Origin of the sequence: Glutamicibacter mishrai (assembly GCF_012221945.1) — a bacterium.
GTDB lineage: Bacteria > Actinomycetota > Actinomycetes > Actinomycetales > Micrococcaceae > Glutamicibacter > Glutamicibacter mishrai.
In genome coordinates, this window is sequence record NZ_CP032549.1 from 2,519,800 (window position 1) to 2,577,470 (window position 57,671).

At 61.3% G+C, this 57,671-nt stretch carries 53 protein-coding genes and 1 tRNA gene (2 of these 54 only partly in view); 39 read left to right on the plus strand and 15 right to left on the minus strand.

Annotated elements, in window-relative coordinates; genetic code table 11:
- Together D3791_RS11875 and D3791_RS11880 are read left to right on the plus strand one after the other, a co-directional pair.
- Window positions 1-856, plus strand: partial view of a bifunctional methylenetetrahydrofolate dehydrogenase/methenyltetrahydrofolate cyclohydrolase gene (locus D3791_RS11875; protein ID WP_172512329.1) — the 3' portion only. The gene continues 5 nt to the left of window position 1, outside the view; only the last 856 of its 861 coding nucleotides appear in the window; the start codon falls outside the window, past its left edge; the stop codon is at window positions 854-856.
- 220 nt (window positions 857-1,076) lie between these two features.
- Window positions 1,077-1,433 carry a VOC family protein gene (locus D3791_RS11880; protein WP_022874880.1) on the plus strand — a complete coding sequence of 119 codons (357 nt, stop codon included), beginning with the start codon at window positions 1,077-1,079 and terminating at the stop codon, window positions 1,431-1,433.
- Here D3791_RS11880 and D3791_RS11885 read toward each other — a convergent pair.
- Together D3791_RS11885 and D3791_RS11890 are read right to left on the minus strand one after the other, a co-directional pair.
- A complete protein-coding gene (locus tag D3791_RS11885) occupies window positions 1,381-2,037 on the minus strand; it encodes a response regulator (protein WP_172512330.1) in 657 nt (218 codons plus the stop codon). The genes D3791_RS11880 and D3791_RS11885 overlap by 53 nt on opposite strands.
- Window positions 2,034-3,197 (minus strand): sensor histidine kinase, encoded by a 1,164-nt coding sequence (locus D3791_RS11890; protein ID WP_172512331.1) that lies wholly within the window; start codon window positions 3,195-3,197, stop codon window positions 2,034-2,036. The genes D3791_RS11885 and D3791_RS11890 overlap by 4 nt, the downstream gene beginning before the upstream one ends.
- 55 nt (window positions 3,198-3,252) lie before the next feature.
- On the opposite strand from D3791_RS11890, the gene D3791_RS11895 reads away from it, so the two are divergent.
- The 5 genes from D3791_RS11895 to D3791_RS11915 all read left to right on the plus strand — a co-directional run bounded on the left by D3791_RS11895 (window position 3,253) and on the right by D3791_RS11915 (window position 7,154).
- Entirely contained in the window at window positions 3,253-4,104 is an 852-nt protein-coding gene (locus tag D3791_RS11895) for a GAP family protein (RefSeq protein WP_172512332.1), read from the plus strand.
- Between the two features lie 69 nt (window positions 4,105-4,173).
- On the plus strand, window positions 4,174-4,671 hold the full coding sequence (locus D3791_RS11900) for a hypothetical protein (RefSeq protein ID WP_172512333.1): 498 nt from the start codon (window positions 4,174-4,176) through the stop codon (window positions 4,669-4,671).
- Window positions 4,672-4,770: 99 nt separating this feature from the next.
- Window positions 4,771-5,613 carry an exodeoxyribonuclease III gene (locus D3791_RS11905; protein ID WP_038989931.1) on the plus strand — a complete coding sequence of 281 codons (843 nt, stop codon included), beginning with the start codon at window positions 4,771-4,773 and terminating at the stop codon, window positions 5,611-5,613.
- A 9-nt stretch (window positions 5,614-5,622) separates the two neighbouring features.
- Window positions 5,623-6,633 carry a tryptophan--tRNA ligase gene (gene trpS / locus D3791_RS11910; RefSeq protein WP_172512334.1) on the plus strand — a complete coding sequence of 337 codons (1,011 nt, stop codon included), beginning with the start codon at window positions 5,623-5,625 and terminating at the stop codon, window positions 6,631-6,633.
- An 8-nt stretch (window positions 6,634-6,641) separates the two neighbouring features.
- Entirely contained in the window at window positions 6,642-7,154 is a 513-nt protein-coding gene (locus D3791_RS11915) for a 2'-5' RNA ligase family protein (protein WP_022874887.1), read from the plus strand.
- A 54-nt stretch (window positions 7,155-7,208) separates the two neighbouring features.
- Here D3791_RS11915 and D3791_RS11920 read toward each other — a convergent pair whose 3' ends face one another.
- From D3791_RS11920 to sdhC, 5 genes are all read right to left on the minus strand, one after another.
- Complete coding sequence (locus tag D3791_RS11920; protein WP_172512335.1) at window positions 7,209-8,663, minus strand: catalase; 1,455 nt, start codon at window positions 8,661-8,663, stop codon at window positions 7,209-7,211.
- A 127-nt stretch (window positions 8,664-8,790) separates the two neighbouring features.
- Window positions 8,791-9,573, minus strand: a complete 783-nt coding sequence (locus D3791_RS11925; protein WP_022874889.1) for a succinate dehydrogenase iron-sulfur subunit — start codon at window positions 9,571-9,573, stop codon at window positions 8,791-8,793.
- Window positions 9,573-11,360, minus strand: a complete 1,788-nt coding sequence (gene sdhA, locus D3791_RS11930) for a succinate dehydrogenase flavoprotein subunit (protein ID WP_172512336.1) — start codon at window positions 11,358-11,360, stop codon at window positions 9,573-9,575. Before sdhA ends, D3791_RS11925 begins: the two co-directional genes overlap by 1 nt.
- 57 nt (window positions 11,361-11,417) lie before the next feature.
- Window positions 11,418-11,864, minus strand: coding sequence for a succinate dehydrogenase hydrophobic membrane anchor subunit (locus D3791_RS11935; RefSeq protein WP_022874891.1), 447 nt, complete (start codon window positions 11,862-11,864; stop codon window positions 11,418-11,420).
- Window positions 11,865-11,867: 3 nt separating this feature from the next.
- A complete protein-coding gene (sdhC, locus tag D3791_RS11940; RefSeq protein WP_370736825.1) occupies window positions 11,868-12,281 on the minus strand; it encodes a succinate dehydrogenase, cytochrome b556 subunit in 414 nt (137 codons plus the stop codon).
- A 246-nt stretch (window positions 12,282-12,527) separates the two neighbouring features.
- Here sdhC and D3791_RS11945 point away from each other — a divergent pair, with 246 nt between their 5' ends.
- From D3791_RS11945 to ilvA, 24 genes are all read left to right on the plus strand, one after another.
- On the plus strand, window positions 12,528-13,643 hold the full coding sequence (locus tag D3791_RS11945; protein WP_172512337.1) for a mannose-1-phosphate guanylyltransferase: 1,116 nt from the start codon (window positions 12,528-12,530) through the stop codon (window positions 13,641-13,643).
- A 224-nt stretch (window positions 13,644-13,867) separates the two neighbouring features.
- Window positions 13,868-16,054, plus strand: a complete 2,187-nt coding sequence (gene betT, locus D3791_RS11950) for a choline BCCT transporter BetT (protein ID WP_425483104.1) — start codon at window positions 13,868-13,870, stop codon at window positions 16,052-16,054.
- Window positions 16,051-17,565, plus strand: coding sequence for an aldehyde dehydrogenase family protein (locus D3791_RS11955; RefSeq protein ID WP_172512338.1), 1,515 nt, complete (start codon window positions 16,051-16,053; stop codon window positions 17,563-17,565). The genes betT and D3791_RS11955 overlap by 4 nt, the downstream gene beginning before the upstream one ends.
- 10 nt (window positions 17,566-17,575) lie before the next feature.
- Entirely contained in the window at window positions 17,576-19,135 is a 1,560-nt protein-coding gene (locus D3791_RS11960) for a GMC family oxidoreductase (protein ID WP_246242055.1), read from the plus strand.
- 142 nt (window positions 19,136-19,277) lie between these two features.
- Entirely contained in the window at window positions 19,278-20,474 is a 1,197-nt protein-coding gene (locus tag D3791_RS11965) for an amidohydrolase (RefSeq protein WP_172512339.1), read from the plus strand.
- Between the two features lie 286 nt (window positions 20,475-20,760).
- Complete coding sequence (locus D3791_RS11970) at window positions 20,761-21,849, plus strand: BMP family lipoprotein (RefSeq protein ID WP_022874898.1); 1,089 nt, start codon at window positions 20,761-20,763, stop codon at window positions 21,847-21,849.
- Between the two features lie 140 nt (window positions 21,850-21,989).
- Window positions 21,990-23,591 (plus strand): ABC transporter ATP-binding protein, encoded by a 1,602-nt coding sequence (locus D3791_RS11975; RefSeq protein WP_172512340.1) that lies wholly within the window; start codon window positions 21,990-21,992, stop codon window positions 23,589-23,591.
- On the plus strand, window positions 23,588-24,796 hold the full coding sequence (locus D3791_RS11980; protein WP_172512341.1) for an ABC transporter permease: 1,209 nt from the start codon (window positions 23,588-23,590) through the stop codon (window positions 24,794-24,796). Before D3791_RS11975 ends, D3791_RS11980 begins: the two co-directional genes overlap by 4 nt.
- Window positions 24,793-26,064 carry an ABC transporter permease gene (locus D3791_RS11985; protein WP_172512342.1) on the plus strand — a complete coding sequence of 424 codons (1,272 nt, stop codon included), beginning with the start codon at window positions 24,793-24,795 and terminating at the stop codon, window positions 26,062-26,064. Before D3791_RS11980 ends, D3791_RS11985 begins: the two co-directional genes overlap by 4 nt.
- A 9-nt stretch (window positions 26,065-26,073) precedes the next feature.
- The gene (locus tag D3791_RS11990) at window positions 26,074-26,484 is read left to right on the plus strand and encodes a cytidine deaminase (RefSeq protein WP_028268467.1); all 411 of its coding nucleotides are present in this window, start codon (window positions 26,074-26,076) and stop codon (window positions 26,482-26,484) included.
- 43 nt (window positions 26,485-26,527) lie between these two features.
- A complete protein-coding gene (locus tag D3791_RS11995) occupies window positions 26,528-27,841 on the plus strand; it encodes a thymidine phosphorylase (protein WP_172512343.1) in 1,314 nt (437 codons plus the stop codon).
- A 282-nt stretch (window positions 27,842-28,123) separates the two neighbouring features.
- Complete coding sequence (locus D3791_RS12000; protein WP_035761863.1) at window positions 28,124-28,798, plus strand: DedA family protein; 675 nt, start codon at window positions 28,124-28,126, stop codon at window positions 28,796-28,798.
- Between the two features lie 91 nt (window positions 28,799-28,889).
- Entirely contained in the window at window positions 28,890-30,092 is a 1,203-nt protein-coding gene (locus D3791_RS12005) for an adenosine deaminase (protein WP_022874904.1), read from the plus strand.
- Between the two features lie 106 nt (window positions 30,093-30,198).
- Window positions 30,199-30,897 carry a MazG nucleotide pyrophosphohydrolase domain-containing protein gene (locus D3791_RS12010; RefSeq protein WP_172512344.1) on the plus strand — a complete coding sequence of 233 codons (699 nt, stop codon included), beginning with the start codon at window positions 30,199-30,201 and terminating at the stop codon, window positions 30,895-30,897.
- A 90-nt stretch (window positions 30,898-30,987) separates the two neighbouring features.
- Complete coding sequence (gene eno / locus D3791_RS12015) at window positions 30,988-32,268, plus strand: phosphopyruvate hydratase (RefSeq protein ID WP_022874906.1); 1,281 nt, start codon at window positions 30,988-30,990, stop codon at window positions 32,266-32,268.
- 124 nt (window positions 32,269-32,392) lie between these two features.
- The gene (locus D3791_RS12020) at window positions 32,393-33,232 is read left to right on the plus strand and encodes an FtsB family cell division protein (protein WP_246242065.1); all 840 of its coding nucleotides are present in this window, start codon (window positions 32,393-32,395) and stop codon (window positions 33,230-33,232) included.
- Between the two features lie 30 nt (window positions 33,233-33,262).
- Complete coding sequence (locus tag D3791_RS12025; RefSeq protein ID WP_028268469.1) at window positions 33,263-33,964, plus strand: DUF501 domain-containing protein; 702 nt, start codon at window positions 33,263-33,265, stop codon at window positions 33,962-33,964.
- Entirely contained in the window at window positions 33,964-34,902 is a 939-nt protein-coding gene (locus D3791_RS12030; RefSeq protein ID WP_172512345.1) for a Ppx/GppA phosphatase family protein, read from the plus strand. The genes D3791_RS12025 and D3791_RS12030 overlap by 1 nt, the downstream gene beginning before the upstream one ends.
- A 110-nt stretch (window positions 34,903-35,012) precedes the next feature.
- Window positions 35,013-36,467, plus strand: a complete 1,455-nt coding sequence (locus D3791_RS12035) for a S8 family serine peptidase (protein ID WP_246242561.1) — start codon at window positions 35,013-35,015, stop codon at window positions 36,465-36,467.
- 189 nt (window positions 36,468-36,656) lie between these two features.
- A complete protein-coding gene (locus tag D3791_RS12040) occupies window positions 36,657-38,024 on the plus strand; it encodes an NAD(P)/FAD-dependent oxidoreductase (RefSeq protein WP_172512347.1) in 1,368 nt (455 codons plus the stop codon).
- Between the two features lie 117 nt (window positions 38,025-38,141).
- Window positions 38,142-38,226: transfer RNA gene (locus D3791_RS12045), tRNA-Leu, on the plus strand.
- Window positions 38,227-38,495: 269 nt separating this feature from the next.
- Window positions 38,496-39,302 carry a Bax inhibitor-1/YccA family protein gene (locus D3791_RS12050; RefSeq protein ID WP_425483163.1) on the plus strand — a complete coding sequence of 269 codons (807 nt, stop codon included), beginning with the start codon at window positions 38,496-38,498 and terminating at the stop codon, window positions 39,300-39,302.
- A gap of 655 nt (window positions 39,303-39,957) precedes the next feature.
- On the plus strand, window positions 39,958-41,139 hold the full coding sequence (locus D3791_RS12055; protein WP_246242069.1) for an AI-2E family transporter: 1,182 nt from the start codon (window positions 39,958-39,960) through the stop codon (window positions 41,137-41,139).
- A gap of 3 nt (window positions 41,140-41,142) precedes the next feature.
- Window positions 41,143-42,414 (plus strand): threonine ammonia-lyase, encoded by a 1,272-nt coding sequence (gene ilvA / locus D3791_RS12060; protein ID WP_061953556.1) that lies wholly within the window; start codon window positions 41,143-41,145, stop codon window positions 42,412-42,414.
- A gap of 73 nt (window positions 42,415-42,487) precedes the next feature.
- Here ilvA and greA read toward each other — a convergent pair whose 3' ends face one another.
- Together greA and D3791_RS12070 are read right to left on the minus strand one after the other, a co-directional pair.
- Window positions 42,488-42,985 carry a transcription elongation factor GreA gene (gene greA, locus D3791_RS12065; RefSeq protein ID WP_172512350.1) on the minus strand — a complete coding sequence of 166 codons (498 nt, stop codon included), beginning with the start codon at window positions 42,983-42,985 and terminating at the stop codon, window positions 42,488-42,490.
- A 291-nt stretch (window positions 42,986-43,276) separates the two neighbouring features.
- On the minus strand, window positions 43,277-43,696 hold the full coding sequence (locus D3791_RS12070; RefSeq protein WP_022874916.1) for a DUF4307 domain-containing protein: 420 nt from the start codon (window positions 43,694-43,696) through the stop codon (window positions 43,277-43,279).
- Between the two features lie 241 nt (window positions 43,697-43,937).
- Here D3791_RS12070 and mca point away from each other — a divergent pair, with 241 nt between their 5' ends.
- The 5 genes from mca to phoH2 all read left to right on the plus strand — a co-directional run bounded on the left by mca (window position 43,938) and on the right by phoH2 (window position 49,727).
- The gene (mca, locus tag D3791_RS12075) at window positions 43,938-44,804 is read left to right on the plus strand and encodes a mycothiol conjugate amidase Mca (RefSeq protein ID WP_052165206.1); all 867 of its coding nucleotides are present in this window, start codon (window positions 43,938-43,940) and stop codon (window positions 44,802-44,804) included.
- Between the two features lie 43 nt (window positions 44,805-44,847).
- On the plus strand, window positions 44,848-45,129 hold the full coding sequence (locus D3791_RS12080) for a hypothetical protein (RefSeq protein ID WP_022874918.1): 282 nt from the start codon (window positions 44,848-44,850) through the stop codon (window positions 45,127-45,129).
- 32 nt (window positions 45,130-45,161) lie between these two features.
- Window positions 45,162-47,267 carry a thioredoxin domain-containing protein gene (locus D3791_RS12085; protein WP_172512351.1) on the plus strand — a complete coding sequence of 702 codons (2,106 nt, stop codon included), beginning with the start codon at window positions 45,162-45,164 and terminating at the stop codon, window positions 47,265-47,267.
- Between the two features lie 121 nt (window positions 47,268-47,388).
- A complete protein-coding gene (locus D3791_RS12090; protein WP_172512352.1) occupies window positions 47,389-48,150 on the plus strand; it encodes an isoprenyl transferase in 762 nt (253 codons plus the stop codon).
- A gap of 260 nt (window positions 48,151-48,410) precedes the next feature.
- On the plus strand, window positions 48,411-49,727 hold the full coding sequence (phoH2, locus tag D3791_RS12095) for an RNA 5'-3' helicase PhoH2 (protein ID WP_172512353.1): 1,317 nt from the start codon (window positions 48,411-48,413) through the stop codon (window positions 49,725-49,727).
- 87 nt (window positions 49,728-49,814) lie between these two features.
- Here the strand turns inward: phoH2 and D3791_RS12100 are convergent, their stop codons facing one another.
- Window positions 49,815-50,597 (minus strand): hypothetical protein, encoded by a 783-nt coding sequence (locus D3791_RS12100; protein WP_172512354.1) that lies wholly within the window; start codon window positions 50,595-50,597, stop codon window positions 49,815-49,817.
- Window positions 50,598-50,681: 84 nt separating this feature from the next.
- Between D3791_RS12100 and D3791_RS12105 the strand changes: the two genes are divergently transcribed.
- Both D3791_RS12105 and D3791_RS12110 read left to right on the plus strand, forming a co-directional pair.
- Window positions 50,682-51,185, plus strand: a complete 504-nt coding sequence (locus tag D3791_RS12105) for a prepilin peptidase (RefSeq protein WP_172512355.1) — start codon at window positions 50,682-50,684, stop codon at window positions 51,183-51,185.
- Between the two features lie 4 nt (window positions 51,186-51,189).
- On the plus strand, window positions 51,190-51,654 hold the full coding sequence (locus tag D3791_RS12110) for an NUDIX hydrolase (protein WP_022874925.1): 465 nt from the start codon (window positions 51,190-51,192) through the stop codon (window positions 51,652-51,654).
- An 87-nt stretch (window positions 51,655-51,741) separates the two neighbouring features.
- Here D3791_RS12110 and D3791_RS12115 read toward each other — a convergent pair whose 3' ends face one another.
- Together D3791_RS12115 and D3791_RS12120 are read right to left on the minus strand one after the other, a co-directional pair.
- On the minus strand, window positions 51,742-53,451 hold the full coding sequence (locus D3791_RS12115; RefSeq protein ID WP_172512356.1) for an MDR family MFS transporter: 1,710 nt from the start codon (window positions 53,449-53,451) through the stop codon (window positions 51,742-51,744).
- A 33-nt stretch (window positions 53,452-53,484) separates the two neighbouring features.
- Window positions 53,485-54,087, minus strand: coding sequence for a TetR/AcrR family transcriptional regulator (locus tag D3791_RS12120; RefSeq protein ID WP_246242070.1), 603 nt, complete (start codon window positions 54,085-54,087; stop codon window positions 53,485-53,487).
- Between the two features lie 177 nt (window positions 54,088-54,264).
- On the opposite strand from D3791_RS12120, the gene D3791_RS12125 reads away from it, so the two are divergent.
- Entirely contained in the window at window positions 54,265-54,834 is a 570-nt protein-coding gene (locus D3791_RS12125; RefSeq protein ID WP_061953575.1) for a GNAT family N-acetyltransferase, read from the plus strand.
- Between the two features lie 74 nt (window positions 54,835-54,908).
- On the opposite strand, the gene D3791_RS12130 is transcribed toward D3791_RS12125, so the two are convergent.
- From D3791_RS12130 to D3791_RS12140, 3 genes are all read right to left on the minus strand, one after another.
- The gene (locus D3791_RS12130) at window positions 54,909-56,321 is read right to left on the minus strand and encodes a class II fumarate hydratase (RefSeq protein WP_022874929.1); all 1,413 of its coding nucleotides are present in this window, start codon (window positions 56,319-56,321) and stop codon (window positions 54,909-54,911) included.
- A gap of 129 nt (window positions 56,322-56,450) precedes the next feature.
- On the minus strand, window positions 56,451-57,080 hold the full coding sequence (locus D3791_RS12135) for a carbonic anhydrase (RefSeq protein ID WP_022874930.1): 630 nt from the start codon (window positions 57,078-57,080) through the stop codon (window positions 56,451-56,453).
- A gap of 68 nt (window positions 57,081-57,148) precedes the next feature.
- A protein-coding gene (locus D3791_RS12140; RefSeq protein ID WP_172512358.1) for a DUF4245 domain-containing protein crosses the window boundary here: on the minus strand, window positions 57,149-57,671 show its 3' portion. It continues 122 nt past the right edge of the window; the window shows 523 of its 645 coding nt (coding positions 123-645); its start codon lies beyond the right edge, outside the window; its stop codon occupies window positions 57,149-57,151.

A 57,671-nucleotide genomic window follows, 5' to 3' on the forward strand; every position in this document is an offset into this window, starting at 1 on the left:
CGCACGCATTCTCGACGGCAAGGCCACCGCGGCCACCATCAAGCAGGAACTGGCCGAACGCGTTGCCAAGCTCAAGGCTGCCGGGCACACCACTGGACTGGGCACCATCCTGGTCGGCAATGACCCGGGCTCCGCCTGGTACGTCGGCGGCAAGCACAAGGACTGCGCCGAGGTGGGCATCGAATCCATCCGCGTGGACCTGCCCGAGGAAACCACCCAGGACGAGCTGCTGGCCAAGGTCAAGGAGCTGAACGAGAACCCTGACTGCACCGGCTACATTGTCCAGCTGCCGCTGCCCAAGCACATCGACCAGGACGTGATCCTGGAAGCCATGGACCCGGCCAAGGACGCCGACGGCCTGCACCCGATGAACCTCGGCCGCCTGGTTGCCAACGTCAACCGCCCGATGACCTCGCCGCTGCCATGCACCCCGCTGGGCTGCGTGGACCTGCTGGCCCGCCACGACATCGACCTGAACGGCAAGCACGTGCTGGTAGTCGGCCGCGGCGTGACCATCGGCCGCCCGGTCGGCCTGCTGCTGACCCGCCGCAGCATCAACGCCACCGTGACCCTGGCGCACACCGGCACCACCAACCTGGACGAGCTGCTGGAGCAGGCCGATGTGGTCATCGCCGCCGCCGGTTCGGCCCACATGATCAAGACCGCCAAGCCCGGAGCGATCCTGCTGGACGTGGGCGTCTCCCGCGTGGACGGCAAGGTCACCGGAGATATCGATCCAGCGCTGTACGAGACCGCCAGCTGGGTTTCGCCCAACCCGGGCGGCGTGGGCCCGATGACCCGCGCAATGCTGCTGAACAACGTGGTCGAAGCCGCGGAGCGCAACGCCGCGAAGTAGACGCGAGAAAACCGGCAGCCCATATGGGCTGCCGGTTTTTGATCCCTGCGGCATCTTGCGCAAGGGCACTCGGTGATATCGCTGGAATACTCCCGGGGAGCATACGGCCACTCCCGCCGGCCGATGCCGCAGGCCCGCTGCCGGCGCTGATCGACCACTGCACCTGCGCAATGGCTGAATCCTGGTAGACGCGGCGCCGCGCCGCGCGGATAATGGCCACATGATTGGCACATGGCAGGCCATGGTCATCGACTGCGAGGACCCCGATGCACTGGCCGGATTCTATGAACAGCTCCTCGGAATGGTGCGCATCGACAACGAGCCCGACTGGGTCTCCATTGGCGATGCCCCGGATCATCCTGCGCTCGCCTTCCAGGCGGTCAGCCCCTATGTGGCGCCGCAATGGCCGGGGCATGTGCACCCACAGCAGGCGCATATCGACGTGAAGGTCGCCGACCTGGACCTGGCAGAAGAGCAGGTGCTGCACCTGGGCGCCCGCGCCACCGGCGAAGGCACCAAGACCTTCAGGGTGTACCTGGATCCGCAGGACCACCCGTTCTGCCTGGTGAGCTGGTAGCCCCGTAGGCGATCCTCGCCGCCTGCAGCCTGGTTGACACCCCGAGCTTGGCCAGCACCTGGGAGACATGCGTCTTCACGGTGCTCTGCCCGATGCCCAGACGCTGCGCCAGCTGCGGGTTGCTCAGCCCCTCGCCAATGCCTTGCAGCACCTCTTGTTCCCGGCCGGTCAGCTCCGGCAGCGCAGCGGCCTCGGGCACCGCCAGCGCGCGGGCCAGGATCCGGTCGGTCACCTGCGGATCCAGCACCGATTCGCCGCGCGCGGCGGCCTGCACGCCCAGGATGATCGCCTGCGGCTCGGCACTCTTGAGCAAGAACCCGTGCGCGCCGGCCTGCAACGCGCCGAACAGGTATTCGTCATCATCGAAGGTCGTGAGCACCACGACCCGGTACTTCTCGTGCAGCGCCTTGGTGGCCTCGATGCCATCGAGCACCGGCATGCGCAGGTCCATCAGGATCACGTCGGGGGACAGGGCCCGGGCCATGGAAATGGCCGAGCGCCCGTCCGCCGCCTCGCCGACGACCTCCAGGTCATCGGCCGCCTGCAGCACCAGCCGGATGCCCATGCGGACGGTGGCATGGTCATCGACGATCAGCACTTTCATTCTTCCTCCGCGGTCTCGGGTGATTCAGGGAATTCGACGTGCACCGCGAAATCCTTGCCGTTGCGCACCTCGACGTGCCCGCCCAGCGCGGCGACACGGGTCTTGATGTTCTCCAGCCCGGTCCCGGCACCCGGGGACGAGGCGGCATCCTGCCCCAGCGGGTTGCGCGCGGTGATGGACAGATTCCGGTCCTGGATGACGCTCAGTTCCAAATCGGTGCCCGGGGCATGCTTGGCATGGTTGACCAGCAGCTCGGCGACCGTGCGGTGCGCAGCGGTATGCACCGCCGGCGAGAAGCGCCGCGGATCCGCCACCCGGTACTCCCAGCGCACCGGGCTGCCGAACCCTGCGACCAGCTCGGGCAGGTCCTCGATCCGCGCCTGCAGCGCCGGCCCGCCGGAATGCAGCATCCGCACCATGCCGGCCATGTCCTCCAGCCCGGACACCGACTCGTCGCGGATGCTCTGCAGCGGGGCGCGCACCGTTTCCGGCGCCGAGGGCAGCAACGCGCCGGACAGCAGGGCGATCGACGAGAACCTGGCCGACAGCACATCATGCATCTCCCTGGCCAACGCGGTGCGCTCTTGGACCCGCGAGAACTCGTGTTCCGCGACCAGCTGGTCCTCGCGGGCCGCCGCCGCGGACTGCACCGCCTGCACCCGCTGAGCCTCCGCGGTGGCCAGGTCCTTGGCGTTGCGCACATTCTGCGCCCAGAGCATCGGGGTGAACAGGATGAAGCCGGCCATGAACAGGCTCAGCACCAGCTGTTGCGGATCACCGCTGCCCAGCCAGGCGGCGATGCCCAGCACGATGGCGACCAGGCACAGCAGCGCGAAGGTCACCGTCCGGAGCCTCGATGAGCCGAGCAGGAACAGGCCGAAGACGCACTCGAAGAGCAGGAAATACCCGCCGATGCTGCCCACCGCCAGCAGGCCTGCACCGCACAGCAGCATGATCAGCGTGCTGGCGAGCAGGAACCGGCGGCGCACCAGCACGGCGGCCAGGCCGAGCAGCAGCAGCACAATCCACTCGTAGCCGCCGATCGCGACCCACGGGGGATTGGACAACCCGGACAGGTGCAGGATCACGGTCAGCACCAGATAGGTGCCGACGACCTCGGGCTCCTTGTCGCCGCTGCCCATCCGCCGAATGAAGTTCATGCTTCCAGCATCCCCGACGCCCTGCCCGCCGGGTATCCCCCTTAAGGAGGAGAAAGTGCAGACCACTGGCCGATACCGCATTGCGGCAAGGCACGGAAGAGTGGAAACCATGGATATCATCACGAGCAATCCCGAACTTTCCCTGGTCATCCTGGCGCTAATCGACTCGACCAGCATCGGCACCCTGGTCATCCCGCTGTGGCTGCTGCTGCGCGGACGCCGCGAGGCCATCGGCAAGGTGCTGGCCTACCTCATGGTCATCGCTGGCTTCTACTGGGTCATCGGGGTGCTGCTGCGCAGCGGGCTGCTGCTCATCGACCCGAGCATCTTCGAGCACCGGTTCTTCCGGCTGGCGGGCATGGCGATTGGCGCGCTGATGATCATCTGGGCGCTGTCCTACCGCACCGACGCGCAGAAGGCGGCCAGCGCGCGGAAGAAAGCCGCCGCGCATAGCGGCGGGGTGCATAGCCGCGGGGGATCCGCAGCCCACGCCCCAGAAGCAACGGAGGCCACCGATCAGGTGCCGAAGCGGCTGCGCGGACGCCTGGGCACCGCACTGGATACGCGCACCGGGCTGGTGGCGCTGGCGCTGGTCGCTGGACTGCTGGAACTGCCCACCATGCTTCCCTACCTGGCGGCCGTCGGGGTGATGCAGGGCGCCGGCTGGGGCACCAGCGTGCAGCTGCTCGCGCTCATCGGCTACTGCCTGGTGATGATCGTGCCCGCCCTGGCGCTGGTGGGCGCGCGTGCGCTGGCCGGGCCGCGCATCGAAGCCTGGATGCAGAAGCTGGGGGCTAAGGCCGCGGTCTACGCGCAGGAAACCCTCGGCTGGGTGGTGGGCATCGCCGGCTACCTGCTGATTCGCGCGAGCCTTTCCGGGCAGGACCTGCACAGCCTGTTCGGCTAGCCACGCTGTGGGCGAAAGGGCAGGGTTCAAATTGGCTTGAAGCGGGGTGATGGTGCGAGAATTGGAGGCATGGAACCTCTAGGCAGCAGCGCGAAGCAGGACAAGAAAGTCACCCTCAACGCATCAACTCTGGCAATGGCCGTCATGGTCATCGTCCTTCTGGTGGCAGTGGTCTTCGCCGCCAACTCCAATGAGATCGTCGGCTGGTTTGTCGTGGTCATCTCCGCCGGTTGGCTGCTGCTGGCCGCATTCATGATGTTCGGCCTCAAGCGCGGCGCGGACAAGCTCAACAGCTCGCTGCGCGAAGCGACCGCGGCGGCCACCCCGCGCGCCCAGTCCGGCTCGGTGATCATCGACGAATCCAGCAGCCAGCGCGACATGAAGCTGGACCACTCGTTCAAGATCGTCCAGGTCCAAGCCCGGGTGATCGCCGAGCAGCGCGAGGCGAAGGGCGAGGACTACGAGGGCATGATCGACCGGGCGCTGGAGACGATCCAGATGACCGCGGCGAATGCCCGGGACATGATCAAGCCGGCCAAGCCGATGGACGGCGAAATCATCGACTAACCGATCCGGGCAACGCGCAAGCGTTGCCCTTTTTCGTTGCGCGTATTCCGGCGCAGGCCAGATCAGCGCGTAATAGGGCACATAGTTTTGTAAGGTGGAATGGTGATACCTACCAGTGTGGAAATTCTCAGCAAAGACGCCGGCGCGCTGCGCGTCGCGTCGGTCAACGTCAACGGCATTCGCGCCGCCTACAAGCGCAATATGGCCGACTGGATTGCCGCCCGCGACGTGGACATCCTGTGCCTGCAGGAAGTGCGCGCACCGGACAAGATCCTGCGCGAGCTGATCGGCGAGGGTTGGCATATTCTGCACGCCGAAGCCAAGGACAAGGGCCGCGCCGGGGTCGCAGTGCTCTCGCGCACCGAGCCGGTCGCCGTGCGCGAGCACATCGGCGAGGACTACTTCGCCGAATCCGGCCGCTGGGTGGAGGCCGACTTCGAGGTCAACGGCGAGATCTTCACCGTGGTCTCCGCCTACGTCCACTCCGGCGAGCTGGGCACGCAGAAGCAGGAGGACAAGTACCGCTTCCTGCAGCGCATGAACGTGCGCCTGGTGGAGCTGAAGAACGAGAAGGACCACGTTTTGGTGGTGGGCGATCTGAACGTCGTGCACACGCAGAAGGACATCAAGAACTGGAAGCCGAACCACAATAAGCGCGCCGGCGTGATGGACGAGGAAATCGCCTACTTCGATGGCTTCTTCGGCCCGGAAATCGGCTACAAGGATGTGGCGCGCGAACTGGCCGGCGACGTGCAGGGACCGTACACCTGGTGGTCCTTCCGCGGCCAGGCCTTCGACAACGACGCCGGTTGGCGCATCGACTACCACATGGCCACCCCGGCGCTGGCCGGCAAGGCCATCAAGTCCCACGTGGACCGCGCCTCGGCCTACGATTTGCGCTTCTCCGACCATGCACCGCTGGTCGTCGACTACCAGTTCTAAGGAATTTTCATGACTAAGCCCCGCGTTCTCTCGGGCATGCAGCCTTCGGGCGACTCCCTGCACCTGGGCAACTACCTGGGCGCACTGGTCAACTGGGTCAAGACCCAAGACGACCACGACGCCTTCTTCTTCATCCCGGACATGCACGCGATCACCGTGACCCAGGATCCGGCCGAGTTGCGCGCCCGCACCCGCAAGACCGCCGCGCAGTTCATTGCCGGCGGCATCGACCTGGACAAGTCCACCCTGTTCGTCCAGTCGCAGGTGCCCGAGCATGCCCAGCTGGCCTGGGTGCTGAACTGCATCACCGGCTTCGGCGAAGCCAGCCGCATGACCCAGTTCAAGGACAAGTCCTCCAAGGGCGGCGCGGATGCCGCCAGCGTCGGGCTGTTCACCTACCCGATCCTGATGGCCGCCGACATCCTGCTCTACCAGCCGCAGGGCGTGCCGGTGGGCGATGACCAGCGCCAGCACGTGGAGCTGGCCCGCGATCTGGCCAAGCGCTTCAACCACCGTTTCGGCGAGACCTTCACCGTGCCCGAGGCGTTCATCCCGAAGGAGGGCGCACGCATCTACGACCTGCAGAACCCGACCTCGAAGATGTCCAAGTCCGCCGAGTCCCCGGCAGGCCTGATCAACGTGCTCGACGAGCCGAAGCTGATCGCCAAGCGCATCAAGTCCGCGGTGACCGACGCCGGCTCCGTGGTGGCCTACGACAAGGCCGAGAAGCCAGGGGTCTCGAACCTGCTGGACATCCTGGCCGCGGTCACCGGCAAGCATGTGCCCCAGCTGGTCCAAGAGTTCGAGGGCAAGATGTACGGCCACCTGAAGGTGGCCGTCGCCGACGCCGTCGTGGAGCGCCTGGCCCCGATCCGCACCCGCACCCTGGAGCTGCTGGATGACCCGGCGGAGCTGGACCGGTTGCTGCTGGCCGGTGCCGCCAAGGCCCGCGAAGTCGCTTCCAAGACCGTCTCCGATGTCTACCAGAAGGTCGGCTTCCTGCCGCCGCTGGGAATCTAGCTGAAACAATGGTCTTCGAGTACACCCTGGGCGTAGTGATCCCGGTGCCGCAGCCGCACCGGGAGACGCTGCGCGCGTGGCGCGAGGAATACGGGGGAGAGGCCACCGCGCCAATCGCCCCGCATATCACCCTGGTATCCGGGTCCTACCTGAATTCCTGGGAGAAGGCGGCCGCGCAGGTGCGCCGGGTGGCCGCCGCGGTAAAGCCCTTCGACATCGAGCTGGGTGCGGCGCAGACCTTCCGGCCGGCCAGCGACGTCGTGTTCCTTCCGCTGGATGCCGGCGCGGACGAGTGCTGGGCGCTGCACCGGGCGCTGCTGGGCGACGCGCTGAGGCACGAATCGGCCTTCGCCTACCATCCGCACCTGACCATCGCGCAGAACGTGCCGGCGGAGCAATTGGACGCCGCGCAGGCAGCACTGGCCGGGACGCGGCTGTCCTTCACCGCCGATCGCATCCAGCTGTTCGATACCCGTGGCGGGGAGTGGAACTTCAGCGAGGACATCGAACTCGGTTCCTAGCGGATCCCGTGCATGAAAAAACGCCAGCCATGCGGCTGGCGTTTTTCGTGCGCGCTATTTGGCGCGCACGTTCGCTTCGATCTTCGCTCCGGTGTCCGCATCGATGTTCTTCCAGTACTGGATCGCGTTGGACAGCACCGGTTCGATGACCCCGTCCAGCGCCCCGGTGACGGTTTCGACCAGCTCTGCGCGCTGGGCATCGTCCATCACCTCGCGGACCAGGATGCCGGGCTGGACGAAGTCCCCGTCGTCCTTGCGCAGCGTGTAGGCCTCGCGGACCAGCTCGCCGTCGGACTCGAAGGAATTCTCCGCCGGCCCGGTTTCATCGCTCCACGAGTCACCGAAGGAGTTCGGCGCGTAGACGCTGCGATCGCCGGTGTGCTCGTAGGTCATGTTGCCCTCGAAGTTGTACGAGTGCACCGGGCACTTGGGCTTGTTCACCGGCAGCTGCTGGAAGTTGGTGCCGATGCGGTAGCGCTGGGCGTCCGCATAGGCGAAATTGCGGCCCAGCAGCATCTTGTCCGGGCTCATCCCCATGCCCGGAACCATGTTCCCCGGCGAGAATGCCGCCTGCTCGATCTGCGCGAAGAAGTTCTCCGGGTTCCTATTCAGCGTCAGGGTGCCGACCTTGATGCGCGGATAGTCCTTCTTGGACCAGACCTTGGTCAGGTCGAAGGGGTTGAAGCGGTAGGTCTTCGCTTCCTCGTAGGGCATGACCTGCACGTACAGGTCCCACTGCGGGAAGTTGCCGGCCTTGATCGCCTCGAACAAATCGCGGCGGTGGAAGTCGGCGTCGGCCCCGGCCAGCTCCTCGGCCTGCGCGCCGCGCATGGTCTCGAACTTCTCGGACTGCTTGTTCAAGAAGTGGTACTTCACCCAGAATTTCTCGCCGGCCGCGTTGACCCACATGTAGGTGTGCGAGCCGTAGCCATTCATCTCCCGCCAGGTCTTGGGCAGGCCGCGCTGGCCCATGATGTAGGTGACCTGGTGGGCGGATTCGGGGTTCTGCGTCCAGAAGTCCCACTGCATGGTGCCGTCGCGCAGCCCGGAATCGGGCAGCCGCTTCTGCGAGCGGATGAAGTGCGGGAACTTCATCGGGTCGCGCACGAAGAACACCGGGGTGTTGTTGCCGACCAGGTCGAAATTGCCTTCGGTGGTGTAGAACTTCAGCGCGAAGCCGCGCACATCGCGCCAGGTGTCGGGGGAGCCGAGCTCGCCGGCGACGGTGGAGAAGCGCAGCAGCGTTTCGGTTTTCACCCCGGGCTGGAACAGGGCGGCCTTGGTGTATGCCGAGACGTCCTCGGTGGTTTCGAACTCGCCGAAGGCTCCGGCGCCCTTGGCATGGGGCCGACGTTCGGGAACGTTCATACGGTTGAAATGCTGCAGGGTCTCAATCAGGTGGTGATCGTGTAAAACGATGGGACCGTTGGCACCCACGGTGAGCGAGTTGCGGTCGCTTGCCGCAGGAATTCCCGCTTGAGTAGTTGAATCTGGTTGATTACTGACCATTAGTACTCCTTAGCTCACAGGACAAGGGCTGGCAGTACTCATCGTGCCACGAGTGGCGAAAGAACTAAAGGCGTGCAAAAAGCCCGGACCAAACTCACAGGATTGGTCCGGGCTTGTGCTCGCGTACTTAGACGGTGCGCGAGAGGATTGCCTGCTTGACCTCGGCGATAGCCTTGGTTACCTGGATGCCACGTGGGCATGCTTCGGAGCAGTTGAAGGTGGTGCGGCAGCGCCACACGCCTTCCTTGTCGTTCAGGATCTCCAGGCGCATGTCGCCGGCATCATCGCGGGAGTCGAAAATGAAGCGGTGTGCGTTCACGATCGCAGCCGGGCCGAAGTACTGGCCATCGGTCCAGAAGACCGGGCAGGAGCTGGTGCACGCGGCGCACAGGATGCACTTGGTGGTGTCGTCGAAGCGCTCGCGGTCCTCAGCGGACTGGTAGCGTTCCTTGGTTGGCTCGTGGCCCTTGGAGATCAGGAATGGCATGATCTCGCGGTAGGACTGGAAGAACGGTTCCATGTCGACGATGAGGTCCTTTTCAAGGGGCAGGCCCTTGATGGCTTCAACGGTGATCGGCTTGGAGGTGTCCAGGTCCTTGAGCAGGGTCTTGCAGGCCAGGCGGTTGCGGCCGTTGATGCGCATGGCATCGGAGCCGCAGACGCCATGGGCGCAGGAGCGGCGGAAGGACAGCGTGCCGTCCTGTTCCCACTTGACCTTGTGCAGGGCGTCGAGCACGCGGTCGGTGCCGTACATGGTCAGCTTGAAGTCTTCCCAATAAGCGTCCGCGGTGGCCTCAGGCAGGTAGCGGCGAACGCGCAGGGTGATGTCGAAGCTTGGGATTTCTCCGCCGCCGCCGACGCCTGGCTTCAGCTCGATCTTTGATGCTGGTTCTGGCAGTTCGGTGCTCATTAGTACTTACGCTCCATTGGCTGGTAACGGGTAAAGACCACTGGCTTGGTCTCCATGCGGATGCCCTTGATGTCCTCGGTGACAGCTTCAGCGTCACGGTAGGACATCGAGTGCTTCATGAAGTTCTCGTCGTCGCGGTTCGGGAAGTCTTCGCGGTAGTGGCCGCCGCGGGATTCCTTGCGGTGCAGAGCAGCAACGGTGATGACCTCGGCCAAGTCGAGCAGGAAGCCCAGCTCGATGGCTTCGAGCAAATCCAGGTTGAAGCGCTTGCCCTTGTCCTGGACGCTGATGTTCTTGTAGCGGCGGCGCAGATCCTCGATCACGTCGCGTGCTTCCTTCAGCGAACGCTCGTCGCGGAATACCTGGACGTTAGCGTCCATGGTCTCCTGCAGGGTCGAACGCAGATCCGAGACGCGCTCGGTGCCGTTGCCGGAGAGTACGCCCTCGATCTGGGCGGTGACGAATGCTTCCGGGTTCTCTGGCAGCTCGACGAAGTCGGCGGTCTTGGAGTACTCAGCAGCAGCCACACCGGCGCGCTTGCCGAACACGTTGATGTCCAGCAGCGAGTTGGTGCCCAGGCGGTTGGAGCCGTGCACCGAAACGCAGGCAACCTCGCCGGCGGCGAAGAGGCCAGGAACGACGGTGTCGTTGTCCTGCAGCACCTCGGTGTTGATGTTGGTTGGCACGCCGCCCATGGCGTAGTGCGCGGTTGGGTACACAGGTACTGGATCGGTGAATGGTTCCACACCCAGGTAGGTGCGGGCGAATTCGGTGATGTCAGGCAGCTTGGATTCGATGTGCTCTGGTTCCAAGTGGGTCAGGTCAAGGAGCACGTAGTCCTTGTTAGGACCGCAACCGCGGCCTTCACGCACTTCGTTGGCCATGGCGCGAGCCACGATGTCACGAGGAGCGAGGTCCTTGATGGTCGGTGCGTAGCGCTCCATGAAGCGCTCGCCATCCGAGTTACGCAGGATCGCGCCTTCGCCACGTGCACCCTCGGTGAGCAGGATGCCCAGGCCTGCAAGGCCCGTTGGGTGGAACTGGAAGAATTCCATGTCTTCCAGCGGCAGGCCCGAACGGAAGGCGATGGACATGCCGTCACCGGTCAGGGTGTGTGCGTTGGAGGTGGTCTTGAAGACCTTGCCGGCGCCGCCCGAGGCGAAGACGACGGACTTGGCCTGGAAGACGTGCAGTTCGCCGGTGGCCAGGTCGTAGGAGACCACGCCTGCAACGCGCTTCTGCTTGTAAGCGGTGCCGTCCTCGCGGTAGGCATCCTCTTCAACCATCAGCAGGTCAAGTACGTAGTACTCGTTGTAGAACTCGACGTTGTGCTTGACGCAGTTTTGGTACAGGGTCTGCAGAATCATGTGGCCGGTGCGGTCTGCTGCATAGCAGGCGCGGCGCACGGCAGCCTTGCCGTGGTCGCGGGTGTGGCCACCGAAACGACGCTGGTCGATCTTGCCCTCTGGGGTGCGGTTGAATGGCAGACCCATCTTTTCCAGGTCGAGCACGGCGTCGATGGCTTCCTTGGCCATGACCTCGGCTGCGTCCTGGTCAACCAGGTAGTCGCCACCCTTGATGGTGTCGAAGGTGTGCCATTCCCAGTTGTCTTCCTCGACGTTGGCAAGTGCTGCGCACATGCCGCCCTGGGCTGCACCGGTGTGCGAGCGGGTTGGGTAAAGCTTGGTTAGCACTGCGGTGCGTGCGCGCTGACCGGATTCGATCGCTGCACGCATACCTGCACCACCGGCACCGACGATGACTACGTCGTACTTATGTACCTGCATTCTTGATGCTCTCTTTTCTAAAAATCTATCTGGCTATCGGCTGAAACTAGGGGAGTTTCACAAGCACTGCTGCAGCTGGCTGCCAGCTACGCAAGGATCGAAGGTGAAGATCACCAGGGAACCGAGCACGATGATGAAGATCGTTGCGACGTACAGGATGCCCTTGAGCCATGCACGGGTTGCGTGCTTCTCTGCGTAGTCGTTGATGATGGTGCGCACGCCGTTGGTGCCGTGCAGCATGGCCAGCCACAGCATGGCCAGATCCCAGAACTGCCAGATTGGCGAAGCCCACTTGCCGGCGACGAAGCCGAATCCGATGCCGGAGATGCCTTCTCCGACCATGAGGTTTGCGAAGAGGTGGCCGAAGATCAGGACGATCAGCACAACACCGGACAGGCGCATGAACAGCCATGCCAGCATTTCGAAGCTGCTGCGGGACTTTGGTCCGCGCTTGTACTTAGGATCAATGCGCTGGCTGCGCGGAGCAGGAATAGAAACGCTCATGGCTTAGTGGCTCCCAAATGCGATCGACAGGTGACGGATTGCGAAGCCCGCGAAGACGATAACCCAGAGGATCAAAACACCCCAGAGCATCTGGCGCTGGTACTTGGTGCCCTGCTTCCAGAAGTCAACCAGGATCAAACGCAGACCGTTGAATGCGTGGAAGAGGATTGCGGCAACCAAGCCGGTTTCACCCAACGCCATCCACGGGGTCTGATAGGTGCTGATGATTGCGTCATATGCGTTGGCGTCAACGCGGACCATGGCCGTGTCCAGCACGTGCACCAGCAGATAGAGAAAAATAACGACACCGGTGACTCGGTGTCCCACCCAGGACCACATGCCTTCATGGCCGCGGTATAGGGTGCCTGACGAAGTCTTCGACACTGAACTAAACCTCCAAGGCTCGCAACGGCGCATGTGTATATTGCACACAATGAGATTTGACGCACTTGTGCGAGCGTTCCTTGTGCGAGTCTAAACCACTTGATGCACTGCAATCTATTTCGTGTCGAGTTCCTGTGAGGATGTTCACCGAATAGCCGTCAAAATGCGCTAAGTGGCTGATTTTCCGGCCGTAATACCGCATAGATGCATTTCGTATTTCCGGTGATTGCCAGATGTCAATGGACCGGATTATCCACCGGATGAACTAGTCTGGAATGCGTGAATGCAGACCTATTATCCAGATTCCACGGCGTGATCCCCGCCGGCGGCGTCGGTACCCGATTGTGGCCCCTCTCCAGGGCTTCCGCTCCCAAGTTTTTGCACGATCTCACCGGGTCGGGATCAACCCTGATCCGCGCCACCTACGATCGACTGGTACCGCTGGCAGGCGAACGCATCATGGTCGTCACCGGACGGGCTCACCGCGGAGCCGTCGTGAGCCAGCTTCCCGAACTGTGCGACGAGGATCTGGTCCTCGAGCCGGAGCCGCGCGACTCGGCTGCCGCCATCGGCTTGGCCGCCGCCATCCTCTACCGCCGCAACCCAGATATCATCATGGGTTCCTTTGCCGCCGACCAGGTGATCGAGCCGGTGGAAGTCTTCCAGGCCGCGCTGAGCGAAGCGATCCATACCGCCGCTACCGGCAAGATCGTGACCATCGGCATCCACCCCACCCACCCGTCCACCGGCTTCGGCTACATCCGCACCGGTGAACCGCTGAATGTGCCCAACGCGCCGACCGCGCGCGGGGTGGTGGAGTTCGTGGAGAAGCCCGACGAGGACACTGCCCGCAAGTACCTGGCGGCCGGCGGGTTCTTCTGGAACGCGGGCATGTTCGTCGCCCCGGTCAGCCTGATGCTCAAGCACCTCGAAGCCAATGAGCCGGCGCTGTATTCGGGCCTGATGCAGATCGCCGACGCCTGGGATACCGATCGCCGCGACCAGGTCATGCGGGAGATCTGGCCGGGCCTGCCGAAGATCGCCATCGACTACGCGGTGGCCGAGCCAGCCGCCGAAGCCGGCGACGTGGCAGTGATCCCCGGGGTCTTCAACTGGGACGACGTGGGCGATTTCGCCGCGATCGGCCGCTTGAACAAGGCCAGCGCCGAGGAAGGGATCATCAACCTCGGCGACAATCAGGTGCGCGTTTATGCCGATAACGCCACCGGCGTGGTCTACTCGGATCGCCCGCGGGTGATCGCGCTGGTGGGCATCGAGGATGTCGTGGTGGTGGATACCGCCGACGCGCTGCTGGTGACCACCAAGGAGCACGCCCAGAAGGTCAAGCAGACCGTGGAGGCGCTGAAGGCCGACGGCGCAACGGAAGTGCTCTAAGGCACAAATAACTTCGGTAAGAGCCGAGATGCACCACTGGGATCAGTGGCGTGTCTCGGCTTTTCCTTTTGTGACCTGTTCGTGAAAGTTTAATTGCCAATTCACCTAATCAGCGCTTGACAAGCGCTTTAAGTCATATTTATTTTTATGTCCTTAAGGGTAAATAACGCGATGTTTTCTCGCAGGCAGGACACGCGCTGATAGAGCTTGATAGGTTGGAGGATATGACTACGGCCAAGATGGGTTCCGGATCATCCCTACCCGAAAATATCGAGACCAATAGTAAACAGACAGAAATCAATTCACCGCAAGGGCCACCTGGAGCCCAACCGGGCAATGAAAAAACCCGAATCAACAAGGTCGTATTTTATGGATCAGCACTATTAGTGCTGGCCATTGCTCTGTGGGCGATGATCGATCGCGACTCGGCCAGCACGGTCATCAACACCACCGTGACCTGGATCGGCAAAAACTTTGGCTGGTACTACACGCTGATCGTCGTCTCCGTCCTGGTCTTCGTGGTGGGCATCGCGATCTCCAAGGTCGGCAAGACCCGGCTGGGCCCGGACCACTCGCGGCCCACCTTCAACATGTTCACCTGGGCGGCCATGCTCTTCGCCGCCGGTATCGGCATCGACCTGATGTTCTTCTCGGTCTCCGAACCGGTCACCCAGTACCTGGCACCACCAGCGATCGAAGGATCCACGGTACAAGCCGCCCGCCAAGCCATGGCGTGGACGCTCTTTCACTACGGCCTGCTCGGCTGGGGACTTTACGCACTGATCGGCTTGGCGCTGGGCTACTTCGCCTACCGGCACAACCTGCCACTGTCTATTCGTTCCGCGCTCTACCCGATCCTGGGCAAGCGCACCGAAGGATGGATCGGGCACACCGTCGACATTGCCGCCATGCTCGGCACCATCTTTGGTATCGCCACCTCACTGGGCATCGGCGTCGCCCAGCTGAACTACGGGCTGAACTTCATGTTCGGCATCCCGGAGAACCGCACCTGGCAGATCGTCCTGATCGTCGTCGCCGTCATCATGGCCACCGTCTCGGTACTCACCGGCGTGGAGAAGGGCATCCGCCGCCTTTCCGAGCTGAACGTGCTGCTGTGCATCGCGTTGATGCTCTTTGTGCTGATCGCCGGCTCCACCGCCTACCTGTTCGACGGCATTGTGAACAACATCGGCGACAGCATCGCGATGTTCCCCTCCATGGCGCTGGATACCTTCGCCTATGAGCGCCCCGATGAATGGCTGAACGGCTGGACGCTGTTCTTCTGGGCCTGGTGGATCGCCTGGGCGCCATTCGTAGGCCTGTTCCTGGCCCGCATCTCCCGCGGCCGCACCATCCGCCAATTCGTCATCGCCGTTCTGGTGGTTCCCTTCGCCTTCATCCTGCTGTGGATCTCGATCTTCGGCAACAGCGCGCTGGAGCTGGTCCGCTCGGGCAATGCCGCCTTTGGCGAGGTGGCCATGAACACCCCGGAGCGTGCCTTCTACTCGCTGCTGGAGCAGATGCCCGGAGCGCCGATCACCGCGGCGATCGCCACCTTCACCGGATTGCTGTTCTACGTCACCAGTGCCGACTCGGGCGCGTTGGTCATGGCCAACTTCACCTCGCACCTGAAGGATGCGCAGGCCGATGGATCCAAGCCGGTGCGCCTGTTCTGGTCGCTGGCCACCGGCCTGCTGACCCTGGGCATGCTCTTCGTGGACGGGGTGCCGACCTTGCAGGGCGCCACGGTGATTATGGGGCTGCCATTCTCCTTCGTGCTGGTGCTGATCATGTTGGGACTGTTCAAATCCCTACGCATGGAAGGGGCACTGGCAGATAGCTATCAGAACAACATGCACAAGGTGCTCACCAGCCGTATGGGCACCAACTCGGATCGGCGCAATTGGAAGCAGCGCATGACTCGTGCCATGACCTACCCGGGACGACGCTCGGCCAAGAAATTCCTCGCGGAAGTCGCTTTGCCGGCACTGCAAGAAGTCAGCGAAGAATTCACCGTGCGTGGTGCTGAGGTCAACCTGGATATTGCTCCGGTTGAGCACCTAGAAATGAATTCGCTGGACCTGGTGGTGGCCAACGGCGCGGAACGTCCCTTCAAGTACCAGATCTATCCGGTGCAATTGCAGGTCCCAAGTTTCGCTCGAGTCTCCGCCGGCGCCGATGACTACTTCCGCATTGAAGTTTTCTCACAGGAGGGCAGCCACGGCTACGACCTGATGGGACTGACCAAGGAACAACTGATTGGCGACGTACTGGACCAGTACGAAGCCCACCTGGTCTTCCTCGAAACGCAGACCGAACTTGCCGGACCGAGCCAGATCAACTCCAGCGGGGCCTCAAAGACCGACTGGGAATCAGATTTTGAAACGACCCCGAAAGAAGAGGAAGCATGAGTTTTCCAAGCAACCAGAATCCGCGACTGCACAGCGGGGAAACGCTCTTTATCAACGGCGTATTCGAGGCTGCCAGCAGCGGATCCACCCGTGCGATCAAGTGCCCGGCCAACGGCGTGAAGGTCGCCACGGTCTCCGAAGCCGGCCAGGCCGACTCCGAACGCGCCATCGCCGCGGCCCGCAAGTCGTTCGACTCCGGGGTATGGTCGCAGGTGCCCGCAGGGCAACGCGGCGACTTCCTGCTGAAGGTCGCCGACAAGCTGGTTGAGCGCAAGGCCGAATTCGCGCTGGCTGAAACCCTGGACACCGGCAAGCGGCTGGTGGAATCCGAAATCGATATGGATGACATCACCGCCTGCTTCCGCTACTTCGGCAAGCTGGCCGGAGCGGACGCCGGACGATTGGTGGACGCGGGGGACGCGAATGTGCTCAGCCGGATCAGCTACGAGCCGGTGGGCGTGGCCGCGATGATCACCCCCTGGAACTACCCGCTGCTCCAGGCGGCGTGGAAGATCGCCCCGGCGCTGGCAGCCGGCTGCTCCTTCGTGCTCAAGCCGGCGGAGCTAAGCCCCTCCACCGCGATCCTGATGATGGAGATCCTCGATGAGCTGGGACTGCCTGCGGGCGTCGCCAACCTGGTGACCGGCACCGGCGCAGAGGCCGGCGCGATCCTCTCCGAACACCGGGACGTCGACCTGGTCTCCTTCACCGGCGGCCTGGTCACCGGCCGCAAGGTGGCCGCCGCGGCCGCCGGCACCGTGAAGAAGGTCGCGCTGGAACTGGGCGGCAAGAACCCGAATGTCATCTTCGCCGATGCCGACTTCGATGCCGCGGTGGACAACGCGCTGAATGCCGCCTTTGTCCACTCCGGCCAGGTCTGCTCGGCCGGCGCCCGACTGGTGGTGGAAGAATCCATCGCCGAGAAGTTCGTCGACGAACTGGTGCGCCGGGCACAGGAGATCACCATCGGCCTTCCGTTTGATGAGAATGCCGAAACCGGCGCGCTGATCTCCGAAGACCACCTGGCCAAGGTGGATGCCTATGTGCAGGCCGGCATTGCCGAAGGGGTGCGCGTGCGCTGCGGCGGACGACGGGCCACCGCCGAAGACGGCGCCGGCCTGGAGTCGGGCAGCTTCTACCTGCCCACCGTGCTGGACCAGGTCACCCGCGGCATGTCGGTGGTCGTGGACGAAGCCTTCGGACCGGTGGTCACCGTGGAAACCTTCAGCACCGAAGACGAAGCGGTAGAGATCGCCAACGACACCGACTACGGATTGGCCGGAGCGGTCTGGAGCCAGGACGCGTCCAAGACCCAGCGCGTGGCCGCCCGGCTGCGCCACGGCACCATCTGGATCAACGACTTCCACCCCTACCTGCCGCAGGCCGAATGGGGCGGCTTCGGCCAGTCGGGGGTGGGCCGCGAGCTGGGCCCCACCGGATTGGGCGAATACCAGGAAGCCAAGCATATCTACCAGAACCTGGCCCCGCAGGTCACCGGTTGGTTCAAGTAAGGAGAGCACAGTGCAGGAATTCGATTACATCGTCATCGGCGGCGGTTCTGCCGGAGCAGCGGTCGCAGCGCGGCTGAGTGAAGACCCATCGGTGCAGGTGGCCCTCGTGGAGGCCGGCCCTGACGACCGCAACTATGACGAAGTGCTCCAGCTGGACCGCTGGATGGAGCTGCTGGAATCGGGCCTCGACTGGGATTACCCGATCGAAGAGCAGAAGAACGGCAACTCGTTCATGCGCCACGCCCGCGCCAAGGTCATGGGCGGCTGCTCCAGCCATAACTCGTGCATCGCCTTCTGGGCCCCGCGCGAGGACATCGATGAGTGGGAGTCGAAGTTCGGCGCCGCCGGCTGGAACTCCGAGATGGCTTACCGGCTCTACAAGAAGCTGGAAACCAATGAGGATGCGGGTCCCGACGCCCCGCACCATGGGGACAGCGGTCCGGTGAAGCTGATGAACGTGCCGGCCAATGACCCGTGCGGCGTGGCCTTGCTGGATGCCTGCGAACAGGCGGGCATTCCGCGAGCCAAGTTCAACAACAACCAGACGGTGCTCAATGGGGCGAACTTCTTCCAGATCAACCGCCGTGCCGATGGCACCCGTTCCTCGTCCTCGGTCTCCTACATCCACCCGATCCTTGAGCGCGAGAACTTCACCCTGCTCACCGGCCTGCAGGCGCGAAAGCTGAACTTCGATGCGGACAAGCGCTGCACCGGTGTTGACGTGGTGGACGGCGCCTTCGGCCGGACCAAGACGCTCACCGCCAGGCGCGAGGTAGTTCTCAGCGCCGGAGCTATCGATTCGCCGAAGCTGTTGATGCTCTCGGGCATCGGGCCTGCCGAGCATCTGGAGTCGGTGGGCGTCAAGGTACTGGTCGACGCACCGGGCGTGGGCGAGCACCTGCAGGATCACCCCGAGGGTGTCATCCAGTGGGAGGCGAAGCAGCCGATGCCGGAGACCTCCACCCAGTGGTGGGAGATCGGCATCTTCACCCCGACCCAGGAGGGGCTGGACCGCCCGGATCTGATGATGCACTACGGTTCGGTGCCTTTTGACATGCACACCCTGCGCCAGGGCTACCCGACCGGCGAGAACACCTTCTGCCTGACACCGAACGTCACCCACGCGAAGTCGAGGGGCACCGTGCGGCTGCGCAGCTGCGATTTCCGCGACAAGCCAAAGGTCGACCCGCGGTACTTCACCGACGCCGAAGGGCATGATGCCCGGGTGATGATCGCCGGCATCCGCAAGGCTCGTGAGATCGTGGCGCAGTCTTCGCTGGGCGAGTGGGCCGGGGAAGAGCAGTTCCCGGGACAGCAGACGCAGAGCGATGAAGAGATCTTCGACTACATCAAGCGCACCCACAACACCGTGTACCACCCTGCCGGCACGGTGCGCATGGGGGCTGTGGATGACGAGATGAGCCCGCTGGATCCGCAGCTGCGGGTCAAGGGCGTGAGCGGATTGCGTGTCGCCGATGCTTCGGTGATGCCCGAGCTGGTCACGGTCAACCCGAATATCACCGTGATGATGATCGGCGAGCGTTGCGCTGAGCTGATCCGCGAAAACTAGGGCGTGAAACAGTGGTGGTGGCCATCGGGAAACCGGTGGCCACCACCACTTGCGTGCGCCGAACTGTTTCGCGCTGTGGCCAAACATTACGAAGAACTGTTATCTGCAGCTGTTGGACGAGTATCTTCGAAAGGTGTCCACCGTGAATGAATATGACAATGTTGCCTCCGTCAGCGACTTCACCGAGCCGTTAATCGATCAGCTGATCGACTTCCGGCGCGAGCTGCACCGGAACCCGGAACTGTCCTTCGCGGAACACCAAACGACTCAACGCATCCTCGAAACGCTGCAGTCCGCTGGGCTCTCGCCGCAGAAGATGGCCAACACCGGCGCCTTTGTCGATATCGGACAGGGGCCGATCCGGATCGCCTTCCGCGCGGATATCGATGCCCTGCCGGTCATCGAGGAAACCGACCTGGAGTACTGCTCCCTGGTCGAGGGCGTGGCACACGCTTGCGGCCACGACATCCACACCACCGTGATGCTGGGCGTCGCCTTGTCCCTGGGCAAGCTCGATGAGGCGGGACTGCTCAATGGACGTGTCCGCGTCATCTTCCAGCCGGCCGAGGAAAAGCTGCCCGGCGGCGCGCTGTCGGTCATCGAACAGGGCTTGCTCGACGAGGTGCCGCGCGTGCTGGCGCTGCACTGCGACCCGCGGATCGATGCCGGCCATATCGGCACCCGCATCGGTGCGATCACCTCGGCCAGCGACACCATCCGCATCGAAGTCAACGGGCGTGGCGGGCACACCTCGCGTCCGCATCTGACCGAAGACATCGTTTTTGCCATGAGCCAGATCGCCACGCAGGTCCCCGCGGTGCTCGGCCGCAAGGTCGATGTGCGTTCGGCGGTATCCGTGGTGTGGGGCCAGATCCATGCAGGCAGCGCCCCGAACGCCATCCCTGCCACCGGCTACCTTGCCGGAACCATGCGCTGCCTCGACGGGGATATCTGGTACGAGGCAGGCGAGCTGCTGGATAACGCGGTGCGCCAGATCGCCGCTCCGTACGGCGTGGAAATCAAGCTGCAGCACACCCGAGGCGTGCCACCGGTGGTGAACGCCCCGGCAGAGACGGCGCTGATCGAGGATGCGGCACGTCGTGAGTTCGGCGCGGACGCGATCGAGCTGACTCCGCAGTCCATGGGCGGGGAGGACTTCGCATGGATGACCCAGAAGGTTCCCGGAGCCATGCTGCGCCTGGGCACCCGGACCCCGGGTGGCAAGACCTATGACCTGCACCGCGGGGATTACATGCCTGATGAATCCTGCATTGGCATCGGCGTGCGTATCATGACCGCGGCCGCCATGCAGGCCGTTCGCGAAGCAAATGCCAAATAGCGTGTTGGTCACAGTAAACTCAAAACTTTTTAACTAGTCTTTGACACTTTCGCAATTCTTTGAGTGACTTGGGCTTTGACGTTAAGCGCTTGCCGTTTTGAAGCCGCTTAGTTATCTGTTTGTAATCTTTATCGTCTTTACCTGTGACATATCTCCGATAGGCTATGGAAACGATGGGGAAACTACGACTTTAGGTGTGCTCGCGTAAGGCCTAGGCAACGATGCTTTACAAGGGCGGCTGGTGTCTGAACTCCCACATGATCTCGCACGACTTTTGGAGGAATAGATGCGCTTCGTATCGCGCAAGACCGGTGTGGCCGCGGCCATGCTCGGCATCTCGGCTTTGGCTTTGAGCGCCTGCGGCGCTGCACCGGAAGAGTCCAGCTCAGCTGGCAAGTACCCCGATTACGTTGGCTGCATCGTTTCCGACTCCGGTGGATTCGACGACCAGTCCTTCAATGAGTCTTCCTACCGCGGCCTGAAGAACGCCGAAAAGGATCTGGGCATCACCATCAAGGAAGCCGAGTCGAAGTCCAACGCCGACTTCGCCACCAACCTCCAGGGCATGATGGGCGCAAGCTGCAACCTGACCGTCACCGTGGGCTTCCTTCTGGCTGACGCTACCGCAGATGCCGCAGCGAAGAACCCGGATTCGCACTTCGCCATCGTCGATAACCAGTACGAAAAGAACATCGACAACGTCAAGCCGATCATTTACGACACGGCTCAGGCTGCCTTCCTCGCCGGCTACGCAGCAGCAGCTGCTTCCGAGACCGGCACCGTCGCAACCTTCGGCGGCATCCAGATTCCTACCGTCACCATCTTCATGGACGGCTTTGCAGATGGCGTTGCCAAGTTCAACGAAGACAAGGGCGAGAACGTCAAGCTCCTAGGCTGGGATAAGAAGAAGCAGAACGGCACCTTCTCCGGCGACTTCGAAAAGCAGGATAAGGGCAAGCAGATCACCAAGAACTTCATCTCTGCCGGCGCAGACGTGATCATGCCTGTTGCAGGCCCAGTGGGCAAGGGTGCTGGCGCTGCAGTGGCCGAAGCCAACAAGGGCGGCGAAAAGGCCAAGCTCATCTGGGTTGACTCCGATGGCTACCTGACCGCACCTGATTACAAGGAATACATGCTGACCTCGGTCGTGAAGACCATGGACAAGGCTGTTGAAGACGTGATCAAGGCTGACGCCGAAGGCAAGTTCGACCCCACCCCATATGTCGGCACCCTGGAAAATGAAGGCGTCGCACTGGCGCCATTCCACGATTTCGACTCGACCATCGGCGAGGACACCAAGAAGGAGATCGAAGCCCTGAAGGCACAGATCATCTCCGGTGACCTGAAGGTCGAATCGGCCGCCAGCCCAAAGTAGCCTTTGGCACCTAATCCATTGAGCGCGTCACCGCTTGCCGTAGCACGGCGAGCCGGTGACGCGCTTTATGAATGCCTAGAGGCCAACACGGCCAACGGGCTAAACTACCTCGCACAACGAACTATGAAGATGGTGGAATCGTGAAACTCGAACTACGGGGAATCTCGAAAGCCTTCGGTTCTTTCTACGCCAATAAGAATATTGACCTGATGGTCGATGACGCCCAGATTCACTGTCTGCTCGGCGAAAACGGTGCTGGAAAATCCACGCTTATGAACGTGCTCTACGGTCTGTACCAACCGACCGAGGGCGAAATCCTGCTTGATGGAAACCCCGTCGAGTTCTCCGGACCAGGCGATGCCATGGCCGCCGGCATCGGCATGGTGCATCAGCACTTCATGCTGGTCCCGGTATTCACCGTGGCCGAGAACATCGCCCTCGGAGCCGAAACCACCAAGGCCGGCGGCGTGCTGGACCTGCAGGTCACCCGCAAGAAGATCCGCGAGATCTCCGACCGCTACGGATTCGACGTCGATCCTGACGCCGTGGTCGAGGACCTGCCGGTCGGCGTGCAGCAGCGCGTGGAAATCATCAAGGCCTTGGTGCGCGAGGCCAAGATCCTCATCCTCGATGAGCCCACCGCAGTGCTGACCCCGCAGGAAACCGACGAGCTGCTGGAGATCATGCGCCAGCTCAAGGCCAACGGCACCTCCATCGTCTTCATCTCGCACAAGCTGCGTGAAGTGCGCGCAGTCTCCGATGTCATCACGGTGATCCGCCGCGGCGAAGTCATCGACTCGGTTTCCCCGGAATCTTCCACCACCGAGCTGGCCAACCTGATGGTGGGCCGCGCTGTGGAACTGAACCTGAACAAGGCCCCGGCCACCCCGGGCGAGGCGGTCTTGCAGGTCAAGGACCTCACGGTCGTCGACCAGGCCGGCACCACCACGCTGGACTCGGTCAACTTCGAGATCCATGCCGGCGAGATCCTCGCCGTCGCAGGCGTGCAGGGCAACGGCCAGACCGAACTCACCGAAGCCATCTTGGGAACCCAGCCGGTCACCGGCGGCTCGGTCAAGCTGGCCGGCGAAGAACTGGTCGGCAAGTCCGTCAAGCAGGTGCTGCGCTCGGGCGTCGGATTCGTTCCCGAAGACCGCTCCGTGCACGGTTTGGTCACCGAATTCTCCATCGAGGAGAACCTGGTGCTCGACCTCTACGACCGCGCTCCGTTCGGCAAGGGCATTTCGATGAATCTGGATGCCATCAAGAAGAACGCGACGACGCAGATCAAGGACTTCGACGTTCGCACCGATAACCCGCTGAACCCGGCCTCCAGCCTTTCTGGCGGCAACCAGCAGAAGGTCGTCATGGCCCGCGAGCTGTCCCGCGATCTGAAGCTGTTCATCGCCTCCCAGCCCACCCGCGGCGTGGACGTGGGTTCCATCGAGTTCCTGCACCGCCGCATTGTCGCAGAACGGGACAAGGGCACCCCGGTGATGATCGTATCCACCGAGCTGGACGAAGTCATGGAACTGGCCGACCGCATCGCGGTGCTCTACAAGGGCAAGATCAACGGCATCGTCCCGGGCAATACCTCCCGCGAGGTCCTCGGTTTGATGATGGCCGGCGTCTCGGCCGAAGAAGCCGCAGAGCAAGCAGAATTTACCAAGTCAGATAACGAGCCCGTGGAAGCGACACCGGCTGGCGAGCGCAACGAACACCAGGAAGGAGAAGGCCAGTGAGCGAAAGCAAAACACCGGTCATTCCCGACTCCGGCAAAACGGGCAACGACCTGTTCAAACAAATCACCCAGGGACCGGGACTGGTTTCGGTTCTCGGCGTGATCGTCGCACTGGTGATCGGCGGCCTGCTGATCGCCATCACCGATGAGAAGGTCGCCCAGAGTGCCGGGTACTTCTTCGCCCGGCCCACCGACTTCCTCTCCGAGCTGTGGCGCGCTGCCACCGAAAGCTACGTGGCACTGTTCAACGGCGCCATCTACAACTCGGCCCAGGGCTTCAAGCCCTTCCTGGAAACTTTGACCGTTTCCACCCCGCTGATCTGCGCCGGCCTCGGCGTGGCCGTGGCTTTCCGCGCGGGCCTGTTCAACATCGGCGCCCAGGGCCAGATCATCATCGGCTCAGTCCTGGCCGCCTACGTGGGCTTCGCCTGGCACCTGCCACTGGGCCTGCACCTGCTGCTGGTCATCGTCTTCGGCCTGATCGGCGGCGCCATCTGGGGCGGCCTGGTCGGCCTGCTCAAGGCCAAGACCGGCGCCCACGAAGTGATCCTGACGATCATGTTCAACTATGTCGCCGTGTACTTCATCGACTTCCTGATGAACACCCAGGCATTCCGCCGTCCAGGCGAAACCAACCCGATTTCGCCAATCCTGGACTCCACCGCGGTCTTCCCCTCCATCCCCGGATCCCGCCTGCACCTGGGCTTCGTGATGGCCGTACTGCTGGTCATCCTGGTCTCCTGGATGTTCAAGCGCTCCACCGTGGGCTTCGAATTCCGTGCCGTGGGCCATAACCCCGAGGCAGCAAAGACGGCCGGCATCAACGTCGCCCGCAGCACCATCATCGCCATGGCTTTGGCCGGCGCTCTGGCCGGCGCCGCCGGTGTCGCCCAGGTGGCAGGCACCGAAAAGGTGCTCACCAGCGGCATCGCCGGTTCGCTGGGCTTCGACGCGATCACCGTGGCACTGCTGGGCCGCTCCACCCCGTGGGGCACCTTCTTTGCTGGCCTGCTCTTCGGCGCATTCCAGGCCGGCGCGGTGAACATGCAGATCACCACCGGCACCCCGATCGACATCGTTTCGGTCGTGCAGTCGCTGATCGTGCTGTTCATCGCCGCCCCACCTCTGGTCAAGGCGATCTTCGGCATGAACCGCAAGAAGAAGCGCAGCTCCAAGCTCGAAACTACCCAGGCAGGTGCCAAGTGACCTCTTCCACCTTGCAACCAGCAATCAGCGTATTGCCGAGCAAAAAGACCTCGATCATCCTCTCGGTGATCGCAGTGATCGTCTTCTTGTGCTTCGGCTTGATGGGCAATAGCGAAAGCGCCCACTTCCAGCTCAACAGCGCCGGCGACGCGTTCAAGCTGCCGGAACTGGTGTTCCCAGGCAAAGCCAGCAACATCGTCATCGGCCTGCTGCTGCTGGGCATCGCCGCCTACTCCTGGATCCAGCGCAAGAAGGGCCAGTCCCTGGCCACCTGGATGATCGCCATCGCCGCCATCCTCTTTGTGCTCTCCTTCCTGATCTGGGTCGTCTCCGGCGCGGATATCACCACCATTTCGCTGGCCAGCCTGCTCGCTGGCGCCGTGGTGCTGGCCGTTCCGCTGGTCTTCGGTTCCCTCTCGGGCGTGCTGTGCGAACGAGCCGGCGTGGTCAACATCGCCATCGAAGGCCAGCTGCTCGGCGGCGCCTTCACCGCAGCACTTGTGTCCTCGCTGACCAAGAATGCCTTCCTGGGCCTGATCGCCGCAGGCATTGCCGGCGCGCTGGTCTCCCTGGTGCTGGCCTTGTTCTCCATCAAGTACGTGGTCAACCAGATCATCGTCGGCGTGGTGCTCAACGTGCTGGTTTCCGGCATCACCGGCTTCCTGTTCACCACCGTGATGCAGGAAGATCCGGAGCTGTTCAACTCGCCGGTGCACCTGCCGGTCATCGAGATTCCGCTGCTCTCGGCCATCCCGGTGCTCGGACCGATCCTGTTCAAGCAGTCGGTCATCGGGTACTTGATGTACCTGGCAGTGTTCATCGTCTGGTTCGGCCTGTTCAAGACCAAGTGGGGCCTGCGCGTTCGCGCCGTGGGCGAGCACCCGAAGGCCGCCGACACCCTGGGCATCAAGGTCAACCGCACCCGCTTCTGGAATGTCACCCTCGGTGGCATTGTGGCCGGCATCGGCGGTTCCTTCTTCACCCTGGTGGCCATCGACTCCTTCACCAAGGAAATCTCCGGCGGCCGCGGATTCATCGCCCTGGCCGCGGTGATTTTCGGACGCTGGAACCCGATCGGCGCCTTCCTGGCCGCGCTGCTCTTTGGCTTCGCCGATAACCTGCAGGTCATCCTGACCATCATCGGCACCCCGGTGCCAAGCCAGTTCATGGCCATGATGCCTTACCTCGTCACCATCTTCGCCGTGGCTGGACTGGTGGGACGCTCCCGCGGCCCGGCAGCCGCCGGCGAACCCTATGTGAAGGAATAACCGGTACCGATGACTACCAACACCGCGCCGTGGTCGCAGCTTGAAGCTGCGGCCGCGGCCGCGCTGTCTGGGGCCTATGCACCCTACTCGAAATTCCGTGTAGGGTCCGCGGCACAGACCAGCGACGGCCGCCTGATTTCCGGCTGCAATATCGAAAACGCCGCCTATGGCGTCACCCTGTGCGCCGAATGCTCCATGGTCGGCCAGCTCTTCGCCACCGGCGGCGGAACCCTGGAGTACTTCCTGTGCTTCGGACAGCTCGCCGACGGGGAACTGGAGCTGATCACCCCTTGCGGACGATGCCGCCAGATCCTCTTCGAGCACCGCGGAGCCAACCTCCAGATCAAGACCGCCCGCGGCATCGTGGGCATCGAAGATCTGTTGCCCGACGCTTTCGGGCCACAAAACCTCAACGTGTAGTGCCGGCGAGAGCCGGCCATAAGCAGAACGGATGGTGCCAAGGATGGCTACCGAAGAATTCAGTGCTGTGGAAGTTATTCGCGCCAAGCGAGACGGTGCCGAGCTGAGCAACGAGATGATCGACTGGACCATCGACGCCTATACCCGCGGGGCCATTGCCGAAGAGCAGATGTCCGCGCTGAATATGGCGATCTTCTTCCAGGGCATGAACCGCAGCGAAATCTCGCGGTGGACCGCCGCCATGATCAACTCCGGTGAGCGCATGGACTTCTCCACCCTGGCCACCGCCTCGGGCAAGAAGCTGGCAACCACCGACAAGCATTCCACCGGCGGCGTGGGGGATAAGATCACCTTGCCGCTGGCTCCGCTGGTGGCCAGCTTTGGCGTCGCCGTCCCGCAGCTTTCGGGCCGCGGGCTGGGCCACACCGGTGGCACCCTGGACAAGCTCGAAGCCATTCCGGGATGGCGTGCCAACCTGTCCAATGAAGAGCTATTCGCCCAGCTCTCCTCGGTAGGCGCAGTGATCTGCGCTGCCGGCGCTGGCTTGGCCCCGGCGGACAAGAAGCTCTATGCGCTGCGCGATGTCACCGCCACAGTGGAGGCCATCCCGCTGATCGCTTCCTCGATCATGAGCAAGAAGATCGCCGAGGGCACCGGCAGCCTGGTCCTTGACGTCAAGGTGGGCTCCGGAGCGTTCATGAAGGACGAAGCCATGGCTAGGGAACTGGCTGAGACCATGGTGAACCTCGGCACCGATGCAGGGGTCAACACCGTTGCCTTGTTGACCAATATGGAAACGCCGCTGGGTTTGACCGCTGGCAACGCCATTGAAGTCGAGGAGTCGGTGGAAGTCCTCGCCGGCGGCGGCCCGGAAGATGTTGTGGAGCTGACTGTCGCACTGGCTATCGAAATGCTGGCCGGTGCAGGCATCCGCGACGTCGACGTGCGCGAGGCACTGAAGAATGGTCAGGCGATGGACAGCTGGCGTGCAATGATCGCTGCCCAGGGCGGCGACCCGGACGCCAAGCTGCCGGTGGCCAAGGAATCCCACACCGTCGTAGCGCCAGCCGAGGGCGTGCTGATCAAGCTTGACGCCATGGACATCGGCTTGGCCGCGTGGACGCTGGGCGCGGGTCGAGCACGCAAGGAAGACAGCGTGCAGGCCGGCGCCGGAGTGCGCATGCACGTCAAGCCAGGGGCGCTGGTCCGCGGCGGCGAGCCGATCGCGACCCTGCTGACCGATACCCCGGAGAAGATGACCCGTGCCATCGAACTGGTCGAACGCGCGATCATGATCGGTTCCGAGAGCGATCGCCCGGATACGCGATTGATCCTGGACCGCATCGCGGCTTCCTAGCCGGACCCCAGACTGGAGAACCGGGACACGCCACAGGCGCGTTCCGGTTCTTTCCTTTTGCCCGCAAGAATTTCCTGAATTAATGCCGGGTTGAAAGTTCTTGGCGCACAATGGGAACCATCTGCCCGGTGCTGGTCGTTGGACAGGTGACTCCTACCAAGGTCGGGGTAGAAAGTAGTCCACATTGCCACAAGGGTATGATGCGCCTTCACGGCCGCTCGAGTGAAAATAGATGGACAAGCAGCGCATCGAGCGCTTTGGGGAAAGAAGATGCAAGTCCTGATGGAACTAGTAAACGAGGCTATTACGCAGGCTGCCAGTGCATGGTGGGTCCTGCCTCTGTTGTTCCTGTTCTGCCTGATTGACGCAATCTTCCCTCTGGTCCCGAGCGAATCCTTCCTGGTATCCCTGGCCGCGGTAGGCATCCATTCCGGGTCGCCCAACCTCTTCCTTGTTGGTGCGCTCGGCGCCGCCGGCGCATTGCTGGGAGACCAGATCACCTACGCCATCGGCCGGAAAATCGGCGCCCACGGATTCAAATGGATGCGCGGCAAACGAGCGCAGAAGGTCCTGCACTACGCCGAGAAGAAGCTGGAAACTTCCGGCGCCTTGCTGATTTTCACCGCACGCTACATTCCCGTGGGCCGCGTGGCCGTGAACCTCACGGCTGGCGCCACCGGGTTCAGCCACAAGCGGTTCACCCTTTTTGACACCATCGGCGTGCTTACCTGGGCGATCTATTCGGTCAGCATCGGCGCCCTGGCCGGGAACTGGATGCACGACAATAAATTGCTGGGCATCGGCATCTCGATCGTGATCGCTGTGGTGCTCGGATTCATCATCGACCGCATCGTCAGCTGGGCGCTGGATCGCTACCACCGACGGGCTGAGCTGGCCAAGGAACACCGGGAAAAGCCAGAACGCGAGACGGTGCCGCCAACCACCGACGAGGGTTAACCTGCAGTATTGAGCAGAGTCACATTGTGGCTCGCAGATCTTTACCTGCAGGAGCTGTCAGTTCGCGGGAAATGCGACTAGGCTCAGTGGTGTGACTGAAGAATTGATTCATCCTGACTACGATCCCGAATTCGATTTCCGGGATCTGCCTAAAGTTTCGCTACACGACCACCTCGACGGTGGCCTGCGCCCTCAAACGATCATCGAACTGGCAGCCGAGATTGGCCACAAGCTGCCCGAGACCGAAGCTGAAGCTTTGGGCGACTGGTTCCGTGAATCTGCCGATTCCGGCTCTCTGCCACGCTACCTGGAAACCTTCGAGCACACCATTGCAGTGATGCAAACCCGCGAAGGCCTGATCCGCGTTGCCCGCGAATTTGTCGAAGACCTCGCTGAAGACGGCGTGATCTACGGTGAAGTGCGCTACGCGCCGGAACAGCACCGTCGCGAAGGCCTGAGCCTGGACGACGTCGTTGATGCGGTCCAGGAAGGCCTGGATCAGGCGTGCGAGCAGCTGAACAGCGAAGGCCACCCCATGCAGGTTGGCCAGGTGCTCAGCGCCATGCGCCAGTCCGATCAGGGCGTGGAGATCGCCAAGCTGGCCCTGCGCCACCGTGGCCACGGCGTCGTCGGCTTCGATATCGCCGGCCCGGAGGATGGCTTCCCGCCATCAAATCTGAAGGAAGCCTTCGACCTGCTGGCCGAGAATCTCTTCCCAACCACCATCCACGCCGGCGAAGCCGCTGGACTGGCATCGATCAAGGACGCAATCCTGGTTGGCCGCGCGCAGCGCTTGGGCCACGGCGTGCGCGTTGCCGAAGATATCGAAATCGAGTTCGGCGCCATCGACGAGAACGGCGAGGAACTCAGCGACGACACCGGCTTGGTATCCCTCGGCCCGGTGGCCAACTGGGTGCGCGAGCGCGGCATTCCGCTGGAAGTCTGCCCGTCCTCGAACCTGCAGACCGGTGCCACCGCCAAGTTCGGCGAGGGCATCCGCAACCACCCGATCGATCTGCTGGTCCAGACCGGTTTCAACGTCACCATTTCGCCGGATAACCGTCTGATGTCAGGCACCAGCCTGTCTGACGAATTCGAGCTTCTGGTTGAAGCCTTCGACTACGACCTGGAAGATCTGCTGGATCTGACCCTGAATGCCGCTGAAGCGGCCTTCGTTCCGTTGGAAATGCGCGAGCTGCTCGTTGAGTACATCAACGACTACTACGACAGCCTGCTGGAAGACGACGACGATGAGGACTACGAAGAAGACGAATACGAAAACGTCGCCGACTAGTTCGCAGCGCAGCTAATCTGCCACAACGAAAGACCGGTTCCCCGTGGGGGACCGGTCTTTCGCTGTCTCCAGGGAGAGCTTGCGCCGCTTCGCTAGCATTGGAAGCATGGCGCATAACCCGACACCGACGCAGCAGCTGATTACGACCGTGAAGATCTTGCGTGAAAAATGCGCCTGGACCCAGGCACTCACCCATGAATCGCTGCGGACCTACCTGATCGAGGAAAGCTACGAGGTCTTGGATGCCATCTCCGAGCAGAACCCCCAACTGCTCAAAGAAGAGCTCGGCGACCTGTACTTCCAGATCCTGCTGCATGCGCTGATCGCCGACGAGCAGGGAAACTTTGATCTTGAAGATGTTTCGCAGACCCTGAACGAAAAGCTGCTGCGGCGTAATCGGCATATCTTCGATGCCGAGGGACAAATCCGAGAAGAAATCACCACGGACGTCCAGGAAATTATTCGCGTCTGGGACGCGGCGAAGCAGGCCGAACGCCAAGGCAAACCCAAGGCGCGCAAGAATGCCGGGTTGCCAGCTGGCCTGCCTTCCCTCACCTTGGCTCAAAAGCTCTTGGACCGTCACACCCGAGCCGGCTCTGAGAAGGCCGATGGTCATCAGGTTTCCGACGTAACCCGTACGAAAATCACCGACGAGCAAAGCCTGGCCGCTGCGCTCCTGGAGCTCTCAGCACGGGCCGAAGAGCTCGGATTAGATGCAGAATCTGTTTTGCGCGCAACCTTGTCGAAACAGTACGGTTCGGAAATCGACGCAACGATATCGCCTAAATCACCTTCGAAGCGCTAGGCTAGAGACTGGCAAAGGCGCCGACGGTCTTCTCAGCACCGCTGGCGGACCTTCCCCTAGACCACCCCTTTCTTCAAGGAGTCCATACTCATGGCATTGATTGACGCCATCCACGCGCGCGAAATTCTTGATTCCCGCGGTAACCCAACCGTTGAGGTTGAGGTCCTGCTATCTGACGGATCGCACGGCCGTGCAGCAGTTCCATCCGGTGCATCCACCGGCCAGTTCGAAGCAGTTGAGCGTCGCGACGGCGACAAGGACCGTTACCTTGGCAAGGGTGTACTCGGAGCCGTAGAGTCCGTGATCGACGAGATCGCTGATGAGCTCGAAGGCCTGGACGCAACCGACCAGCGCGCTATCGACCAGGCCATGCTTGACCTGGACGGCACCAGCAACAAGTCCAAGCTGGGCGCAAACGCGATCCTCGGTGTTTCGCTGGCCGTAGCCAACGCTGCAGCCGTGAGCTCCAACCTGCCACTGTACAAGTACCTGGGCGGCCCGAACGCCCACGTGCTGCCAGTGCCACTGATGAACATCCTCAACGGCGGCTCGCACGCTGACTCCGACGTTGACATCCAGGAATTCATGATCGTTCCACTGGGTGCAGAGACCTTCTCCGAGGGCCTGCGCTGGGGCGTTGAGGTCTACCACAACCTCAAGTCCGTACTGAAGGAAAAGGGCCTGTCCACCGGCCTTGGCGACGAGGGCGGCTTCGCTCCAAACCTGCCAAGCAACCGTGCAGCTCTGGAACTGATCACCGAAGCCATCACCCGTGCCGGCTACACCCCAGGTGCAGACATCGCACTGGCCCTGGACGTTGCTTCCTCGGAATTCTTCGAGAACGGCGCATACCAGTTCGAAGGCAAGGCACTGTCCTCCAAGGAAATGAGCGACTACTACGCCGCCCTGGTTGCCGACTTCCCACTGGTCTCCATCGAGGATCCACTGGACGAGAACGACTGGGATGGCTGGAAGACCCTGACCGACGCCATCGGCGACAAGGTCCAGCTGGTCGGTGACGACCTGTTCGTGACCAACCCAGAGCGCCTGGCCGACGGCATCGCCAAGGGCACCGCCAACTCGCTGCTGGTGAAGGTCAACCAGATCGGTTCGCTGACCGAGACCATCGACGCTGTGACCATGGCTCAGCGCGCTGGCTACACCACCATCACCTCGCACCGTTCGGGTGAGACCGAAGATGTCACCATTGCTGACATCTGCGTGGCAACCAACGCCGGCCAGATCAAGACCGGTGCTCCAGCTCGCTCCGAGCGCGTAGCCAAGTACAACCAGCTGCTGCGCATCGAAGAGGACCTGGGTGCTTCGGCGGTTTACGCTGGTCGCAACGCTTTCCCGCGTTTCAACAGCTAATTACCAGTTATAGCGAATAAGCTCGTCGGTAGTGGATACCGGCGAGCTTTTCGTTATTTAATGGATATATGCGCCGTTTCCACGGCAGCACGGAACGTTAAGCACGATGGGGAATTGGGGGAGTATGGCACAGCGACCACCACGCATGCCTCGGCGTAATACTCCGGATCCGGAAGAGCAGTCGCAGAATAATCCTGTTGACCAGTCCGAATACACTGATCCTGGAACAATTGCAGAACCGCCCACCGATGCATTGCACGTAGTGGCACCGCAACCGCCAGCTAAAAAAGCCCCTGCCGTGCCGCGCCCCAAATCCGCTGGCAGCTCGCAGAAGAAGACTTCAAGCGCCGCGCCAAAGCCAGCAACACCGACGCGCCCAGCGTCAGATGCGTCACGTGACTCCAAGAAATTTGCTGGCAATTACGCGTCCAAGCCGAAGGTGCCGCTACGCGAGCGCGCCAAGGAAAAGCAGAATGAACGCCGTCGCGACGACCGCCTGAAATTCTCCGCCGCAGTACGCCGCAAACCGGGCGAAAAGCCAGTGGACCAGAATCCGGTCCCCGAGGGTGAACCGGTAGCAGCACACCGTTTTTCCGGTCGTATTGCCGCACTGATCGTGGTGCTGGCCTTCTTCGCCGTGATGCTGGTGCCTACCGTGAATTACTACCGGACCCAGATGGCGGAGCTCAATGAGCTCAACGCTTCCATTGATTCGCTGGAGGCCCAGCGGGACGATTTGAAAGCCGAGATCGCGCGCTGGGATGACCCGCTGTACATCAAGCAGCAGGCGCGCGAGCGGATAAACTTGGTCATGCCTGGCGAAAAGCTATACATGGTCGTCGGCGACCGGCCGGAAGATCAAGAGACGGCAACCGAAGCCAATGGCAGCACCTTCGAGGTGCGCCAGGAACTTCCATGGGTTGATGCGTTGCTTGACTCGGTCCGACGTTCCGCCACTGACTAACCACTTTGAACATGAAGAGAACCAATACCCGTGACTGAACAGCCAATCCGCGAAGCCCTTGACGCTGCCGGACGAGTACCAAGCGAAGCCGACCTGGACACCCTGTCCCGACAGCTGAACCGACCCGCCCGCGACGTCGTGGAGATCGGCGCGCGCTGCGTTTGCGGAAACCCTTTGGTTGCTACTACTGCGCCACGACTTTCCTCGGGGATTCCTTTCCCGACCACGTACTACCTGACCCATCCGGTCATCACCGCTGCGGTATCCCGACTGGAAGCAGCGGGGCTGATGAACGAGATGAATGAGCGTTTGGGCGACGACACCGCGTTGGCTGAAGCCTATGTGGCCGCCCACGAGTCGTACCTCGCCAACCGCGATGCCATTGGCCAGCGTTCCGGCACGGGTGCTGTTCCCGAAATCGATGGTGTATCCGCCGGCGGCATGCCTACCCGTGTCAAGTGCCTGCACGTGCTGGTTGGCCATTCGCTGGCCGCTGGCGAAGGCGTCAACCCTTTGGGCGATGAAGCGCTGGCAGCGATTTCCGAGTGGTGGACCAAGGACAAGTGCTACTGCGTCGGTGCTTGGGACACCGAGTCCGAGGCTCCGAGCCGCGACCGTTCACGCCACGTGAAGACCCAGGAAATGCAGGACCCGGCAGCCAAGCGCGCCGAACGCGCTGCCAAGCGCGCGGCCCGGGAAGCACAAGAACGTGCCGCTCAGGATGATGCCTAATGCGCGTCGCCGGAATCGACTGCGGAACGAACTCCATTCGCCTGCTGATCGCTGATGTGCAGCAGGATGAGAACGGCACCCAGCTGGTAGATGTCCTTCGCACCATGCGAGTGGTCCGCTTGGGCCAGGGCGTTGACGCCACCGGTGCCTTTGCACCCGAAGCCTTGGAACGCACCTTTGCGGCGGCCCGCGAGTACCGGGCCCTGTGCGATGAGCACCAGGTCCAGGCCATCCGCTTTGTCGCGACCTCCGCTGCCCGTGACGTCTCCAATCGCGAAGTCTTCGCCGACGAAATCACGAAGATCATCGGCGTGGCCCCGGAGGTCATTAGCGGTGATGAAGAAGCATCGCTGTCCTTCAGCGGCGCCGCTTCGGTGCGCGCCGGCCAGCCAGGCCACAGCCTGGTCATCGACCTCGGCGGCGGCTCCACGGAATTCGTACTGGGCAACGCATCTGGTCCGGTAGCGGCCAAGAGCCTTGACATGGGGTGCGTGCGCGTTACCGAGCGCTTTGAGCAGCAGGGCCTGGAATCCGCAGAAGCCGTCGCTTTCATGGATGGCACCCTCCAATCACTGGATGGAATTGTCGATGTCTCGGAAGTCGACGCGGTGATCATGGTGGCTGGAACATTCACCACCTTGACGGCGCAAGCCCTGGGTCTTGAGAAATATGAATCGGAGAAGATCCACGGCGCGCAGTTGAGCTTCGAGAAGATGCGCGAGGCCACCGCTGCCATGCTCGCTTATTCGAGGGAAGAACGCGCAGCTCTTGGGTTCATGCACCCAGGCCGTGTCGACGTGATCCGCGCCGGCGCAGCGATCGTTCAGCGCATTCTTCAATACCTGGAAACGGCTAGCGGCCATCGCCCGATGCGGTTAATTGCATCGGAACACGATATTCTCGACGGAATCGCTGCTACTGCAGCTGCCAACGCCTAGTCCGTTTATCCGGAACCGACCAAGGAGATCTCTTGAGCACAGCTCTGCGCGTTAAGAAAGCGACGGGTCTGAAAAAATCTGGCTCGCTGCTTGTCATTGCGGCACTCGCAATGGGGATGCTCAGCGTTCTCACCCCTGCTCAGGCTGACACCATGCGTGATTCGGAGTATTGGCTGGACTCTCTGGGCGTAACCCAGGCCCAGCAGAGCACCAAGGGCGAGGGCGTGAAGGTAGCGATCATCGATACCGGCATTGATACCTCCCACCCGGATCTCAAGGGCGCCGTCGTCGGCGGCGCTGACATGTCCGGTTCCGGCGAAGCCAAGGGCAACAAGCCAATTGGCGTCATGAGCGAGCACGGCACTTTGGTAGCGACGCTGCTGGCCGGACGCGGCAATAACAAGGGCGAGATCAATCGGGTCAAGTCCGAGAATGAACGCCTCAAGGCCGCGTGGGAGAAAGCCAAGGCCGAAGCCGAGGAAGAAAACGAAAAGCAGAAGGACGACGAAAAAGACGTCGAAGTCCCCAAGGAACCTGAATACCAAGACGTTCCCAAGCTGACCGGTGGCAGCGATGGCGTGCTCGGCGTCGCGCCGGCGGCCGAATTGCTATCCGTTTCACTCTGGATGGGCGAGGGCAACCCGGCCAATATCCCGGTTGAGGAACAGATCCCCCGCGCGGTGAAGTGGGCCGTGGATTCCGGTGCCAAGGTCATCAACATGTCCTTGGGCTCCACCAGCCCTGCCTGGCCAGAAAGCTGGGATGACGCGTTCAAGTACGCGGAGGACCATGACGTGGTGGTTGTCGCCGCTGCGGGCAACCGTTCCGGTGGCATGAGCCAGGTTGGCGCCCCGGCGACGATTCCAGGCGTGTTGACCGTGGCCGGCGTGGATGAAAGTGGGAAGGCTTCCCAGGACTCGTCCACCGAAGGCATCTCCATTGGTGTTGCCGCCCCGGCTGAACAGCTGGTGGGCGGGCTTCCGGATAACGGCTACGCCCGCTGGTCCGGGACGTCCGGCGCTGCGCCTCTGGTGGCCGGCGTTGCTGCGCTGATCCGATCCAAGTACCCGGATATGAAGGCGCCCGATGTCATCAACCGGATTTTGAAGACTGCACGCGATACCGGTGCGTCCGGTGTTGATAACCTCTATGGTTACGGAATCATCAATGCGAACGCCGCTGTGAATAATTCTGTTGCCTCGGTTTCCGTGAACCCGTTGGGGACCATCGAAGAATGGATTCGGGTCCACCGCCGGAACAACGCGAAGTCGACCGAGGCCCCAGCGCCGGGCGTCTCGATGGAAAAGTCGGACCTCAAGCAGGTTGCAGCCCCTAAGCCTATCCAGCCGGATACCTCGACTCCGGTGCTTCAGCCGGTCCTGGTCATCGGAGCGGGCGTACTGCTGCTGCTGGTGATTGGCGCCGGAAGCATCCAGACCCTGGTGCGTCGTCGGCGCGAGCGATTGGCAGCCAGTGTCGCTTCGGCATCCCTGAGTTCCTTGAAGGTCGGCAAGAGCGCGGGGGACCACGATCTGTTCGACGACATTCCCGAAGAAGACAAATAGTTGATGAACAACTGGGACGAAACCTATGGTTTCGTCCCTTTTGTTTTGCCGGTTCCGCGGTAGCTGGCAAGTCATAAAAGGTTCGGATTCGCGATGGGAAACCGGGCAGCTGGCCCTACGTGACACATTTGACGTAAATAGTTAGTGAATGTTTTCACTAACTCGGAAAATCCGCGTAGAATCAAGAGTATGTCGATCATTGAATCCTCCCAGAAGCGTCCGCGCATCCTTGTCGTCGGCGGTGGCTACGTTGGCCTGTACGTCGCGATGAAGTTGCAGAAGAAGGTCAAGTCCCACGGCGGCATCGTCACCGTTGTCGACCCGAACCCATACATGACTTACCAGCCATTCCTGCCAGAAGTTGCAGGTGGCCAGATCGAGCCACGTCACGTCGTGGTTTCCCACCGCCAGCACCTGAAGCACTCCGAACTGGTTAACGGCCGCGTTTTGAGCATCGACCACGCCAACAAGAAGGCTGTCATCGCTCCAAACAACGGCGAGCAGTTCGAGCTGGAATACACCGACGTTGTCATGTCGGCCGGTGCGATCACCCGTACCTTCCCAATCACCGGTCTTGCAGAAACCGGCATTGGCCTGAAGACCATCGAAGAGGCCGTCGCCCTGCGCAACAAGGTTGCCGAGCGCATCGAGTCCGCTTCGAACATGACCGACCCAGTGGCTCGCAAGCGCGCACTGACCTTCGTGGTTGTCGGTGGCGGCTTCGCCGGCATCGAAACCATCGCCGAGCTTGAAGACATGGCTCGCGACCTGATCAAGCTCAACGACCGCATCGATCAGAAGGAAGCCCGCTTCGTTCTGGTTGAGGCCATGGGCCGCATCATGCCAGAAGTTACCGCCGAGCAGGCTGAGTGGGTTGTCGAGCACCTGCGCAGCCGCGGCGTGGAGGTCCTGCTGAACACCTCGCTGAACAGCGCAGTGGACGGCAACCTTGAACTGATCAACATGGCTGACAAGTCCCCAGCGGGCGAGTTCGGCGCTGACACCCTGATCTGGTGCGCCGGCGTTATGGCCAACCCAATGGTTCGCTCCACCGACTTCCCAATCGAGCAGCGCGGTCGCATCGAAACCCGCACCGACCTTCGCATCAAGGACGCTAACGGCGAACCTCTGGAAGGCGCTTGGGCAGCCGGCGATATCTCGGCAGTCAAGGACGTTACCGGCGGCCTGCCAGACGGAACCTGCGTTCCAAACGCCCAGCACGCTGTGCGCCAGGCAAAGCTCTTGGCAAAGAACCTTTACGCTGCCCGCTACGGCGTTGGCACCATCAAGGAATACAAGCACTCGAACCTCGGCGCAGTTGCCGGCTTCGGCCGCAACAAGGGTGTTGCCAAGGTTGTTGGTATCAAGCTCAAGGGCTGGCCAGCATGGATGGCTCACCGCGGTTACCACGGTATGGCCATGCCAACCTTCGAGCGCAAGTTCCGCGTTGTCGGCGACTGGCTGGTTGCGCTGTTCTTCAAGCGCGATGGACTGCAGCTGAACAACCTCGAAGCACCACGCACCGCTTTCGAAGAGTCGGCAAGCCCAAAGAAGTAGGCGCAAGGCTTAGGTGATCGACTAAGCCGCGAGGGGTCGAGTCAATCGACCCCTCGCACACCTGCGTGGAGCAGATTTTATATTTGCTTTCCCGATCACGTAAGATTTGAGAGTCTTGCCCCCATGGTGGAATTGGCATACACGGCTGACTTAAAATCAGCTGCCGAAAGGCTTGTGGGTTCGAGTCCCACTGGGGGTACCAGCGAATAGGCTCCTGCACTCCGGATTCCCCGGGGAGCAGGAGCCTAATGTGTTTTCCAGGACGCGTTTGACGTCGAACATGGCTCCTCATTTTTGGTACCTGCATGATAAAAGTTTCAAGAATATCGCTCAGAGAGTAGTTAACCGCCGGAAAATCAGCGGATATCATCCTTCCGACTGAGTGAATTCACAGCAATGCTCAATAGGATTGACAGCAACGAACTCTCGCACACCGCGAGCTGCACAATCGCAACCTATGGGGGAATGACGTTGAGCAACCCGGTATTTGGTTCTAGTAGCCAATCCGAGGCTTGGGGTACCAAGCCCGGAAGTCCTGTTGGATTCCGTGACAACGCAAATATGAGTGCTGACCAATTGCAGCACATGTATCAGCAGCCTGCCGCAACCGGCGCTGATATGGGTCGCATGACCATCGGCGACACCATCAACAAGACCATCTTCTGCCTTGCCCTAGTTGTCATTGGCGCAGCTGCCGGTTGGATCATGCCAGCACTGATGCTCCCCGGCGCACTGGTCGGTTTTGTCCTCGGCCTGGTCAACGTTTTCAAGAAGCGCCCATCGCCAGTTCTGATTCTTCTGTACTCGGCAGCCCAGGGTCTCTTCCTTGGTGGCCTGTCGCAGTTCCTCGACAGCCGTCCAGGACTACAAGGAATCGCAATCCAGGCAGTGCTGGCAACCTTCTGTGTCGCCGGCGTAACCCTTGCGCTGTACCGCTCGGGCAAGTACCGCATGACCCCGAAGCTGAACAAGATCTTCATGGTCGGCATGATTGGCCTGGTTGTCTTCTCGCTGGTGAACATGGTCCTGATGATGACCGGCGTCATCGATGGCATGTTCGGCATGCGCGGCGGCGTGCTCGGTCTGGTCATCGGTGTTGTGGCAGTCTTGCTGGCTACCTACGCACTGGTTTCGGACTTCACCATGATCGAGGAACTGTCCAACCAGGGTGCCCCAGCCATCATGGCTTGGCGCGGTGCCTTCGGCCTGACCATGACCCTGATCTGGCTGTACACCGAGATCCTGCGTATCCTCGCCATCTTGCGCGGCGACGACTAGCCTCATAGATCCAAGGAGGACCAGCACCTGCGGGTGCTGGTCTTTTTTGTGCCCAGATGCCCTTGCCTGCTCAGTCCAGCCGTGCGTCTTTGCTGCATTGATTTCGAACATGCCGATGAACAGAATCCGCCAAACTCAGGATCAAGGCGAAACCAGAAATGATGAAAGAGGTCCTCGACTTTGAAGATTCTCAACTACTTCGACGCACTGGCTCATCGCTTCGGAGCGATGCCTGGTCTTGGCAGATTCTTCCTCACCGGCGGCTGGCGGGAATGGCATGCGCAGAGAAGCTGTCACCCAGATTGTTGCTGCGGAGCAGGCCCTGAAAGCCGTGCGGGAACGACAGAAGTAGCTATCAAGTATCCAAAGCCGCATCAACATGATCAGGATGAACAATCTGGCCATTTCTTAGAACGTTGGTAAACATATTGAAGTGGAAATCTGGGAGCGGTGCCCAAATCGGGCACTGCTCCTAGATTTCTGTCACAATTCCGACATGGATCGAGTAGCGAAGATTCAAACGCGGTAGCGTAGTTGCATGAAGAGTAGCCGGTTGGAACGTTTGCGACGTATTCGCGTCTCCCTACCGGGCAGGACCTTAGGGAAACCCGCGGAGCCCCGCGTCGAAGCCGTTGATTTTAAGGGCGCGGAAGATATGCCCTACGCGGTACGTTTAGCGGCCAGCTGGGCATGGCGGTTCCTGATCATCGTGGCGGCGTTGGGTGTCCTGGTCTGGGCATTGTCCAAGGTGTCGCTGCTGGTTATCCCGGTCCTTGTGGCGGCACTGCTTTCCGGCCTGCTGTCGCCTGTAGTCAACGCGCTCAACCGCAAGCTCGCTGTGCCACGAGGCCTCGCTGTCGGCATTACGCTGATCGGCTTCTTGGCGTTGGTGATCGCTGGATTATCCCTTGCCGGGCAACGCTTGTCCGCAGGATTCACCGCCTTGTGGACCCAAGCCCTCTTCGGCATCGAACAGGTCCAAGGTTGGCTGTTCAACGGCCCATTGAAGCTCACCAATGACGACTTGCAAGGCGTCCTGGACGACGCCATTGTCCAGCTGCGAGGCAATGCCACCAACATCCTGAGCGAAGCAATCAGCTGGACGTCATTTATCGGCCAGTTCCTCACTGGAACGCTGTTGGCGCTGTTCGTCTTGATCTTCCTCTTGCTCGACGGCCGAAAAATCGGACTGTTCCTCGTGAACCTCTTGCCACGCCGGGCCCGTCCGGCCATGGACGGAGCCCTAACCCGCGGGTGGGCCTCGCTGGTCAGCTACGTCCGGGTGCAGATGCTGGTGGCCTTCATCGATGCCATCGGCATTGGCTTTGGCGCTTTCTTCCTAGGCGTGCCGCTCGCGATGCCACTGGGCGTTTTGGTCTTCCTGGGCTCCTTCATCCCCGTGGTTGGCGCCTTGATCACTGGCGCACTGGCCGTATTGCTGGCCCTGGTAGCCAACGGCTGGGTCAATGCCTTGATCATGCTGGCTGTAGTGCTCCTGGTCCAACAGGCGGAGTCCAACATTCTCCAGCCGCTGATCATGGGCAAGGCAGTCAGCCTGCACCCGCTGGCAGTGGTGCTCGCCGTCGCAGGCGGAAGCATGCTGGCCGGAATCCCCGGCGCCCTCTTTGCCGTACCGCTGCTGGCAGTGCTCAACGCGGTGGTGAAGTATCTTTCCGGACGAGCCTGGGAACGCGACGAATTCGTGCTTGCGCATTACGGCATTCACCCCTCCCAAGAGCAGCCGGCAAAAACCTCGGCGCCTCCAGCCCCCGCCGCCCCAGAACCACAAACTTCGCCGGAGAACCGGCAACCTGAGACAACAGCAAATGAGGAATAACCCATGACCACAGAAACGACGTTGCCGGTCACCCTGGCAGATATCGAGTCAGCTGCGCAGGTCTTGAAGCCGGTTATTGCGCTGACTCCTATCGAGCATTCGCGCGTGCTCTCCCAGCACTTGGGCGCCGAAGTCTTCCTCAAATGCGAAAACATGCAGCGCGCCGGTTCCTTCAAGGTCCGTGGCGCCTACGTGCGCATGTCCAAGCTCAGCGATGAAGAGAAGGCACGAGGCGTTGTCGCGGCATCGGCAGGCAACCACGCGCAGGGCGTCGCGCAGGCCTCCAGCCAGCTGGGGATCAAGGCACGCATCTACATGCCACGCGGTGTGGCGCTGCCAAAGCTCACCGCTACCCGGGATCACGGCGCAGAAGTCGTGCTCTTCGGCGATACGGTGGACGAAGCATTGGCCGAAGCCCAGCGCTACGCAGATGAAACCGGCGCAGTCTTCGTGCACCCCTTCGACCACCCGGATATCATCGCCGGCCAGGGCACCATCGGCCTGGAACTGCTAGAACAGCTTCCCGAGGTGGAGACCGTATTGATGGGTGTCGGCGGCGGCGGACTGCTCGCCGGCGTTGCCATCGCCTTGAAGGAAAAGGCCCGCGAATTGGGCCGTGACATCAAGGTCATCGGCGTGCAGGCGGAAAACGCCGCAGCCTACCCTCCGTCCTTGGCCGCCGATGCGCTGGTCCCGCTGGACACCGTGCATACCATCGCTGACGGCATCGCCGTGGGCAAGCCAGGCCAGCTGCCGTTCACCATCATCAAGGAACTCGTTGATGACGTGGTGACCGTTTCCGAGGACGCCTTGGCCCGCGCACTGGTGGTGCTTTTGGAACGCAATAAGCTCGTCGTCGAACCGGCCGGGGCCGTGGGCGTCGCAGCCCTGTTGGAAAACCGCCTGGAAGAGCACGGGATCAATCCGGCAACCACCGCGGTCATCCTCTCGGGCGGCAACATCGACCCGCTGCTGATGCTCAAGGTGATCCAGCGCGGCCTGTCCGCCGCCGGCCGCTTCCTGACCGTGCGCATGATGCTTCCGGACCGCCCAGGCGCCTTGGCGCAGATCTCGCGGATCATTGCCGATTCGGATGCGAACGTGACCCGCTTGGACCACACGCGCATCGGCGGTTCGCTCTCCATGGGCGATGTGGCCATCACGATCGATCTGGAAACCAAGGGGCATGAGCACTCCAAGACCGTGCTCAACAACCTCCGGGCTGAGGGCTTTGACCCGCAGATCACCAATAACGCTGGCGGCTCCGTCGCCTAAGGCATAAAAAAGTCCTCGCCGGCTGCTAACGCAAGGTAGCGGCCGGCGAGGACTTTAAGCCTCGAAGCGGAAATTAGGAAGCTTCGTATGGCTTGGCCGAGATGATCTCGACCTTGATGTCACGGCCGTTCGGGGCCACGTAGGACAGCGTGTCGCCGACCTTCGCGCCGTGAACGGCGACACCGATAGGGGACTGTTCGGAGTAGACCTCCAGGTCGGTGTCCCCAGCGACTTCGCGGGAGCCGAACAGGAAGGTGGTCTCGTCGCCAGCAATGCTTGCGACAACCAGCATGCCTGGTTCGACAATTCCGTCATCTGCTGGTGCTTCGCCAACATTGGCACGGCGCAGCAGGTCCTTCAAGTACAGGATGCGGGCTTCTGCCTTGCCCTGCTCTTCGCGGGCAGCATGGTAGCCGCCGTTCTCCTTCAGGTCACCTTCGGAACGGGCCTGCTCGATACGGGCAACGATCTCGGCGCGTCCCGGGCCTGAGAGGAAAGTCAGTTCGTTCTGGAGCCGGTCGAAGGCTTCCTGAGTCAGCCAAACGACAGGTTCGTTGCTGTTGGTGCTCACGTTGTACTTCCTTTGGTCAGTTAGGACTTCGTTGTTGCTTCGTGGACTGCAAAGAGTCATTCAAAGCCGAACGCCACCTCAACGGTGGCGTCGACGAAGTCGGATTCGGTACGGATCTGCGGGCTTACGTCGTTCTGTTGATGCAAGCAAAGACCCCGCCAGCTTCATGATCTGGTGCAAACCTGGATCAATCGCGGATGCGGGGCGAAACGTATCTTTTCAACGATAGTAGTCGCCAAAACGCTTTAAGCCCAATAGATTCAGCTATTAGGGAATGAACGGGCAGAAATATTAACCCTTGTAGTCCTTGGGAACCTTGTAGCAAGACTCGACGCCGGAGGTCACTGCTGCATTATCGGTATGCAAGTCCACGTCGATCTGCTGGTTGATCAGGCCGCTGGCCTCTCCCGGATCCAGCAGGATGGTCTTGTATCCGACAACAGCCTTCGACTCGTTCATCGCACGGATATCGCACTGGACGCGGTCCTTGGCGTTGTACTCCACAGCGATGGTGGTCTTGGTCAAGGTCGGCGAAACAACTTCATAGTGGATGTCCTGCGCGGTGATGGCGCTGTAATTGCTGAAGCCAACATACGCAGCGCCAGCTACGCCAACCGTGATGGCCGAAGCAATCAGCCAATTACGCGAGGATTTACTCAGGTTGCGTTTCTTGGGGTTGTTGTAGCGAGCCGTTAAGCTTGGATCAGACATTACTTGTCTTGCACCACTCTCTATGCCTTGGGCGGCATTTGAACTGGGAATGCCGTAGGTTGGTTCCTTCAACAAGTTTACCGCCTGAGCTGAAATGGGAATAACCAGCAGTCGAGTATCAGTTGTTATCAATGGTGAACAGTTTCCTCAAGATCGGCTGTTCAGCATAGTGGCGAAGGAAAGTAGATAAGTGGAGATTCACGACGTGAAGAAAATTGCCCCATCCCAGGGGTTGCGGCTCATGGCTATTCACGCGCACCCCGATGATGAATCTTCGAAGGGCGCTGCCACCATGGCTGCCTACGTCGACGCAGGTGCCGAAGTCATGGTGGTTTCCTGCACCGGTGGTGAACGTGGAGACATTCTGAACGCAGCGGCTGGAGAACTCGCGCACGCGCACCGCGACCTGCCGGGCGTGCGCCGCACCGAAATGGCCGAAGCCGCCGCGGTGCTGGGCATCAAGCATCGCTGGCTTGGCTACGTTGACTCCGGCCTTCCTGAGGGAGACCCGCTGCCCGACCTTCCTTTCGGCGCCTTTGCACTGCAACCGGTAGAGGTTGCCGCCGCCGGCGTCATCAAGCTGATCCGCGAATTCCGTCCGCACGTCATCACGACCTACGACGAAAACGGCGGCTACCCGCACCCGGATCACATCCACAGCCACAAGGTCGCGACCTTCGCCTTCGAGCATGCCGCCAACCCGGAAATGTATCCGGAATTGGGCGAGCCATGGTCGGTCAGCAAGCTGTACTACGACCGCGCCTTCGCACCCGATCGCTTCCGCGCACTGCACTACGCCATGATCGAAGCCGGCTACGATTCGCCGTACGCAGAGCGGGTGGCACAGTGGGAAGCCGACGAAGACAACCAGATGTTCAAGTGGGTTTCGCCACATACCACCACCACGCAGATCCACTGCGCGGACTTTTTCTCGCAGCGCGACCAGGCGTTGCTGGCACACCGAACCCAGATTGACCCGGAGGGTTTCTTCTTCGCGGTCCCCGAACATGTCTACGCGGAGCACTGGCCATGGGAGGACTACACCTTGATCTCATCCAAGGTCGCCACCGACCTGCCCGAGTCGGACCTCTTCGCCGGACTAAGATAGTCATAAGCACTTCCTCGTTCTAGAAAAGAGTTGTCTGTACATCGTGAGTACGATCTTCGCGTCCTTGGCCGTAGCTTCTCAGACCACCAAGCTGGGCACGGAGACTAGTAGCGACTACGGTCCCGGATTCCTCGGCTTCATCTTCACCGCGGTCATGGTCATCGCGGTGATCTTCCTGATCCGCGATATGGGCCGCCGCGTGCGCCGCGTGCGCTACACCTCGGAGGCCGAGTCCAAGCAGCAGGACATGGTCGCCAAGGGCGAGTCCCGCAAGCTGCAGGAACCTGAGGGACCGGTCGACCCGAAGACCGACGAAGCCCAGTAGGTAGCATGTGAGCCACGCGATAGCATGAAGTCGTGGCTCAACGACTTGCTGGCGCAGCCAGCCAATACCTCAGACAACATGCGCACCAACCAGTGGACTGGTTCCCCTACGGGGATGAGGCCTTCGAACAGGCCCGCTTGCGCGATGTGCCGGTGATGCTCTCCATCGGCTACGCGGCCTGCCACTGGTGCCATGTGATGAGCCACGAGTCATTCGACGACCCGCAGATCGCGCAAATGCTCAACGAGAATTTCGTGGCGATCAAGGTCGACCGCGAAGAGCATCCGCTGGTTGACGACACCTACATGATGGCCACCCAGGCGCTGACCGGTGCCGGCGGCTGGCCGATGACCATCTTTGCCCTGCCTGACGGACGCACCGTGCACGCAGGAACCTATTACCCCAAAGAGCCGCGCGGACGCACTCCCGGGTTCAGCCAGGTGCTGCAGGCCGTTCACGAAGCCTGGGAGACCAAACGCGAAGGCCTGGAAGAGCAAGCGGATATGCTCGCCGAGCATTTGGCGGAACTCGGCAGCCGGCAGAGCGCGCTATTGACCCTGGAGTCCCGCGAGCCGGCCGAATCCGCCCTGTCTTCGGCCACCGAGCGCTGGATCCTTTCCACCAAGCCCGAGGGCGGTTTCACCCAAGCCCCGAAATTCCCTCCGACGTGGGCGTTGAAGACGCTATGGCATTCGGTGATCACCCGCCAAGACAGCGCGCTTGAAGCCTTCAACGCGGCCGCTACCAGCTTGGAAGCCATGTTCCTCGGCGGGTTGCAGGACCACATCGACGGCGGATTCGCGCGCTACTGCGTGGATGAAAACTGGTCGGTGCCGCACTTCGAGAAAATGCTCTATGACAATGCCGGCCTGCTCTCGCTCGCCGCACGCAGCACGGTGCTGGCTGATGAATTGATGGGCCGTGCCAGCGGGGATGAATCCGAACGGGCGCAGAAGCTGGCGGGGCTGGCCAGGCGCAGCGCCGAAGGGATCATTGGCTTCCTCGAGGAGGAGCTGCTGATCGAGTCAGTTGCGAATCCTGCCTTTGCCGCCTCGCTGGACGCTGATTCAGCCCGGGATGCCGCACAGATCGAGGGCGCCTACTACAGCTATAACCGCGAGCAGATCAATCAAGCCACCGAAGCGCTGCTGGCGCGCCTGCCTCAAGGAATAATCCGTTTCGCGCCGATCGCCGAAGACCCCGAGTACTACTGCTTCTCGCTGGCCCGGATGCCGGAAGCAGCCGAACAGCCGGTGGTCGACGAACTGGTCGCGGCCCTGAAGACACTGCGCAGTGCGCGGATCCGCCCGGTGCGCGATGAAAAGGTCGTTGCCGGCTGGAATGCCCTGGCCGTCGAAGCGCTCTGCGACGCGTTCATCCTGCTGGAGGAACCCAAAGCCCTGGCGCTGGCAGAGCGTGTGGCCACCTCATTATGGAATGTGCACTTCGATGAGGTATCGGGGCGTTTGGCCAGGGTGAGCTTCGCTGGCCGGCCCGCGGAAAACAATGAAGGAACCTTGCAGGACTATGCAGCCCTGGCCGTCGCCTTCCTGTCGCTGAAACGGGCCACCGGCGAGCAGCTGTGGGAGGACCGCGCCAACCGGCTGCTCGCGCGGGCCCAGGACTTCGTCGATCCAGCCACCGGGGTGCCGCGGGATGCGGTCGAGGTAGATGCCCGCATCTCTGCCCAGCGCAGTGATGTGGCAGCGGTCAGCGTGCTTGACGACGCGCTGCCTGCGGCCGGAGCGCTCTACGCCAAGGCGCTGGCCATGCGTGCGGTTCAGGGCATGGCCGAGTCGAACTACACCGAGTCGCATGCTGCCGATCTTGAGCGCGCGCGGGTGCTGTCGGCCCATGCCGTGGCGCTCGCCTCCGAGGCCGCCACTCAGGTGGCGACCGCCCTGGAAGTCCAAACCATGATCAGTTCACCCGTGCACTACCTGGCCCTGGGTGCCTGGGACTCCGCGCAGGCCATGCGCGTGCGCAAGCTGGCGTGGGCTCTGGGGATCAGCGTGCATCATGCACCTGAACTAGGCGGCGAGGACACCTTGAAGATCCAGCCGTGCCGCGAAGAGCTATGCCAGATGCCGGTTGAAGGCATCGAACAGCTGCTGGGGCTGCTGCAGGTCAAGGGCTAGCAAAACTGGGAATCCTCCTGTTTTTTCGACGCTGCGAACAGCAGATCGATAAAGCGCCGGGGGATTCGCGGTAGATTTAGAACCTAGACTTTTTTGGATTCGATTGAAAGGCAGTGCCACGGTGCAGCTTCCCAACCTTGCGTACCGTTACTACGAACGGCGCTTGGCGAAGTCACTGCCTGCTGACAAGCTCCCGCACCACATCGGTGTAATGGTCGATGGAAATCGCCGCTGGGCGAAGCTGGCTGGTTCTCCTACCATGGCCGGGCATCAGGCTGGCGCCGATAAGATCTTGGAGTTCCTTGACTGGTGCGAGGAACTGAACATCAAAATGGTGACGCTCTATATGCTCTCCACCGACAACCTCAACCGCGAGGCCGGCGAGCTCAGGGACCTCTTGGAAGTCATCGGCTCCACGCTGGATCGCTTGGGGGAAACCAACCGGGTGAAGGTACAGCAGGTGGGCGCCAAGGATCTGCTTCCCGCAGACTTGGCGCAGAAGCTGGCTGTCTTGGAAACGATCACCGAGAACCGTACCGGAGTGCATGTGAACGTGGCCATCGGCTACGGTGGCCGGCGCGAAATCCTCGACGCCTTCAAGGCGTTGCTGTGCCAAGCGGCCGAGGAGGGCCGGACCGTAGAGGAAGTGGCAGAAAACCTGTCCACGGACGATATCGAATCCGCGCTGTACACGAAGGGACAGCCGGATCCGGACCTGGTGATTCGAACCAGCGGCGAGCAGCGCCTGAGCGGATTCCTGACCTGGCAGAGCGCCTATTCCGAGTTCTATTTCTGCGAGGCATTGTGGCCTGACTTCCGTCGAGTCGACTTCTTGCGCGCCTTGCGCGACTTCGCTGATCGCCAGCGCCGTTTCGGAACCTAAGCCCAAACAAGCACCGGTGACAGCACAGGAGTTAAAACAATTGTTACCTAGCTGTTGCCTGCTGGTGACCCTGCGAGGACTATGGTGATCATAAGGCCGGGGCATCAAAGCCCGGGCTGATCGAAGGGTTCCGCACTAGATGACCAAAAGCAGCGCCAGCCGGTACAGACACCGGACACGCCTTGGACATCCGGTGTTGGGCTTCCCCACTGACGCGTGGGGAGAGTCCCCACGCCGGATTCGAGAATGGGTGCGCTGCCATGAGCCGAACTGCCGAACAGGACGTACGAACCTACGTCATTGACACCTCGGTATTGCTTTCTGATCCGAAGGCGATGTTCCACTTTGAAGAGCATCATGTGGTGATTCCATTGACTGTGGTCACCGAGCTGGAGAACAAGCGCAAGGATCCCGATCTCGGCTACTTTGCGCGCCAAGCCTTGCGTTTGCTTGATGACCTGATTGCCAGCCACGGCGGACTTGCCCAGGCCGTTCCGGTGTCATCGGCAGGAGGCACGCTGCGCATCGAACTCAACCACATTGCTCCTGAAGTTCTCCCAGTCGGAATGCGCTCGGGTGATAACGACGCCCGCATCCTCGCCGTTGCCAAGCACCTGTTGGACTCAGGGCTTGACGTCGCTCTGGTGACCAAGGATCTGCCCATGCGCATCAAGGCCTCCGCGATGGGTATCCACGCCGAGGTCTATCGCAACGAGCTGATCACCCCCACCGGCTGGACCGGAATCCAGCAGCTGGAACTGGATGAGGAATCGATGGCGACGCTCTACGAGCGCGAACAGCTATCCAACCTGCCCGCGGTTGCCGAAGCGCCGATCAATACGGGCTTCGTGATCACCTCGCCACGCGGCAGCGCACTGGCCCGCAAAACCAATGAGACCACGCTGAAGCTGGTTCGCGGAGATCAGCAGGCCTTTGGGCTGCATGGCCGCAGCGCAGAGCAGCGGATCGCCCTTGACCTGCTGATGGATCCGTCGGTGGGCATCGTCTCCCTTGGCGGCAACGCCGGTACCGGCAAATCGGCACTGGCATTGTGCGCCGGAATGGAAGCGGTCCTCGAACGCCGCGAACACCGCAAGATCACCGTCTTCCGTCCGCTCTATGCAGTGGGCGGCCAAGAGCTGGGCTACCTTCCGGGCTCTGAAGGCGAGAAGATGGGGCCGTGGGCCCAGGCGGTATTCGACACCCTCGGCTCGATCGTTTCGAAGAACGCGATCGATGAGGTCCTGGAGCGCGGAATGCTCGAAGTCCTGCCGCTGACGCATATCCGCGGACGTTCCCTGCATGATTCATATGTCATTGTTGACGAGGCCCAGTCGCTGGAGCGCAACGTGCTGCTTACCGTGCTTTCGCGCATCGGGCAGAACTCCAAGGTGGTGCTCACCCACGACGTGGCCCAGCGCGATAACCTGCATGTGGGTCGCCATGACGGCATTGCCGCGGTGGTGGAGCAGCTCAAGGGACATTCCCTATTTGGGCACGTGACGCTCACCCGCTCCGAGCGTTCAGCTATTGCCGCTCTGGTGACCGAAATGCTCGATTCGCCGACGTTGCGCTAATTCTCGGAAACATGACTGGCTTCCGCCCCTTCAACTGAATGAAGGGGCGGAAGCCAGTTCGTTTTCAACGAGCAGCGGCGGTGGATTCTAGGAGCGCACTACCGGCTGGTCGAGCCAATGAACCTTCTGGAAGTGCGAATTGATGTAGTACTCATCCTGGGCCAGGATACGCAGCTTCAAGTCGGGAGCGGCCTGGGCCTCCGAACCGGTGAGCACCTGGCGCAGGAGGACCACCCCGGTATTTTGATCCAAGATCAACAGCGTGCGGGTTTCAGCGGGAACCAAGACGAAGTTCGCCAAGGTCGGCTGGTAGGTGTGCCCTGCGCTGAGCACTGCGGCCACCGCTGAACGTCCTTCGTAGGATATTTCGCGCAGCTCATGGATATAGGTGGGATGGTCAAAAGCCAGATCCAGGGCAGCCGGTTCACGCCCGGCGATCTCGACCGGGTCCAATATCGCAGCCCAATAATCCAAGGGCATCAGCCCGTTGAATCCGGCGATTTCCGGCCGGCGCAGCACCAGATGATCCGCCGTATATACCGGCGTGATCAGCGTGGATGGCAATTTCCACGACGAATTGGTGGCAGCAACATAATCGCGGCTGCGTTGGGCGCTGAAGGTCTCCTCCTGGAAAACCAGGTCTCCGGCGGCATTGTGCACGGCGATGGCTTCGCGTTGGCGAAGCTTGGCTGTCACGGTGCCGGCAAGGCCTCGGGAAGGATCGCCTAGTTCCTCGGGAATATCGATTTCAATGTTCAACGAGGTGCTCAGCCATGGCGCGGAGCGGGCCAGCGCACGGAACTTTCGCCGAGCGGTGGAGTCTGGCATCGGAGAATCAGGGAAGTACAGCGGAGCTGATGGTACGTCCATACTCCAATTGTAGAAGCGCCTGAATTATTCACAAGGGAGGGGCCGGGCATCCCGCGGCCAGTGGTTGATGTTTATGCTCTATACATGTCGCAGATCTGGAGCATTGCATTAGAAGGTCCCTTCGAGGCGGTCCTTGTGATGCTCCAAGTGCTCTGCTTTGCTGTTTTTGGTTTCCTGCTGTCCAAGGAAGATATCTCCAGCCATCGACTGCCGAATCGGCTTGTGGGCCTGTGGTTCATTGCCAGCCTGGTCTTTGTTCTTTGTTTGGGCATCTGCCGCGATGGGCTGCCCGGAATTCTGCAAGGAGCCTTGGGGATGCTCTTGCTGGGCGGGGGATATCTTCTGATCAGCCTCATCTCTGCCGGAGCCATGGGCATGGGCGATGTGAAGCTGGCGGCGGTGCTCGGCTTGAACCTTGGCTACTATTCGTTGTCCTCGCTGTTCCTTGCGACGTTGCTGACTTTTGTCGCAGCAACATGCTGGGTGATCGGGGGAGTAGCGGCGCGCAAGCTGACCTTGAAGTCCGCCGTGCCCTTCGGCCCGTTCATGATCCTTGGAGCATTCGCTGTGCTGCTTATGGCACGATGAATTCATGGCAACTCCTGAATTCATCACCAAGCTGCGTACACATATAGGTCATGAGATGCTGTGGCTCTCCGGGGTGAAAGTGGTTGTATTCCATGGCGAGCAGGTGTTGCTGGTGCGTCGCGCCGATAACGGCTTGTGGACCTTGCCCGCCGGAATCATCGACCCGGGCGAGGAGCCATCGCATACCGCCCAGCGTGAGGTGCTTGAGGAGACAGGTGTCTCATGCGAGGTGACGGATTTGATCGGCGTGGGAGTGACTGCGCCAACTGTTTATCCCAATGGCGATAACGCCCAATATCTTGATATTGTCTTCCGTGCCCGGCATCTGAGCGGCGATGCAGTGATCAACGATGACGAAAATCTTGAGGTGGGGTACTTCGATCTGCAGGATCGTCCGGAACTTCCTCCACTGCATGAGCGGGCCCTGTCGTGGGCTCTGGCCCCACGCCCGGGCGGCTATTTCGCATAGCCCATCAACAAAAAGCATCGGGGCGCGAACCATATGGTTCGCGCCCCGATGCTTTTTGGGCTGCAGTGGGCTGCAGCTACCTGAGTGCTACTTGGTTTCCTCTGGAATGCCCTCGTCGCCGGTCCGCTCAGCGACCAGCACGTTGCCTTCAGATTCCATGTCGTTTCCAGCAGGCTCGGTGTGCGCCGCGCGCTGGGCTTCTTCATAAGCGATGGCGTCATCGCCGCCGATGGCTTCGCCACGAGCGACCATGCCGGCGGTGTCCGACAGCGGGATCTGCTTGAGGAACAAGGCCAGGGCGAAGGCCACCACCAGGAATGGAATCAGGTACCAGAAGACCGGAGCCAGCGAGCTGGCGTAGGCATCAACGATGCCGTCACGCAGCGCATCAGGCAGCGAAGACAGGGTCTGCGGATCCAGCGTGGCGGCAGCCTGGCCGGCATCAGCGGCACTGGCACCCGCACCGGAGAAGACATTCAGGAGCTTCTCGGACAGGTTGTTGGTGAACAATGCACCGAAGATCGCGACGCCCAGCGATGCGCCGACCTCACGGAAGTAGTTGTTCGTGGAGGTGGCCGTACCGACCATTTCCGGGCCAACGGCGTTCTGGACTACCAGGACCACAACCTGCATGATCAGGCCCATGCCGGCGCCCAGGACAAACAGGTAGGCGCAAATGAGCCACAGCGGGGTCTGCGCGGTCAGGGTGGTGAAGGCCAGCATGGCCGCGAGGGTGACGATGGTGCCAGCGATCGGGTAGCCCTTGTATCGACCGGTCTTGGAGATTGCCATACCGGAGTAGATCGAGGTACCCATCATGCCGACCATCATTGGAACCATCAGCAGGCCGGATACGGCAGCGGAGGTTCCCGAGGACATTTGCAGGAAGGTTGGCACGAAGGCGATTGCCGAGAACATTCCGATGCCCAGGGTGAAGCCGATGGCCGTGGCGTTGATGAAGACCTTGTTCTTGAACAGGCTCAGCGGGATGATCGGATCCTCGGCCTTGGCTTCAGCCAAGACGAACAAGGTCGCGGCGACAACCAGGCCGGCGCCCCAAGCCCAGGTTTCCACTGCTGCCCAGCCGTGTGCGGAGGAGCCGCCGAAGTCGGTGAAGAAGATCAGGCAGGTCGTGGCAATCGACAGCAGGAGCACGCCGAGGACGTCGATCTTCTTTTCTGCCTTCTTGTTAGGCAGGGTCAGAGCGAACCAGGCGATGGCAAAGGCGGCGATGCCTACCGGAATGTTGATGTAGAAAGCCCATTCCCAGGTCAGGTGGTCAACGAAGAAGCCGCCAAGCAGCGGGCCGGCGACTGCGGACAAACCGAAGATGCCACCCAGCGGTCCCATGTACTTGCCGCGATCGGAAGCCGGGACGATATCAGCAATGATGGCCTGCGAGAGGATCATCAAGCCGCCGCCACCCAGGCCCTGGATGGCACGGAAGATCACGAACATCCAGAAGCTGGTGGAGAATGCTGCGCCAACCGAAGCCAGCGTGAACAGGGCAATGGCAATCATGAACAGGTTGCGGCGTCCGAGTACGTCGCCGAACTTGCCATAAATGGGCATCACGATGGTGGTAGCCAGCAGGTAAGCGGTGGTGATCCAGGCCTGGTGCTCTACGCCGCCGAGCTTGCCGACAATGGTCGGCATGGCGGTGGAGACGATGGTCTGATCCAGTGATGACAGGAGCATTCCTGCGATCAGCGCGGAGAAGATGATCCAGATGCGCCGCTGGGTAAGTACCAGTGGCGCATCGCCCGGGGTTTTCCGGGAACTGGTGGTTGTTGACATGGCAATCCTTGCGAGATGGGGTAGAAAAGTCGGTTAGTCGTCGCTGCGTTTCAGGGGCTGGCCCATGATGTGTTGGATCCTGCTCATCAGATCCATGAACTCCTCGGCCAGCGGGCGCTTGCCGGAGTCTTCAACGTAGGCTTCGATGGCTTGGAGGGAGGTGTGCTTGATGATGTGCAAGAGGCTTGAGAGCAGTGGATCCTGCGGATCCATTCCTTCGCGTGACGCGATGAGTTCACGGAATTCCGCCTCTTTTTTGGGCCCGGTCTGCACCATGTGCTGCAACAGGTCGGGGTCGCGGTGGGCAGCGGTGAAAAAGCCGTGGGTGCTGATGATTTCGGCTTCGTCAAAGCTCAGTCGTTCGGCAGTCATCGCCGTCAAATCCGCAAGCAATGTCGGGGAAATGCCGGTGATGTCCTTGGGCCGGGCGGCCATGAAACGCTCGATTATGCCTTCTGGCATGGCGTCGGAGTCGTGTCCGAAGACCGCGTCGATTTTGCTGGGGAAGTAGTTGAAGAAGGTGCGGCGAGAAATGCCGACGCGCTCGCATACCTGTTCAATGGTGAAACCGTTAAAGCCGAACTCCGCCGTCAGCTCGCGGCTATGGCGAGTGATGGCTGTGCGGGTTTTTTGCATGCGTCCGCTCAACGTTGGCGCCTGGCTAGGCACCCCAGCTTCATCTTTTGCACTATCATCCATATAGTGCAGTATTGCACTATGCTGTACAGGGTGCAACTTAAGTGATCTGCAACATTTCCAGTTGCTGACTAGCGGGGAATCGGCATGAACCGCCAAGTGTATTAGGCTGGCGTCATGAGTCAGATAGAACTTCGCGAACCCACCGTTGACCTGCATCAATCATTTATGCAGAGCACTGCGGAATGGAACGGCGTGGACCAAGACGGCGCCTCGATGTTCTTTGCCGATAAATATGGCTGGGATCTGGCTGACCCTGCGCATTTTGCGTTGTGGGTGCAATTGCTCAAGGATCTGGCAACGCCGGACTTCACGCCCCTGCCCGGTTTCGTTTTGCAGAGCACCCTGTGGGTAGTGGAAAACGAGCAGTATCTGGGCGCAGTGAGTTTGCGGCATGAACTAGGCAACGATTATCTAAAAGAAGTCGGCGGCCATATTGGCTACGGCATCCGGCCAAGTGCCAGGCGCAGGGGACTAGCCAAGCTGGCGCTCGCCGGCTCGTTGGAGCAAGCGCGAGCACTGGGAATGCCGAAAGTCATGATTACCTGCAATGATTCCAACATCGGATCAGCGAAGACCATCGAATCCTGCGGCGGAGTACTTGAAAGCATCAAGCCCCGGAGCGTAGTCGGGCCACTTTTCGGCTGCCCGGATGATGTGCGCCGTTATTGGATTACCCTGGACTGAATGACAGGCGGCCCGCCACTATCCGTGATCATTGATCCGGATGGTGACGGGCCACCTGCCTCTTTGGGCGATGCCTAGTGCTTGCCCACCATCGTGGAGACATCCAGCAGTTCATCGAGCTGGGCCTCGGTGACTTCGCCGCGCTCAACGAAGCCAAGGGCAATGGTGGCTTCGCGAACGGTCAGTCCATCGGCCACGGCCTTCTTGGCGATCTTGGCTGCGTTCTCATAGCCGATCAGCTTATTCAGCGGGGTGACAATGGACGGTGATGCTTCGGCGAGGAAGCGGGCACGCTCAACATTGGCCTTGATTCCATCGATCATCTTCTCTGCCATGACGCTGGTGGTATTGGCCAGCAGTCGGATGGACTCGAGGAGGTTTGAAGCCATCACCGGAATGCCGACATTCAATTCGAAGGCGCCATTGGTGCCGGCCCACGCGATGGTCGTGTCGTTGCCGATGACCTGGGCTGCAACCTGAATTGTAGCTTCGGAAATTACCGGGTTGACCTTGCCAGGCATGATCGACGAGCCCGGCTGCAGGTCAGGAATGGAGATTTCACCCAAACCGGTGTTGGGGCCAGAGCCCATCCAACGCAAATCGTTGGCGATCTTGATAAGCGAGATCGCGATGGTGCGCAGGGCAGCGGATGCTTCGACCAGGCCGTCGCGGTTGGCCTGGGCCTCGAAGTGATTGCGGGCTTCTGTAATCGGGAGCTCGGTATCCTGGCGAAGGAACTCCAGCACTTTCTGCGGGAAGCCGTCGGGAGTATTGATTCCGGTGCCCACTGCGGTGCCGCCAAGAGGGACCTCGGCAACGCGAGGCAAGGCTGCCTCGACGCGTTCAATACCGTAGCGCACCTGCGCGGCGTAGCCGCCGAACTCCTGTCCCAGGGTCACCGGAGTGGCATCCATGAGGTGGGTGCGGCCGGACTTCACGACATCCTTGAATTCAGCAGACTTGGCTTCCAGCGCGGTGGCGAGCTGTCCCAACGCAGGGATCAGGTCATTAATCAGAGCGCCGGTGGCCGCGACGTGGACTGAAGTGGGGAAGACGTCATTCGAGGACTGCGAAGCGTTCACATGGTCATTGGGGTGGACCTCGGTGCTGCTTCCCTTGGCCTTCAATGCACGGGTGGCCAGCTCGGCCAGAACCTCATTGGTGTTCATATTCGAGCTGGTTCCCGAGCCGGTCTGGAAAACGTCGATCGGGAAGTGCTCGTCATACTTGCCGCTGGCAACTTCCTCGGCAGCAGCCGTGATCGCCTCAGCGCGCTCGGCGTCCAAGACGCCGAGCGCGAGGTTGGCCTGGGCCGCAGCCTTCTTTACCTGCGCCAGTGCCTTGATGTGCGATGACTCCAGCGTCTTGCCTGAGATCGGGAAATTCTCGACGGCGCGCTGGGTTTGTGCGCGGTACAGAGCCTGAGCTGGAACTCGGACTTCACCCATGGTGTCATGTTCAATGCGGAAATCGTCACTGTTAGTCATGCGCCCAGATTACGCCTCGAAGGCAATTAAAAGACAGAACCCTGACGTAAATATCACAACCAGCAGTGACGCTTCACCAAACGGGAATAAATACCGATCTACAAGGAAACTCTTGTGACGAGTTGCCGTCTAGTCCAGGCCTAAGCTTGATACCAGCTGGGCACGGCCGTCATGGAGGTGGTAGGTCACGCCAGCCACGGCTGTGCGGCCTTCTTCGATGGCCTGAGCAATGATGGTGGACAGGTCCACAAGGCGGTCCGTTGTTTGCTTAACGTGCTCGACGACGGTGCCGTTCACGTCGGTGATGCCCTTGCGCTCGGCAGCCAGGACCGACGGGGTGATGTGCTCAACGAGGTCTCGCACAAAGCCCTTGGGCATGTTGCCCGATTCCTTGACCTTGATGGCGCTGGTGACCGCACCGCAGGAGTTGTGCCCCAGGATCACGATCAATGGGACGTTGAGGACGTCGACGGCGAATTCCAGCGAACCGAGGCTAGCCGGGTCCAGGACGTGGCCCGCCGTACGCACCACGAACATGTCACCCAATCCCACGTCGAAAATGATCTCAGCGGCAAGCCGGGAATCCGAGCAGCCGAAGATGACAGCGAAGGGTTCCTGGCCGGAAATCAGCTTCTCGCGTCGTGCGCTGTCCTGGTTGGGGTGCTCGGTTTCTTCGTTGACGAAGCGGATATTTCCCGCGCTAAGCTTTTCCCAGGCCTCGTTAGGCGACAGGGACTGAGTGGAAGATTCAGATGGCATATGCCAAAGTCTACGGGAAGATGTTCGAATATCGAATATATGTCGTCAGTGCGAAGTCATAATACTGACTAGCTAAGCGTCGATTCAGCCAGCTTGGCGACATTCTCAAGCTGCTCTTCGGAGGTATCCGTCGAGAGGATCAGCGTTGAATCCTTGTGCTTGGAAATCAGGTATGTGGTTTCGTCCTTGACGCGGACCTCCCACTCCCAGCCACCGATCTTCTTGGTGCCCGAGGGCACGGCTGTATCCGTGGTCAAAGCAATCCACGTGTCGTTGGCTTCAGCAGCCTGGCGCACCCACACGAAATCCTTGTTCTGGGTGACAATGCCGAATTCCCAGTAGGGGACACCCTGCGCGGTGTTGGCCTGCCAGCGTGCGAAGTTGGCGTACTGCCCATCACCCAGATCCGGAGCGAAGACATCAAACCCGGCAATTTGCTCGGTCTGCTCGGCGGTCTGCTGCAAGTTGACCTTGCTTTCAAATGCCTCGTCCTTGGGAGCAGGGTTCAGCAGGACCAGGGGAATGACAACTGCGAGAGTGAAGCCAACCGAAAGCACCATGCCCTTAAAGGTCTGGTTGGCGCGCTTGGCC

Bases quoted from the DNA above. Each gene is read 5' to 3' on its own strand.
- D3791_RS11925 (WP_022874889.1), bottom strand. From the start codon at position 9,573: ATGAGCACCGAACTGCCAGAACCAGCATCAAAGATCGAGCTGAAGCCA.
- D3791_RS11905 (WP_038989931.1), top strand. From the start codon at position 4,771: ATGGTGATACCTACCAGTGTGGAAATTCTCAGCAAAGACGCCGGCGCG.
- D3791_RS12000 (WP_035761863.1), top strand. From the start codon at position 28,124: ATGGAACTAGTAAACGAGGCTATTACGCAGGCTGCCAGTGCATGGTGG.
- D3791_RS11920 (WP_172512335.1), bottom strand. From the start codon at position 8,663: ATGGTCAGTAATCAACCAGATTCAACTACTCAAGCGGGAATTCCTGCG.
- betT (WP_425483104.1), top strand. From the start codon at position 13,868: ATGACTACGGCCAAGATGGGTTCCGGATCATCCCTACCCGAAAATATC.
- D3791_RS11890 (WP_172512331.1), bottom strand. From the start codon at position 3,197: ATGAACTTCATTCGGCGGATGGGCAGCGGCGACAAGGAGCCCGAGGTC.
- D3791_RS12055 (WP_246242069.1), top strand. From the start codon at position 39,958: ATGCCCTACGCGGTACGTTTAGCGGCCAGCTGGGCATGGCGGTTCCTG.
- D3791_RS11915 (WP_022874887.1), top strand. From the start codon at position 6,642: ATGGTCTTCGAGTACACCCTGGGCGTAGTGATCCCGGTGCCGCAGCCG.
- D3791_RS12120 (WP_246242070.1), bottom strand. From the start codon at position 54,087: ATGCAAAAAACCCGCACAGCCATCACTCGCCATAGCCGCGAGCTGACG.
- D3791_RS11880 (WP_022874880.1), top strand. From the start codon at position 1,077: ATGATTGGCACATGGCAGGCCATGGTCATCGACTGCGAGGACCCCGAT.
- D3791_RS11955 (WP_172512338.1), top strand. From the start codon at position 16,051: ATGAGTTTTCCAAGCAACCAGAATCCGCGACTGCACAGCGGGGAAACG.
- D3791_RS12100 (WP_172512354.1), bottom strand. From the start codon at position 50,597: ATGGACGTACCATCAGCTCCGCTGTACTTCCCTGATTCTCCGATGCCA.
- D3791_RS12020 (WP_246242065.1), top strand. From the start codon at position 32,393: ATGGCACAGCGACCACCACGCATGCCTCGGCGTAATACTCCGGATCCG.
- D3791_RS11995 (WP_172512343.1), top strand. From the start codon at position 26,528: ATGGCTACCGAAGAATTCAGTGCTGTGGAAGTTATTCGCGCCAAGCGA.
- D3791_RS12070 (WP_022874916.1), bottom strand. From the start codon at position 43,696: ATGTCTGATCCAAGCTTAACGGCTCGCTACAACAACCCCAAGAAACGC.
- D3791_RS11900 (WP_172512333.1), top strand. From the start codon at position 4,174: ATGGAACCTCTAGGCAGCAGCGCGAAGCAGGACAAGAAAGTCACCCTC.
- mca (WP_052165206.1), top strand. From the start codon at position 43,938: ATGGCTATTCACGCGCACCCCGATGATGAATCTTCGAAGGGCGCTGCC.
- trpS (WP_172512334.1), top strand. From the start codon at position 5,623: ATGACTAAGCCCCGCGTTCTCTCGGGCATGCAGCCTTCGGGCGACTCC.
- D3791_RS12040 (WP_172512347.1), top strand. From the start codon at position 36,657: ATGTCGATCATTGAATCCTCCCAGAAGCGTCCGCGCATCCTTGTCGTC.
- D3791_RS12125 (WP_061953575.1), top strand. From the start codon at position 54,265: ATGAGTCAGATAGAACTTCGCGAACCCACCGTTGACCTGCATCAATCA.
- D3791_RS12105 (WP_172512355.1), top strand. From the start codon at position 50,682: ATGTCGCAGATCTGGAGCATTGCATTAGAAGGTCCCTTCGAGGCGGTC.
- phoH2 (WP_172512353.1), top strand. From the start codon at position 48,411: ATGAGCCGAACTGCCGAACAGGACGTACGAACCTACGTCATTGACACC.
- D3791_RS12030 (WP_172512345.1), top strand. From the start codon at position 33,964: ATGCGCGTCGCCGGAATCGACTGCGGAACGAACTCCATTCGCCTGCTG.
- D3791_RS11935 (WP_022874891.1), bottom strand. From the start codon at position 11,864: ATGAGCGTTTCTATTCCTGCTCCGCGCAGCCAGCGCATTGATCCTAAG.
- D3791_RS12130 (WP_022874929.1), bottom strand. From the start codon at position 56,321: ATGACTAACAGTGACGATTTCCGCATTGAACATGACACCATGGGTGAA.
- D3791_RS11990 (WP_028268467.1), top strand. From the start codon at position 26,074: ATGACTACCAACACCGCGCCGTGGTCGCAGCTTGAAGCTGCGGCCGCG.
- D3791_RS12035 (WP_246242561.1), top strand. From the start codon at position 35,013: ATGGGGATGCTCAGCGTTCTCACCCCTGCTCAGGCTGACACCATGCGT.
- ilvA (WP_061953556.1), top strand. From the start codon at position 41,143: ATGACCACAGAAACGACGTTGCCGGTCACCCTGGCAGATATCGAGTCA.
- D3791_RS12010 (WP_172512344.1), top strand. From the start codon at position 30,199: ATGGCGCATAACCCGACACCGACGCAGCAGCTGATTACGACCGTGAAG.
- sdhA (WP_172512336.1), bottom strand. From the start codon at position 11,360: ATGCAGGTACATAAGTACGACGTAGTCATCGTCGGTGCCGGTGGTGCA.
- eno (WP_022874906.1), top strand. From the start codon at position 30,988: ATGGCATTGATTGACGCCATCCACGCGCGCGAAATTCTTGATTCCCGC.
- D3791_RS12110 (WP_022874925.1), top strand. From the start codon at position 51,190: ATGGCAACTCCTGAATTCATCACCAAGCTGCGTACACATATAGGTCAT.
- D3791_RS11885 (WP_172512330.1), bottom strand. From the start codon at position 2,037: ATGAAAGTGCTGATCGTCGATGACCATGCCACCGTCCGCATGGGCATC.
- D3791_RS12115 (WP_172512356.1), bottom strand. From the start codon at position 53,451: ATGTCAACAACCACCAGTTCCCGGAAAACCCCGGGCGATGCGCCACTG.
- D3791_RS11970 (WP_022874898.1), top strand. From the start codon at position 20,761: ATGCGCTTCGTATCGCGCAAGACCGGTGTGGCCGCGGCCATGCTCGGC.
- D3791_RS12135 (WP_022874930.1), bottom strand. From the start codon at position 57,080: ATGCCATCTGAATCTTCCACTCAGTCCCTGTCGCCTAACGAGGCCTGG.
- sdhC (WP_370736825.1), bottom strand. From the start codon at position 12,281: ATGCGCCGTTGCGAGCCTTGGAGGTTTAGTTCAGTGTCGAAGACTTCG.